Raw genomic sequence first — 57,671 nt, forward strand, 5'->3', positions numbered from 1 at the left:
CGAGCTCGTCCCAGTGGCTCACGAGCAGCTGCTGGTAGGCAAACAGGATACGGGCGCGCTGCGGCACGGGCTTGGTCGACCAGTCGCGGTACGCCGCTTTCGACGCCTCCACGGCCTCGTTCACTTCGTCCTTCGAGGAAAGCGGGACRCGGGCGATCACCTCACTGGTGGCCGGATTGTACACCTGGTCGGTGGCGGACCGGGAGGTCACCCATTCGCCGCCGATAAAATTTTTTAAGGTCGTTACTGCTTGTTCCTTCATCATATCGCTTCCTTTTCACTATTAGTTTAGAAGTAGTAACCTATTTCAAAAAACTAAAGTTCTGTATTAAAGCCTTTACTTATTTTTTCTACAATTGCCTCAAGATCTTTGTCTGAAATAGATAAAGGAGGAGCTAATGTGATAATATTATTAAAATCTTTGACAGTATCCCCATTTTTGCCAACAATTAAGCCTGCTGATTTACAATTTGCAATAATAGAAGCTACTACTTCATTAGAAGCAGGAATTTTTGTTTCTTTATCTGCTACAATCTCAATGCCAAATAGCAAACCTTGATGACGAATGTCACCTACATTTTGATGTTCTTCTAAAAAAGAAAGCTTGGATCGCAATTTATTACCAAGCTCATTTGAGCGTTCTGGGAGATTTTCTTCTTCCATAATTTCTAAATTTCTCAAAGCTACCTCACAAGCGGCAGGATTTCCACCAAACGTATTAACATGACGAAAATGAGCGTCTTCCTTTTCGGTGGCAAAAGCTTGATAAATTTCCTCTTTAACTGCGGTAGCAGCTAAGGGCAAATATCCACTAGTTATTCCTTTAGCCATAGAAACAATATCAGGTTGAATATCGAAGTGCTGATAACCGAATTTCTTTCCAGTGCGACCGAAGCCACAAATAACTTCATCTATAATTAGTAAAATTCCATATCGTTGGCATATTTCTTGTACTTTTTTTACGTAGGAAGGGTGAGGAATAAGAACACCGCCACCTGTAATTATCGGTTCCATAATGAAGCCTGCTACTGTTTCAGGACGCTCGTATCGTATAGTTGCTTCTAATTTCTCTGCACAGATTATACTCCATTCTTCAAATGTATATTCAAGAGGTTTTCGGTATTCGTCAGGCGCTTCAACGTGTATAAAGCCAGGAGCTAACGGTTCATACATATATTTTCGTTGAGATTGTCCTGTAGCTGAGAGGGCAGCAAATGTATTTCCGTGATAAGAACGGTACCGGGAGATGAACTTGTAACGTCCTGGTTTAGAATTTTGATGGTGGTACTGTCTAGCAATCTTAAAAGCAGTTTCGTTAGCTTCAGAACCGCTATTCGAGAAGAAAATTTTATAGTGACCTTTAAGCCAATCATTTAATTTTTCTGAAAGCTTAATAGCTGGGAGATGGCTGCTAGAGAGTGGATAATAAGGTAAAGTATTCATTTGACTCTTGGCTGCCTCTGCTAATTCTTCTCTTCCATAGCCAACGTTTACGCACCATAATCCAGACATACCGTCTAAATATTTGTTCTCTTCAATATCAGTTATCCAAGCATTTTGAGCACTTTTAACAATCATAGTGTTTTGATTTTTTTTGTAGGGTTTTAAGTGATGCCACACGTATTTTTGGTCCTTGTCATAAAAATTTGAATGAGTATTAATATTCATATTATCCTCCTAGTACATTTTTAATTTTAGAAAGCGTTTACAAAAATGGCTTATGAATTTAATGTAAGATATATATAGTGAAAATTCATTAGTCACAGTGTAAAAAAATTATAATTATTACTTAACATTTGGAGGTCTTATGAATTCGATAACTGTGAATGAAATATTGAAAAATAATTTATTTAAAAAAGCTGAGATCGTTTCTGGAAAGGGAGGATTGGAAAAGAGAGTACGCTGGGTTCATATTATGGAAGTTACTGATTTTTCGTCTTTACTTGACGGTCAAGAAATGATATTAACTACTGGCATAGGATTAAGTAATAATGAAGTCTCTCCACAGGAGTACCTAGAGCAGCTAATAGAAAAAGAAATTTCATGTATATGCATAGAGTTGGGGACCTACGTTAATGAAGTAGATGCTAAAATGATTGATTTATCTAACAAATTTTCCTTGCCTATTATTATATTTAAAGAAGAAGTTAAATTTGTAGAAATTACGCAATCTATTAATTCTTTATTGATAAATCGCCATTATAATAATCTAAAGAAGTTAGACAGTTTGTCTCAACAATTTCAATCTTTTGCGGCGGTTCCAAATGGGTATGTGAAGGTTATTAAATGTTTACATGATTATGTTAAGTTTCCCACAGTATATATTTCTACTAATAATGATATACTCTTTTTTCCTGAATTAGAAAGGAAAGAATGGGAAACACATATCTCAAAAATTCAAGAACTAAACGACCATAATACAAAAAGTATTGATATTAATTTTGGTAATAAAAGAATAGTTTTGAAACGAATAGAAATTTTAAATCAATTATGGGGGACCTTAGCAATAATAATTCCCATAGAAGAACCCAATGAATTAATTAACTTAATGTTAGATAGAGCTTCTATGACTATTAGCAATCAACTATTATATAATAGGTTCCAAGAAGAAAAAAAATTACATGAGGAACAAGCATGGGTTAATGAGATTATACATCAAAATATTACTGACGAGGCAACAGCTCGAGCTCAATTAGGCACCTTGAATATAGATAGAAATAAAATAAATTATTTTGTTTTCACATTAGAGGGGCAAGTGTCAAAAAAGAATTTTGATAATTTTTCTTCAAACAATGCTTACTACCATTTGGCTTTAGTGTTAAGAAACTATTTTAAACAAAAGGGGCATTATCCTTTTATTAATCAAATGAAAGATTCCCAATTTGTAGCCATCATATTAAACTCTGAGTCTAGTAGTATTAATAAGACTGAACTATTAGATATAGAAAGTTTTCTTGAAAAAAATACAAATGAATTTATTAATTATGAATATGGAATCAGTCAAATATACCACCAATTAATTGAAGCAAGTAATGCTTATAGAGAAACCACACAAGTAATTCAAACGGGGCGAATGCTTCAAAATCAAGAAGTAAATGTTTCTCCATTTTTCAGTGATCTAGGAGCCTACCAGATGCTATACAATTTAAAAGATAATTACGATATTAGCGAGTTTGTAACAGAGCAGTTAGGTCCTACGTTTTGGAAGGAATTAAATAAGAATCCCTACCTATATAACACACTTCGTGAATACCTAAGGTGCCAATGTGTAAAGAAAGATACAGCCAAACAACTATATATTGCTCGACAAACTTTATACTATCGTTTAGAAAAAATTGAAAATTACTTAGGGTATAAAATAAAAGATAATTATCAAAAAAGATTAGGATTAGAATTAGCTATCTTGTTTGCTGATATGCTGCCCATGAAAAAATAGTTATGTACTATTTTTACTTCTTCCTGGGAACAGGGACCTCATAGGGAAATTTTCTGGTGAAGGCAGAATGAAATCCGGAGTTAAAAAATAATCAAAATAAATTTTAAGATCTTTAGGGTGAATTTTAACTAAAACGACAAGGTGTATGAACATGCAGTTAGACACGTGTGACAAATGTTCTGAAAAATTTGAAACATTAACGGCAATAGGCGCTAACGAGTATTGCGATGGCTATCTAGAAGATTCCTCTTATTGCGATGAATGAAGTGAATTAATAGTAGAATACAAAACTAAACATACGGATGCCCAAGACGGAGAACTTTGCTAACATTGAGTTCTGCCATACAAGATTATCATGAGAGAAAATCAGACCACAGTTGGTCCAATGTCGATGAATTCAGAATTTGTGATCATTTTGGCAAAAATAGAGTTTACAGACAAGGCACAGGGGCTGAACCATTTTTGGGCCAGCCCCTTTCATTTACTCCCAGTCTTCGAGCACGATTTTTCCGATCGCTTTTCCCGACTCCACTTTACGGTGCGCTTCTTTCATTTGGTTGGCATTCAACGGCGTCAGCGTTTCGGTCAGCGTTGGCTTAATGGTTCCCTGGTCAAACAGATCAGCCAGCTCGCCCAAAATAACGTGCTGGCGGATCATATCCTCTGTCTGGTACATCGGCCGTGTGAACATAAATTCCCACATAAAGGCGACGCTTTTTGCCTGCAGGTCGGTCAGCTGCAGCGGCTTCTCTGTCTCCACAATCGAGCAGATGGCTCCCTGCGGACGGATGCACTCCGCCATGCTATCCCAGTGCTGCGCCGTGTCGGTAAAGCAGAGAATATAATCCACTCCGTCATAGCCTGCATCCTGAAGCTGTTTTAACAGCGGCTGATGATGATTGATCACTTTGTCTGCACCCATTTGCTCGCACCAGGCGGTGGTCTCTTCACGCGAAGCAGTAGCCACTACATCGAGTCCGGCCCATTTAGCGAGCTGAATTGCAATAGAACCAACTCCGCCGGCACCGTTCAGTACAAGTACCGAAGAGCCGCGGTCCCGTTCGGGCACGATGCCGATCCGGTCAAACATCGCTTCGTATGCAGTAATGGCCGTTAAAGGCATGGCGGCACTTTCGGCCATGGAAAGCTGTTTCGGGCGTCTTCCCACGACACGCTCGTCCACCAGATGATATTCCTGATTGGAGCCGGAACGCTGATTGCTTCCGGCGTAATACACTTCATCGCCGGACTGGAACAGGGAAGCTTCTTCGCCCGCAGCTTCAATTATGCCGGCAGCGTCGAAGCCGAGTATCTGCGGCTGCTCTTCCTCCGTCCCTTCATTTGCGCCGCGGATTTTTGTATCCACGGGATTTACGGAGACAGCCTGGACACGCACAAGCAGGTCCCGCCCTTTCGGTTCGGGCTTTGCTATGTCAAACATTTCAAAGCTGGCGTCCTCTTCAATTGGAAGGTGCTTTTTAAAGCCTATTGCCTTCACTATAATCCCTTCTTTCTTCACTTGGTTAGAACCACTCTTGTTTCTCATACCCATCCAGTTCCATCCGGCAAACAACCCGAAGCCGCTTATGCCTGTTCGAAATTTCCGTTGAATTAGGTTATAATAAAAGCACTAATTTTAAGGAAAGAAGGCGGCGTATGCAGGATCAAACCCACACATTCACCAAACGGGAGGAATTTGCCAACGCGCTCACGCACGGCATCGGAGCAATGCTAAGTGTGGCTGCACTTGTTGTGATGATTGTTTTTGCTTCCATGAATGCTTCGTCCCTCCATGTGGTGAGCGTTTCTATCTTCGGCACATCCATGCTTCTTTCCTACGTCTGCTCCACTCTGCTTCACAGCTTTCCTGCAGGAAAGCTCAAAGACCTGTTCGAGGTCTTTGATCACTCTGCCATCTATATATTCATTGCCGGTACGTATACGCCATTTCTATTTCATGCACTGGAAGGCATCTTAAGCTGGACGCTGTTTGGCATTGTCTGGGGCATTGCTTTTGTCGGCATTCTTTTCAAAGCCTTTTTCAGCAAGCGTTTTCGCATTCTTTCAACCTTGTTTTACATCGGTATGGGCTGGATTATCATTATTGCCTGGCCCGCGCTTGTGAGTGCCCTTCCACCCGGCGGCCTCGTGCTTCTCGTTACCGGAGGTATATTGTACACAGCCGGCACCGTCTTCTACATGTGGCGGAGCTTTCCTTTCCACCATGCCGTCTGGCACTTTTTTGTCCTCGCCGGCTCTACGGCTCATTTCGCTGCCGTATTTTTTTACATCATCCCTTTATAGACCTTTCTTCGTCTCCCACGGCCCGGCCGGCGGGAGACTTTTTTGCCAACATTTCCTTGTGCCATTATTCTTTGTTTGACTCCTTCTTCTGCACGGGTAAAAGCTAATATTAAATACAAACCGAGTGGAGGCAACAATTAATGGAACGAATCTTATTGGGAGAAACAGACATCGAAGTGTCACGTGTAGGCCTGGGAACATGGGCTATGGGTGGTGTGCTCTGGCAGAATGAGCCGGATGAACAGGCCGCAGTGAAAACAATCCGGCAGGCACTCGATATAGGCATTACCACTATTGATACGGCACCGGATTACGGTCTGGGAAATTCCGAAACGTTTATTGGAAAAGCTTTAAATCAGGCGGGCACTCCAAGGGAGCAAGTACAGCTGTTTGGAAAGCCCGGCGTTAACTGGAACGAAGACAAAGAGCTTTTCCGGGACATGCGTCCGGATAAAGTAGAAACGGAAATAGATAATACACTGCGCCGGCTGAACACGGACTATTTGGATTTATATCAAATTCACTGGCCGGATCATGAAACCGGCATGGAAGATATGGGCAATGTTATGAATAAGCTGTACGAAAAAGGAAAAATCCGCGCTATTGGTGTAAGTAATTTCACTCCGGACGAGATGGAAGAATTGCGCCAGTACGTGCCGCTTCATGTCACGCAAAACCAGTACAATATGTTCCAGCGGGAGTTGAAGCCGTGGTTTGAATATGCCGAACGCAACCATATTGCAGGTATTACCTGGGGCACGTTCGCACACAGTCTTCTGACTGGCAAGGTGGATGCCCAAAGCACGTTTACAGATGAAGACATCCGCGCAAGTCTGCCTCTGTACCAGAGCAATAGCAGAAACTACTATTTGGCAGCAGTCAGAGAACTGCAGGAGTTCGCTCACGAGCGAAACAAAACCATCGCCCAGCTTGCAGCACGCTGGACACTTGAAAACAGCGGTATAAGCATGTGCCTCTGGGGCGCAAGAACCCCGGAGCAGATCAAAGAAGCCGAAGGCGTTGATGGCTGGATACTCGACCAGGAAGAAATGGAGCATATTGAAGATATTCTTGCCAAACACGTCCCTTCGCTTCAGAACAATCAATTAAATATTTACGCCCCGCCTGAACGTTCAGACGTATAAATATATCAATTGGTTGAAAAACAAACGAAATACCTTAAAAGAACCCGTCCATTTAGGGCGGGTTTTTTAATCCCAAACAGTGTAATGACGGTGTTGTTCAAACTGTACCTGACGCCGGGGCCAACGCGCTCGAATATTAATTTGTTATAATAGAGTCAAATTACGTCAAAAGGATGTTTTGCTTGCCAACACGCGCCCACGCCTATATCAATACTGCCCTGGCCATTCTGACCGTTTACGCTGTGTTGTTGACGACCCGGCTGTTTTTCGACACCCACGAGCTTCTCGTTTTCATCACGCACCCGCTTTTCTTAATTCTTCCTGTCGGCCTCACGGTGGCAGGGCTGAGGTACTTTGTCGTTTATATTGAAGAGAAAAACAAAAAACGCTTCCTTTATTTTTTAATCTCCGGAAGCGCCGCGCTATTTCTGCTGTTTTTATTATTTTTATATATTATTTCCAGGCTTGTTGCCCTTTGAAACAATTTACTTCTATTCAAAATTTTGATAAGCTTCAAGATATTTCATCAATCGTTTTTAAAGGAGAGAGAGTATGGCACAATCAGCATCCTGGCGGACAAAAGCTCCCTATCGGGCGGATCAGGTGGGAAGCCTTTTACGTACGGCCGCCATCAAAGACGCACGGGAAAATTACGCGAATGGCTCTATTTCCACGGAAGAACTGCGCCGTGTAGAAGATAAAGAAATCGAGCGCGTCGTTGAAAAGCAAAAAGAAACAGGACTTCAGGCTGTGACAGACGGAGAATTCCGTCGTGCCTGGTGGCATTTTGATTTTCTTGAAGACCTGATCGGCGTGGAAGCCTATGAAAAAGATTCCGGCATCCAGTTTGAAGGAGTGCAGACGAAAGCACGCGGGATCAAGGTAACTGGAAAAATTGACTTTAGCGATAAGCATCCTATGCTTGAAGATTTCCGCTACCTTCATCAGATTACCGGAAGTACAGAAGCTAAGTTCACAATTCCAAGCCCGAATATGCTTCACCTCCGGGGCGAGATCGACACCGATTTATACAGTGGCCCAGAAGATATGATCGATGACCTGGCCAAAGCATATCAGAAAGCGATACAGGCATTCTATGACGCCGGCTGCCGCTACCTGCAGCTTGACGACACATCCTGGGCCCACCTGTGCTCCGAAGAACAGATCAAGCACATGGAGCAGGAAGGAATCAATCACCGTTCCCTTGTGGAACGCCATGCCCGGGCGGTCAATGAATCTGTAGCCTATAAGCCGGAGGACATGACCATTACTATGCACATCTGCCGCGGCAACTTCCGTTCCACATGGTTTTCTTCCGGCGGATACGAGCCGGTAGCTGATATTTTATTCGGCAGCGTCAACGTTGACGGGTTTTTCCTGGAATATGACAATGACCGGGCCGGCGATTTCAAACCACTTCGCTTCATTAATCGCAAAAACGTTCAGGTGATCCTTGGCCTGATTACTTCTAAAAGCGGCGACCTTGAAAATGCTGACGACGTGAAAGCCAGGATCAGGGAAGCTTCTGAGTATGTGCCGCTCGAGCAGCTCTGCCTGAGTCCTCAATGCGGATTTGCTTCGACAGAAGAAGGAAATATTTTAACCGAAGACGAACAGTGGAAAAAACTGGAGCATGTTGTGACTATTGCCAAAGATGTATGGCAGGGATAACACCAAAAAGCAGGGCCGAAAATTTCGGCCCTGCTTTTTTGATTATCTTTAGTTGCTTAACACTGGAGATTCTTTTGAAAAATCGCTTGTCTCAAGCTGTTCGTACAGAAAATCGACAAGCGTCTGGCGGTACAGGGTGTTTTTTAAATTATGGCGACCAGGATAGCCCACCGTCGGCGCATTTTCGCCGGAAGGCTTATCGGAAAGCACCGGCACCCGCACAAGCGTCCAATCCAGATTCGACTGGCGGATAATGTCGGCTGCATTCGCGTGCTCATTCGAGCCTTTAAATTTTGCCACCTTCCAGCCCGCAGTCATAAGGCTGAACCGCTTGGACGTGCCGTCCTGCGGCGTTTTCACATCCGAGCTCGTGACCGCCACAAGCCGGTTGATACCGCGTTCCTGCATCGCATTCACAATGTGGGACACACCGGTGCTGAGCGGCGTTCCCTTCGCTGCTTCCTTGCGCCCGAGCAGGCTGACTACCGCGTCAGCCCCCCTCAAAGAATCGTAAACATTCTGGTAATTCGTAATTTTCCCTTCATGAACAGTTAAATTATCGTTTTCAATTAATAGCTTTTCCGGTTGGCGGGCGTACACTACTACTTCGCTGCCCTCTTTTAAAGCTTTGCGGACAAAACGTTTTCCCGTGTTGCCGGTCGCACCAAATACAACTATTTTCATATTGGTTCCCTCCTACTTGTTCACACTGCTCCTCTATTGTACCGGAGATGCAAAGCAAACCCAACCGCAGCAGGGAAAACATAAATAAAAGGAGAGCGATTGAGGCCCCGGTTGCTCAATCGCTCTCCTTTATATCCATCGATGTGTTAATCTGCTGCTAAAAGCCTCCGGTTCACTTTCTTATGGATGCCCGGCATAAACAACAAGCCACTCAACGTGGAAGCCAGGCTCTGCAGAAGCCGTCAACATGATGGATGAAACAGATAATTTTTCAGGGTCAGACCATGTTAGGTCCGCCGGTTGATCTTTTTACCTGCATGATGCTTTTTTGCAAGAACTACTTAGTTTACGTACAAAGTTGTTTACTGGATCACTTTTTTATAAAAAAATTTTAAGCAAAATAAAAAAGCCTTCGTTCGAAGACTCTTACATTAAATAATCCCAGGCATTTTTGGCAATTAAAGCGATCGTCACGATGATAAACAGCATCTTCACGTAGGCCGATCCTTTTTTAATGGCGACATTTGCCCCGACATATGCGCCGGCAATCATCGCGGCCCCCATTGGCAGGCCATACGCGTAATGAATGGAATCAAACCAGATGAATGCGAGCAGGCCGCCAATGTTGCTCGCAAAGTTCAGCACTTTGGCGTTCCCTGCCGCTTCGACAAAGTTAAAGCCAAGAAAAATAAAAGCAAACAGTAAAAATGACCCTGTTCCCGGTCCGAGAAACCCGTCGTAAAATCCAAGCACAACAGCGATAACGGCACCGATGAGCCACACTTTACGAGTGATACTCTGAAAGGTGGAAAGGCTTCCGAGGTTTTTATTGACCAGCGTGTAGACCGTTACCACAACGAGCAGAATCAAAATAATCGGCTCCAGAATATCGGGTGGGATCCTCTGCACGACGATTACGCCGAGCACCGAGCCCGCAAAGGCCAGCGGAAAAAGTGTAAATACAAGACGTTTATTAATCTGGCCGTGCCGGAGAAACGAAACCATGCTCGTCCCGGAGCCCATCGTCCCGGCAAGCTTATTCGTACCAAGTGCCGTCTGCGGCGACATGCCGGTAAAAAGGAGCGCCGGCATGGCAATCAGCCCGCCCCCGCCGACTACCGCGTCGACAAACGCAGCGAGAAAACCGATCACAATCAAAAATAATAAAATCGATAATGAAAACTCATCCATATGTATGCAGCCCGCTTTCTGTAAAAACCAAAGATGTCCCTGCCATTTTACCGATTTCGACCGATGATTTCCACCTGTTTCCAACCACTTCAACATAAAAAGCAGCCGGCGCCGGCTGCTCTTCTATATTACGTTCGTTCTCCAGACGTTTCTCCCTGTGTTTCCTCTTCAGCTTCTTCATTCTTTTCCTCTTTTTCAGTACCTCGCCCGGTGTTTGTAACTTCTCCGGCGTCAATGCCGTCTTCATGCAGCCACTTGGCGATAAAAATAAATCCGATTACTGCGATAAAGCTCATTGTCCATGAAAGCACCTGCCGCAGAATAATTCCTTCGTCAAAGGCTTCTACGCCGTAGCTCTGCACGAGCCAGATTTTAACGAACGCGAGAATAAATTCCCGGAGGGCAAAAAACAGTGTGATCGCCTGAAATACCCATAAGTATTTGCGCACATAAAACTGCTTTTTCAGCTGCTTGCGGTCTCCGCCCTGCAGCTCCATAAAATCGACGGTGAAAAAGAGCCAGATCGGCCGCCTAAAAATAACCGTTAAAATAAAGAATGCACCCATAACAAAATCGTAGTAAATATTGTTCCACAAAAGCTGCAATCCGCCGCCGGCAACAAGATCGAGAACAGTGCCGATAATCAGGGTGGCGATCATGTAAATCCCAAACGTATTCACCTTTTTCAACAGTACGAAGCGGTACACTGTATAAATAATCCCCGGTACCGAGGATATGAGCATCGCTATATAATCACCTGTATAGTCCCGCGCCATGTTCCAAATAAAAATTGGAAAGACGACGTAAAAAATAATGTCAAACCACATAATGTGCTTCTGCTGCACACGCCCCACCTCCTTCATCTATCCTATCACAAGTATAGAATATTTCGCGCCCGGGTATAGAAAAGTCAGGACGTACACAGGAGGGAAAGCACATGCTGCCAGAAGCTGCAGTCACAGAGGCAAAAAAAAGAATGGACGGCCACCGGTGTGAAGGCTTTCTCGACGGTCCAAACCCGCATGATCCTATTGTAATGATGATCGGGGAAGCACCGGGAGAAACAGAAATTACGGGCGGCGGTCCTTACGATGGGCGAGCCGGCAGGCAGTTTCTATCCTACCTGGAGCTTCTTCCGTATCCCGTGGAAGACATCTACGTGACCCGGACGATCAAAAGCCGTCCGTACCGCTGGGGGCACACCCCGGCAGGTAAACCGCGCAAATATAACCGCACGCCGAACCGCAAGGAAATTATGGCTCATGCCCCGCTTCTTGATGAGGAGATACGCTCGGCTGCGCCTAAGATTCTTTGTCCAATGGGACGCACCCCGTACTGGCGGCTTCTTGGACGTTCTCCGCGTATGCCGGAAATTGCTGGCGGGCACTTCACTTCCCCTGTACGGGAGGTCGACATCTCTTCAGAAAAGTATAGATGGAGCCGGGAGAGATACCTGATTTTTCCGTTGTACCATCCAGCAGCAAGCCTGTATAACCGTTCGCTCGAAACCATCATACGCCGGCACTTCCATGATCTCGCCCGCCTCCTTTCCGCGCGCTCGTAAGTCCCCTTTATGATATATATTAAAAAATAACCATAAAGTAAATTCCATTTATGACATATCAACGAACAAAACGAACGGGAATTCGGGGAAATAAGCAGCAAAAGCAGAGCGCGAGCTCGAAAAAAATTATTCATGGAGGGAAACTTGTGGAAGGTACATTTACCGACTGGAATTTTGCCAAGGACAAAAGTACAATAATTACCGTAACAGCTCTCGTAAAATAGTATCTTTTCTTTATTATATTACTGAAAGGCCTGATACCAGTGCTTCCTATTACGTTTCACCATGTCCATACCCCGGGACGGCTCATCGAGGACCGCAATGAGTTTCGCCACTACCATTCTTTAGAATGGAAGCATCATTTCGACAGCAATTTTATTTCCTTTAAACAAATGCCGACGACTGATTACTTTCAGAAAATCGAATCCCGTCTACGCGACTTTCACAGAGCCCGCGGCCAAAATCACTTAAAATTTCATTTTCCGCCAAATACAGAACTCCCGCAGGCGTTAAACCAGTACCTGCACAGCTCCCTCTACGATGTGAGCGTTATGGAGCTGTATGCCATCCAGCCGGCTGAATTTCCCCGTCAGGCGCTACCTGAGGGATGCAGCATCCAGCGCGTTGATGTGGAGAGCCTTCCCGCTTTTCTCGCTATGCAGCTTGAACAGGACCTTCCTTTCGGAGAAGCATACGCTGCCCAAAAACAACAAATGCTCGAGCAGCAGTTTTATGACGCTTCATTTATTCAACTGATCGCTTATTACCACGGCCGCCCTGCCGGCTTTGTTGAACTGATTGCCAGCGGTCACGCTGTGGAAATGGATAATCTGTTCGTCCATGATGATTTGCAGCGTAAAGGCATTGGCCATGCCCTGCAGCAATTCACCATGAATCTGTTCCCCGATAAGGCAGTCTTTCTCGTGGCAGACCAGGAAGATACACCGCGCGATATGTACCGGAAACAGAACTATGAGCGCCTTGGCTTTCAGTACACCGCTATTTTCCAATAAATACGGTCCTATGCAAAAGACGCCCGCGAAAGGCGTCTTTTTTTAATCAGTACATCATATGCATAAACAAAGCAATAATGGGAATGGCGATTAAGGTACGCTGAAAAAAACATACAACCAATTCCCAGAGCTTTACTGGCATTCTCGTTGCTTTAATAACAACAATCGATTCAGAAAAGAACACAATTTGTACTAACGAGAGCGTCGTTACAAAATAAACCGCTCCTGCTTCAAGTGCTGCTAAATCTCCTGCAATCAAAAGAACCGGCAGAAACATTTCGGCAATACCTACGGGGATCGATGGTGCGATCATTGCCGCATTAGGCACGCCGAGAATATTTAAAAGCGGGATGAATGGCATGCCCAGCCAGTTAAACAACGGAGTATACTCAGCGACAATCAGGCCGGTAATACCAATAGAAGCAAGCATTGCCACTACCCGCGGAAGCACACCGAGTGCCCCCGCCACACTCGCCTTCACTTCTGAGCCAAGCGGCCGGGCTGTTTCAGCTCTTTTGGCCGCACGCTGGAAGCCACGAGGAACAATGCCAAGCTCAAACTTTGTCTCCCCTTGTCTTTCTTCTTCTGTCTGCTCCCGTCCGTCAAAATAAACGTCTGGCTGCTTCGACAGAGGTGGAATCCGAATCATAAAGAAAGAAATAATAAACGCAATCAGCATACCGGAAAAATATACCTGCAGAAAATCCTGACTCAGTCCTGCTGTGTTAATGACCAGCACGGCAAATCCGACACTGACTGCACTAAAGCTTGTAGCAATAGCCACGGCTTCGCGTTTTGTGTAAACATTCATGCGATACAAACTGCTTGTAATCAAAATAGCTACAGACGAAGCACTGACAAACGAAGAAATAGCATCGATTGTGCTTTTACCGGGCACTTTAAACAACGGACGCATAACCGGCTCCAGTATCGACCCGATAAAATCAAGTGCTCCGTAATTTAAAAGCAGCGGCATAAACACAGCGGCCAGCGGAATGATCCAGCCAACGGTAAGCACAATCGAAGGGATAATCGTGCCGCCTGTATCCGGACCGACCATCCATTCCGGACCGGTGAATCCAGCCAAGCTGTCGTGAAGAGCGTAGACTGACATAAAGACTGCACCCAGCACGTAAAAGAAAATGTGTACGCCCGTGTCTCCCCCGTAATAGTTTAACAGTCGCCCGCTTCTTTCCGGAAACAACTTCACGTATATACTCATGACGGCATTAGCGAGTACCATTACCGTAAAAAGCCACAAACTAAAAGGCACAGAAAGGTTCAAAAGAAAGTTATACAAGTAGCCAAAAACGACATCAGTTTCCCCGTCCACTACTACCGGAACAAAGAAAACAATTACAGCAATGGAGGTCAGCAGAAATGATTTGATCAATCCTTTTCTCAGCTGTCCCCGGCTGATTTTCTGTTTATCCAGTTCCTTCCCCTCGAGCGGTGCTGTGTCTCCAGGATTTTTTTCCATATGGTCCGAATCCTCGTCAGCTATATTCTTCATTTACATACTCCTTCCTGCGAAACATTTTACCTGATTAGCTTTTTACATCGTTGATTTGGCCGCCTCTGCGCTTTTCCATCCTTTAAAGGAGCTGATGTCTTCTCCTTTAGCACTGCTTTCGCAAATAAACCCCATCACGTCGCGTCCATCGTTTAGCTTGATCGTGCCGATTCCTAACGGAGCAGGAATCTTTGCGGCAAACTTTCCTATCTCTTCGATTGGCATCTGCCATAGTTCAACGTCGATTTCTTCTCCCGCCTCTTCCCGTATTAAGCCGGGCTTGGCCGGTTCGCTGTTTAGGCGTATCAGTTTATATTCCGGAGCCGTCGATGCTTCTTCCACGAATTCAGCACGATGTTCGGTCATCTGTTTTTCAAGTGGAAAACCTCTCATGTGAAGCCCGCATACGGCGATCAGCTTTTCGGCTGGTTCTTCCGGCAGAGAAAGCTCTTTCCGCTGCCAGCTTTCTGCTGCCCCCATTAGCAGGTTTTCGGCATCTGAACGGCTGAACAGCGTTACGCCAAAAGGCACCTCTGGTGCTGCTTGCCCGGCTGGCAGCGCGATTGCACTCATATCAAGCAAATTGCAGTGATTCGTATATTTGCCCATATCGCTGTTTGTCTGTACCGGGTCTTTTTGGACCTCTTCTCTTGTCCACGTTCCTCCGCATGTCGGAAGCACGAGCACATTATTTTCGAGCCACCGGCCGGTGTGGTGCTTAATTTCCTGCAGCCGGTGCATCGTCTCAAACAGCTCTGCCGCCCCGTATGCTCTGCCCTCTCCTTTGGAAAGTACTTTTTCGGTTACCGGGAATACGTCGTCGCGGTGCTTTTCTACAAATGTGCCGAGTGCCGCCCAGCGTTCAGCAATCCAGGGGCCATCGTACAGCACCGATGCCGCTTCACTTAGTATGGACGTATTCACATAGGACACTTCCTCTGGCCCTTGTTCAAGCTGCTCGACTGTTTTTTTCCATGCCTGCCGGTACTCCTCTTCATATGGCCCATAAAATTCCAGTTCTTCTTCCGGCAGCAGCCATTTTTTCGGCTTTTGCTTTTGTAAACTTTTAAACGGCTTCGACCAGGGATCACCTGGGTCCATGCCCCGGGCTATCCGATCCACCAGGTGAATATCATTTATCTCCCAGGTGAATACTGTCACACAATCCAGACTTTCACATGCCGGCACGACGCCGCTGATCGGCCAGGCACCAAGCGAGGGTTTCCACCCGATCAGTCCATGCAGCGCAGCCGGAACCCGCCCGGAGCCTGCAGTATCTGTACCGAGGGAAAAAGCAGACAGACCGCACGCTACCGCTACGGCAGAGCCTGCACTCGACCCACCGCTGATCAGTTCATCCTTGTGTGCGTTATGCGTTTCTCCATAAGGGCTCCGCGTACCGACGAGCCCTGTTGCAAACTGATCCAGGTTCGTTTTCCCAACCGGTATGGCGCCGGCGTCGACGAGACGCTCCACTACGGAGGCGTGCTTGTCCGGGGTGTAGGTGTATGCTTCGCACCCAGCCGTCGTCGGCCATCCCGCTACGTCGATATTGTCCTTCACGGCGAATGGTACGCCCCACAGCGGCAGCTCCTCCGGCGAAAACGCAGCCAGCCGGTCAATATACGGCTGGATCCGCTCCTTGGAAGGAGGGTAGATCCAAATGTTTTTGTGTTTATATTTCACGGCCCTTTCGAGAATGCTGTCTACCACTTCTCCGGGGTCTATACTTTTGCTTCGGTAAGCCGTTAACAGCTCCTGCACTGTCAAATGCTCTGTCATGTAACCGACACCCCGCTTTCTTTCTCTGCACGCAGGCCGACGATTAACTGACCGGCCTGCACTTCATCTCCGGGCTCCACATGTATGGAAGCCACATAACCCTCTTCCGGAGCCTGCTGCGGAAATTCCATTTTCATACTTTCTTCAATGACCAGCACGTCGCCCTTTTTCACGTACTGTCCCTCCGTCACTTCGACCTTCCATACACTTCCCGGCATGGAGCAGCGAACAGCCGTTTCATCTGTAGGCAGCTCTTCTTCAGGCGCCCCGGCATTTCCGTTGTCATCCTCTACATGCTCTGCAATGCCCTGCTCTTTCCAACGTTCACGCTCTGCCTGAAAGGCTGCCTGCTGATTTTCTTTAAACGCTGCGGCACTTTCCTGAATCGATTCCTGAAATGCCAGGTATTCGCCCAGATCGAAGGTGGTTTCTGTAATGTCTGCTTCAAACCGGCCGCGCAGGAAATCCTCCCGCAGTTCCGTCAGTTCTTCATGCGAAACCGGGTAATACTGAATCTGGTCAAAAAAGCGAAGCAGCCACGGTTTTCCAGGTTCAAAACTTTCCGTTGCCTGCAGCCGGTTCCACATCTGAATCGTCCGGCCGACGAACTGATAGCCTCCCGGCCCTTCCATGCCGTACACGCACATATACGCTCCGCCTATGCCTACAGCGTTCTCCGGCGTCCATGTCCGTGCCGGGTTGTATTTGGTCGTGACAAGCCGGTGTCTCGGATCTGTCGGTGTGGCAAGCGGCGCCCCGAGGTACACATCGCCAAGGCCAAGCACCAGGTAATTTGCGTCGAATACTATCTGTTTTACGTCGTCAATACTTTCCAGACCATTGATTCGCCGGATAAATTCCAGATTATCCGGGCACCACGGAGCATCCGGCCGCACGTTTTGCTGGTAACGTTCGGTGGCAAGCTGCACAGACGGGTCGTTCCATGAGAGCGGCAGCTTTACAATACGGGAAGGCACCTGTATCGACTCCAGCGGCGGAAGATTCTCATCAATGCGAAGTACATGATCCGAAGCCTCCTGGACTGTCATCTGCAGCGGATCAATATGAATCTGCAGAGACCGCACCCCTGGAGTCATTTCAATAACCGGGAGCACGCCTTCTTTTTCGATCGCCTCCATGAGCACCTGAACCTGAAAACGAAGCTTTAGATCCAGTTCCATTTCGCCGTATTCCACTAGCAGATACTCATCCCCGCTCATGCGGACTGTGATAGGAAAACGGCGGCCCTGTCGTTCATTGACGAGTAACGGGTAATCCGGATCCAGCACGTCATTTTCCTTTGGCAGCGTAATGGCTTCTGTTTCCCGTCCCGCTCTTACACTTTCGATCAGCCGCTCCTGCGTTTTTCGAAGATCATTAGCTTGCTCAATCGTCAGCAGCTGAAAATGCACCTTGTCCCCGGGCTGCAGCTGGCCGATTTTCCAAAACTCTGCAGAAGCAGTTGTCACCGGGCAGACAAAACCTCCCAGGCTTGGCCCGTCCGGACCGAGCAGAATTGGCATATCGCCTGTCAAATCAAGTGTTCCAACTGCATAAGCGTTATCATGAATATTGGATGGGTGCAGGCCTGCTTCTCCCCCGTCTTCACGGGTCCAGGATGGTGCAGATCCAATCAGGCGCACCCCAGTCCGGGAGCTGTTAAAATGCACTTCCCATTCTGCTTCTGCCAGCTGCTGCAAATATTCCGGCTGCAAAAATTCCGGCGTGCAGTGCGGGCCGGGGATCATGCCAATCGTCCACTCGCTCTTTAATTCCGGGCGCGTATCCGCAGCAAGCGACTGCTGCTTTTGGCTATCCGAACTTCCGCGGACACCGAGGATGTCTCCCGGGCGCAGAGCTCTTCCGGCATGGCCGCCAAATTCTCCAAGGGTAAACGTGGAGGAACTTCCGAGCACCTTCGGTTTATCAAATCCCCCTTCAACCAGCAGGTAGGTTCTCATGCCTTCGGTGGTTTTTCCAAACGTCAGTGTCTGGCCTTTCTTTGCTTTCACCGTTTCGTATAAGGCCACGGCTTCTCCTTCAAGAGCAGCGCCCATGTCACTGCCAGTGATACAGAACATGAGATCATCCCGGAAAATGTAGGACCCTCCCTGCAGGGTCAGCTCCAGACCGCTCGCGTCTTCCGCATTGTTCAGAATTGCATTGCCAAGCCTGAAAGCGAAAGGGTCCATCGGGCCGCAGGGCGGAACGCCGACGTCCCAGTGACCGGTTCTTCCCGGCACGTCCTGCACAGTCGTCTGGATCCCTCCGTCCAGCACCTCCAGTGCTTTTTCCGCCGGGTCAAAATCATTCAGCAGACGGGTGAAAACATGTCCTTCCCGTACACGGGAATCCTGCAGAAGCCTACGGACGTACTGACGGTTTGTGGTGACTCCGTAAAAACGGGTTTCTCCAAGCGCCTCATACAGCTTATCAAGCGCAGTCTCCCGGCTGCCGGCGTGCACAATGATTTTGGCAAGCATCGGATCATACAGCGTCGTCGTCTCCACGCCGTTTTGAATCCAAGTCTCATTTCTTGCGTTATTCGACAGCAACACGTGGTCGATATGGCCGGCGCTCGGGCGAAAATCGCGGCCGCAGTCTTCAGCGTACACCCGGGCCTGAATGCTGTGGCCTGACGATGCCGGCACTTTCGCCGCGAGGTTCTGCCAGCAGCCGGCCGCTTCTTTTACCATCCATTCCACCAGGTCAATGCCGAGCACTTCCTCTGTTACTCCGTGCTCCACCTGAAGCCGCGTATTTACTTCCAAAAAGTAAAATGTACATTCGTCCGGATCATATAAGAATTCGACCGTGCCGGCACTTCTGTATCCTGAGGTTTCTGCAAGACGTTCGGCTGCCTGCCACATCGCTTTTCTTGTTTCCTCCGTAATATTTGGGGCGGGCGTTTCTTCCACCACTTTTTGATTTCTCCGCTGCAGCGAGCAGTCCCGCTCCCCTAATGCGACAACCTCCCCGCTTTCATTGCCAAAGATCTGAACTTCAATGTGACGGGCGCTTGGAATGTATTTTTCCAGAAACATACCGCCATCGTTAAAGTTTGCCTCTGCCAAATGCTTGACGTTTTCATACGCTTCATGAAGCGACTCTTCATTTTCACAGATCCGCATGCCGATGCCACCACCGCCGGCCGTACTTTTTAAAATGACCGGGTAGCCGATACCCGCTGCCTCTGCCATCGCTTCCTCCCGGCTATCCAACAGATCTGTGCCCGGAAGCAGAGGGACGCCCGCTTCTTTCGCAGCAGCACGGGCCGTGTGCTTCAGTCCGAACAGCTCCATCTGCTCCGGCTCCGGGCCAATAAACGTAATGTTCTGCTTCGCACATTCACGCGCAAAATCAGCATTTTCACTCAAAAAGCCGTACCCCGGGTGGATGGCATCTGCTCCTTTCTCAAGCGCTGTTTCCAGGATCTTTTGTTCATTCAGATAGCTCTCCTGCGGTGCCCCTTCACCGATATTTACTGCTTCATCGGCGTATGCCACGTGCAGACTATCGCGATCCGCCTTCGTGTATACAGCCACAGACGGAATATTTAATTTTTTTAATGTTCTTTCAATTCTGACAGCAATCGCTCCACGATTTGCAATGAGTACCTTTTGAAACATTCAGCCTCTCTCCTTTTAGTAATCTATTTATCCCAGATGAGTACACGAAGTGGCGTTGGATTAAAACCGCTGCACGGATTATTCAACTGCGGGCAGTTGCTTATGAGTGCAGTCACTGCGCAATTGGCTGTCATTTCCACATAGCAGCCGGGCCCTGAAATTCCGTCATCAAAATCCAGGCCGCCCTCCGGCGTAACCGGCACATTCATGAAGAAATTGATATTCGGCGCTATGTCGCGCTTACTGTAATCATGACCATATTTGGCCAGCTGGTACATGAAGGTGTCACGACAGTTGTGCATCGACTCCCGGTCATGGGCGTAGCGGACCGTGTTGCTTTGAGACGAGCAGGCTCCCCCAAGCGTGTCGTGCCGCCCGACCGTGTCGGCTGTGATTTCAAGTAAATCCTTTCCGGATTCGGCTTTTAGTACTGAACCAGTCGTTAAATAAATATTGTTTTGTGCATTAATAGTGTTAATCGCACTGTAATGATCTTCCGGGTGCTGCGTATCAAAAAAGAGTGTATCAGCTGCTTCGTTTCCCTCCACGTCTTCAATCCGGAACACTTGGCCGGGCTGCAGTTCTTTGATCCAGCCTTCGCCGGCCGGAATCAGCTGTTCATATACGGCTGTGTCCGCGGTTCTTTCACTTTGTACCTTTGCTAGCATATTCATGTTAAACTCCCCTTCATACTAGTAATGAATGATATTCCCATGTATTTTCGAACGCCCGTCTGTTTTCCGGATGATAGTTAACGCAATAGTCCTGCCCGTCTGCTTCCTTCACGTCATATACTTCCATTTTCACCGGTACTGACGGAAAGTCTGTTGCCGGATCCTGAGGGTTTGGCGTATTTGAGATGATCATTAAGCTGTTCATTTCCAGACGGATCACTATCGTGTCCCCCGCTTTGGCATGCTCCGGATCAAAATGCATACTGCCGGCTTCGTCGGCATAGATCTTTGAAAATAAATTGATGTTTGGCACCAGGTCTCTTTTTGTTAAGCCGTGACGCATCAGCTCCTTGACGAAGTTTTCTTCACCGCTCCGGTAATAATCGTTCAACAGCTTTTGAAACGTGGTTTCACCGTACCGGCTGTCGGTCCCTGCTCTTGTTGAATAACCGCCGATAGGATCATGCCATCCGGAGCTGTCTTCAATAATGCTTGCCATGGCACGGCCGTTATCAGTCATCAGAATGTTTCCTTTCGTAAATTTCGATGTGTGCTGCGCTTTTAACGAATCGGGCATATTGTAACGGTCTGTTGTATTTTTGGCGTTATACAGCAGAAGTGAAATGTTAGCCCCGTCTTCAAGTGCGGTAAACCGGACTGCTTTTCCCTTTGCCAACACATTCGACCATTTGCTTCCTGCTTCAATTATTTTTTCCATCATGGAGCCTCCCTTAGTAATATAAGCACCTAAAATAAATAAAAAGCCCGGAAGAGTTTTCACTCTCCCGGGCTTTTGTCCCTCCGTGTATACAGGCAGCAATGCCTGTACCGCTTTCTCTCGGACCTGCCCTTCTTTTTCAAGAAGCGGAACCCTAGAAAGCATTAGCGTTTCCAGCTGGCGGAAACCTATATACTGTTTTTGCTGTTGATTTGTAGTCTAATCAACATTCCAGCAGAAAACAATCTTCACGTAAGCTTATCTAACATATTAATTTTCAGATTTATTTTTAATTGCATCTTTCACCTGTGAATTATGACTTATCTTTTTTCATTTTTGTTTACTTTATCTTTGAAAAAGGAAACCCTTTACTATTACTCAATCTAAAGGAGAGATACTAATGGCGGAAGATCCAAAAAAAGCAGAACAGTACGTCGATAAGCTGGACCAGGAAGACAAAGACCAGATCATGCAGAACTTTAATACATTTAAAAATTATCTGGGCGACCAGGTGAAAAAAGGCGAAAGCATTGGTCTCGGAGAAAAAGGACTGGCGAAAGCAACCAAGCGTGTGGCCGAACACCTTTCCAAGCATGAAGAGCCTCGCAACCGGGAAGAAAAAGTATTAAACGAGCTTTGGCAGAATGCCGAAAAAGATGAAAAAGACGCTATTGCCAAAGCGCTTGTCCGCATGGTCGATCAAACGAACAAAGACTAAAAAGAAGCACAAAAAATCCCGCTTTTTCAGCGGGTGCTGAAAAGCGGGATTTTCATTTAATCATTGTCATCCGCCCTGTATGGCGTTATAAATAAAGTAAGCAATCACAAGTACTATGGCCACCGGCAGGATAAACTTAAAGAAACAGCCGGCCATACGAATAACCAGGAAAACGAATACGATGAGCAGCAGAATACCTATAATAAATTCCATGAATGCAGCCTCCCTTCCAACCACAGCTATCTATCAAACATTATTAAATAATTTCTGCTTTAATACTGCTAACATATATCTTTCCACCGCTCCTGTTTCGTAAACGTTTCTCCGTATTATTTCGATATTATTACATATTCGTACAAGCAAAAAGCCCTCCTGTAAGGGCTTTTTATTTACTACTATGCGGCTTTGGGCGTTTCATGCGCTTTTGGTTTACGGCCGATTTTTTCTGTTACAGCTGGAACGAAGCGATCAAGTCCGATTTTACCGGCGTTGCCTTTTCCAACCAGGATGAGAATTGCAAGAATAAGCATGATCGGATTAGTCGACACTGTACCTGCCAGCAGAAATGCCATGTTCATCGTTCCTCCGAAAAAGGCGGCAGTGGTGGTAAACAAGCCAACAATTAAGCCGGCACCTACCAGTACTTCCCCCCACATGACGAGAAAACCAAACAGTCCGGCATTTGGAATAGCGACGTTTTCCAGGAAAGCAGTGTACCAGGGATAAGCTGCTGCCGTTTCCCCGCCCTGCATAACCGGTTCAGCGACAGCTCCCTGCAGAAACCCGCCGGGGTTGAAGCCTTCTGTAATTTTTCCCAGTCCTGAGGTGAGCCATGCCCAACCTAAGTACATACGAGCCAGCAGAAACACTACCGCCGCAATCGTCGACTCCTTCAAGAAACGAATAATCATTTTGACCCCTCCTTTTTGTGAATCTATTCACATATTTCTTATCTTTAGTATACCGCATTTTAAATTATTGTGAATATTTTCACATGAATGGACACAAAGTATTCATAAACGTTAAAGAGAAGTCTTCAAAAATAAAAAAGAAAATAAATTTCAAACGTTCGCTTGTGGCGTCTTCCACTATTCAAAAGCATAATATACTATGATTTCTTTTAGGGCTTAGGCTTTGGTATAATAGGATTTATCGCCTGTTCACCTTCTGGCGAAATGTGTCAGAAGGGAGGTGAAAAAATAGTAGCAGAACTTTTATTAACGCACTTTCTTTTTCCTTTCGCATCTACCGTGTTAGGAATCGTATTTGCTGATATGTTGCTAAAGCTAATACGTAAGAAATGCAGGAACAGGCGATGAAAGCAACAAAAAGAGCCTGGATGTCACCAGCATCCAGGCTCTTCCTTTTGGTGAAAAAATGATAGAGAACTTTTATATGCTTATCTTATCATGGCATATACCTCATGTAAACGTTATATGCACTAAGGGCGAAAGACTTTGAAATAAGTAATAAGCAGTCAGGATAGTCTAAAGTTCTTTCAATCTTTTACTGATTTCAGTGAAGTATATCAAACCGTTATCAGAGACCTTCCTCTTAGGCTTTTATTTAGCAATAAAATTCATGGCCTTGGCGGAAAGAAGAAGTAATACATACCGATGCAGCCGCTGGAAAAATAATTAGATTAACAATATAACCCAGGATATACCATTCACCATTTCTAATACCTACTGCTATAAACACGATCGTAAGAATAATAAAAATACTTCCTACTACACGCTTCATTACTTTTTTCATCGTCTCTCTATCTTTCATAGTTCCCTCCTCAATTAGTTTTTTACAGGAAATGTCCAGGAAACCAAATCATAATTCCAGGGAACAGCCCCAGTCCTACACCATTTTCAGTGCGCCCGGTCCACTGGTGCCAAAACGCCTGTTCATTTATTAAGTTTTTCACTCCGTTGATCCATTAGCTGAAAAAAGATGGTCAGTATCCATATAACGATACCTGCACCGCTCATAACTTACAGCCTTCTCAGCCGCTCTCATGCCTAACCTTTCAGTTATGATATCAGATGAAACGAACTTATTAGGATGATAATTCCTGCTCCCAACAGTAACCGCCAATAAAATGTGGGAACCCCATCGGTCCATTCCAGCACTGCACGGGCAATGAGCTGAACTCCTACTCCGTAAAAAAGGAGAAGCAGCCCAACGCGGGTGTAGTCCAGGGCAAGCATAACAAGCACGGCGGCCATCAGCAGCACCCCCGAGGCTGCTAATGAATATAGCTTTGATTTCGATAACGTTGTTTGCTGAGTTTTCATTACCATTCTTCCTTTCACCCCTGATTAATAACAAATATTTCCTTTATTGGTATACCCTTAGGTTCAACTTTACATGTATTCGTTCGTATAAAAAGTAATATCATTCTCTTTACTCCCTCTGTTGAAAATTTTAACTGTATAACGCTAAGCAACATTTTCGCGAAGACCTTTTGGATCGTGCTATAGTTTGTTGGCAGAAGGAGGGCTTATGCAATGAATGAAAAATATACCCCACTATTTCAACCATTAACATTACCGAATGGTACAATATTGAGAAATCGCTTTGTGTTAGCGCCGTTAACCCATGTTTCCTCCAATGAGGATGGCACTATATCTGACCGCGAACTTCCATATATTGAAAAACGATCGGAGGATGTCGGCCTGGCTATTACGGCAGCAAGCAATGTGACAGCTTTAGGGAAAGCGTTCCCCGGACAGCCGTCCATCGCCAGAGACTCGGATATCGAAGGCCTGCGCCAGCAAGCTGCTGTCATGAAAAAGAACGGGGCAAAAGCCGTCGCCCAGATTCACCACGGCGGAGCCCAGTCTCTGCCTAAATTGACTCCCGGGGGCGATGTAGCCGCGCCAAGTGAAATTGAACTGGCAAGCTTTGGCGAGCCACAAAAGCACCAGGCTCGTCCTATTACAAAAGAAGAAATCGAAGAAACAATTCGGGCGTTCGGGGAAGCGACGAGACGTGCGGCCCAGGCAGGCTTTGACGGCGTGGAAATTCACGGGGCCAACCACTATCTCATTCAACAGTTTGTGTCTCCGTACTATAATCGCCGGGATGACGAGTGGGCCGACCCATTCAAGTTTCCACTGGCCGTTGTTGAGAAGGTAACCGCCGCAGCCAGAGAATATGGCGGCGACGATTTTATTGTAGGATACCGATTTTCCCCGGAAGAAGCCGAATCTCCAGGGATTACGATGGAGTTGACGAAGGAATTGATTGATAAGCTGGCTGATCAGCCGCTGGATTATTTCCATGTGTCCCTGATGGATATTCATTCCAAAACGCGGGAAGGTCCGTATTATGGACAGAAACGGATTCAACTGATCCATGATTGGATTGACGGCCGTGCTCCGCTAGTCGGCATCGGCTCCATTTTCACGGCAGATGATGCCTTGAGTGCTCTGGAGACGGGCACGGAATTGGTCTGCCTCGGACGGGAGCTGCTGCTCGATTATCAGTTTGTGCGAAAAATTCAGGAGGGTCGCGAGCACGAGATCAATGCCACCTTTGATCCAGACGAGCCGACGAAATATCATGTTCCAGAGCCGCTATGGCAGCAGCTTTATAACGGATTTTATCCACTGCCGAGAAACGACGGCTGATATCTTTGCGCCAGCTCACGATGCAACCGAGCTGAAGGAGAAGCAAAAACGCCTCCGGTATGACGTTAAAACGTCCATGCCGGAGGTGATTTTCTACTTCCCGAAACCTTATTTTAATAAGTAAGATATTTGAATATTTTGCTTTTTCCTTCTTTTAAGATAAATTTTTTGCTATTCTAGTTTCAATTCTCTAAAAATACTGAGAAAATTTTGTTGGGCTGAAACAGGGAGGGAAATGAGTGGAACCAATTTACGCTGCACTTATCATCGTTGCTATCATAGCTTTAGGAGAGCTGTGCTCGATTTCCACTAGAGCAAAAGTTCCAACGCTTTTGGTCGTGGTCTTCGGTATGCTCGTATTATTTCAAACTGGTATTATTCCTGAGAGCTTAGTGGAATCTTCTGTTTTCACTGCTTTTGGAAGTATGCTGGTTCCAGTACTTTTAGTGCATTTAGGCACAATGATCCCTCTAAAAGTTCTTTTTGCGCAGTATAAAGCGGTGTTGACTGCTTTAGTAGGAGTGGCTATTTCAGTCAGTATCATTTTGCTGATCGTCTCTTTCCTATTTAACTATAATAGTGCAGTAGCAGGTGCTGGACCGATTTCAGGAGGTATTTTTGCTTATATCATTACTCGCGACGGGCTTACTGAGGCAGGATTGACCTCTTTAGCAGCTATACCTGTCGTTATCTTTGCCCTCCAAAACCTTGTAGGCATGCCTTTAACGGCTATTTTATTAAGAAAATATGCTTTGTTGATTCGAGGTGAAAACCCAGCAGATACGGAAACAGCAGCTACCGTTCAGCACGATGAACAAACCGCATCTCCATTACTCTTCCCCGACAGATTGATGCAAAGCAGTTTTTTTCTATTATTTCTTCTGCTAATTGGTGGTTCTCTCGCCACTTTTCTTGGCAGTATCACTGGATTTATCAATAGTAGTATTTGGGGTCTTTTGATCGGTATTGCTGGAGCAGCACTCCGAATTTATCCAGACCATGCCCTGGATAAAGCTAATAGTTCAGGTATCACTATGATTGCATTAATATTTGTCGTTATTGGAAGCCTCGTTGGCATTACTTTTGAACAAATTATCGCATCTTTGGTCCCCGCATTAGTAATTATGGCTTTAGGTACAGTGGGGCTGACATTAGGAGGCTGGCTTGGGGGCAAATGGCTCGGATGGCACCCAACTAAATCAATTCCAGTAGCACTAACTGCGATGTATGGATTTCCTGGAGACTACTTAATCGTAGAAGAAGTAAGCAGGAGTGTTGGACGTACGGAAATTGAACGGAAAAGAATTATGGATGAGCTGGTGGCCCCTATGCTGATAGGTGGTTTCACCTCAGTCAGCATTGGCTCTATTATTATCGCAAGTATTCTAGTCGGTACACTCAATTAATCGAAAGGAAGAATAAAAATGGAAAATACGTTAATCAAAAATGGCACATTAATTGATGGGAAAGGTAATGACCCTATTACAAACGCTTCAGTATTAATACAGGATGACAAAATTCAAGCTATTGGGCCAGAGGCAGAGTTAAAAGCAGCGGATAATACCTCAGTGATCGATGCAGAAGGAAAATATGTACTACCCGGGTTTATAGACACTCATGTACATATGATGCTTGAAATGAAAAGCATGCAAAAAACGCTCACCACTCCTTTTTCATATCGCTTTTATGAAAGTGTTCATTACTTAGAAAGGACCATTCAAACGGGGATCACCTCGGTGCGAGACGCAGGTTTTGCAGACGCAGGATTAAAGCAGGCTGTTAATGATGAACTTGTTAAGGGGCCCCGAATGCAAATTAGCATTAATCCACTTACGATTACCGGCGGCCACGGCGATCATTGGATGAGATCAGGGGTGGACGCCTATCTCACCGGAGTTGATCATCCGGGCATGCCAAATGGCGTTTGCGACGGAACAGAAGAAGTAAGAAAAACGGTACGAAAAATGCTGCGGGCTGGGGCAGATGTTATTAAAGTACATGCTACGGGGGGTGTAACCAGTCCTACTGATCACCCAGAATTCACTCAATTCACCCAGGAAGAACTGGAAGTAATGGTGGAAGAAGCCAGCTTCCGTAAAGGTAAAAAGGTTATGGCTCATGCGCAAGGAAGTGAGGGAATTAAAAATGCTATTAGAGCAGGTATTCATTCCATTGAGCATGGGATTTTCTTAGATGACGAAGCCATCGAACTAATGATCAAGAATGGTACCTACCTGGTCCCGACACTGCTGGCACCTGTAGCTGTTTTAGAGGATGGAGAAAATGAAGGTAATATGAGTGAATATGCGATGGAAAAATCACGGGAAGTTATTGAACATCACAGAGAAAGTATTAAAAGAGCTTATGAAGCTGGAGTAACTATAGCCATGGGCACAGATGCCGGCGTTATGAAGCACGGGACGAATTTGCGCGAATTGGGATTAATGTGCGATATTGGCATGTCCCCTATGGATGCCCTTATCGCTACAACAAAAACAGCCGCTGAGTGTCTTGGATGGGGAGAATATACCGGCACAGTGGAAGAAGGGAAATGGGCTGACCTTGTAATTGTTGATAAAAACCCTCTGGAAGACATTCGCTTATTAGAAAACGAAAAAAATATTCTATTCGTCATGAAAGAAGGAAAAGTTTATAAATCAACCTTATAATTTGTTAATAGCGTCCACCACTGTGGGCGCCTTTTTTAAATTCAAAGCGATGTTAATACTCAATTTCCTTAGATAATATGTCGCATAATAGATTATTAAATACATAAAATCTTCCGTACATTTTCTTACATAAAATCCCTTTATGGTTATTTTTTTGATAAGGTAGTGGCTATATTGCTTTAAGGGGGAAATTAGTTGGAGAATGTAAAAAGAAAACTAGGGGTTTTGACTACCACAGGAATTTTAGCTGCCATGCCTGCCTTAGAAACAACTGCACATGCTGAGGAGACACCAGATTTTCCATTAAATGAAATTAATGCTGAAGAAGCAGAAGGCGAATATTATGTGCCTTCTTCAGTAGAAAATATTCATTGGGGGGATTTGCCTAACCGTGAAAGCCAGGCGGTTGAAAGTATTCAATCAGGCGAAACTGTCACTTTTGATACTGTGTCCCATGAAGGGATACTTGAAGATCAGGGAAGAGATCCAGTAGAATATTTCAGCCAGCATGGAATTGAGGAAGACCAAGTACTAGAAGAGGCTAAAGAAATAACAGCTTCAAATATTGAACACGACTTCGAAGATCATGGACCTCACGTGGTTACTGGCCCAGTTGAAGTAAAAGGAGCTGAACCGGGCGACGTATTAAAAGTAGAAGTTATGTCATTAACACCTAGAGTTCCCTACGGAGTCATCTCCAATCGTCATTATAAAGGAGCGCTCCCAGAAGAGTTTCCGGAGAATGAAGGCCCAGAGGAAGGAGCCAGCGCGGAAAACCCAGAACTGTACAATAACGTGTCAACATTCACTCCAATAGAACAACAAAATGGCGAGTGGATGGCAGAAATTCCAGGCGAAGACGTATACTTTCCTATTGATCCATTTATGGGCTTAATGGGAGTTGCTTCAGATACCGATGAGTATGTAAACTCTGTGCCCCCAAGTGAAACAGGCGGTAATATCGATATTAATGAACTCGGGGTCGGCTCTACTCTGTATCTCCCTGTAGAAGTGGCGGGAGCTATGTTTTATACCGGAGACCCTCACTTTGCTCAAGGAGATGGAGAAGTAGCTTTAACTGCTCTTGAAGGGTCCCTTAGAGGCACCTTTCGATTAACTGTGTTAGAAGATGGCGAAGAGAGCATTCCTGGAGAAAATGACACATTTGATCAACCATTTGGAGAAACAGATGATTATTGGATTCCTATTGGACTGGATGAAGATTTGGATGAAGCCATGAAAGAATCCACAAGAGAGTCTATCGATTTTCTATCTGAAGAACTTGGAATGGATAGAGCAAAAGCTTATGCTTATTTAAGTGCTGCCACAGATTATGAAGTTTCTCAAGTAGTAGACAAGACAAAAGGCATCCATGCGCTTATCCAAAAAGCCCACTTTGATGAAAAAATAAATCAAGATGAAATGCCGGCAGAAGAAACAGAACATACTGAATCGGAAGAAGAAGGCGGAGGCGAACTTCCTGATACTTCAACAAATACTATTCTATATATACTTTTAGGAACGTTGCTTGCCTTTGGAAGTGGTTTATGGCTATTCCAAAAGAAACGATCTGTTTAAAGACAAGAACCAGCAGAAATTAACCTTCTGCTGGTTCTTTAGGTGTTCGATGCTTTATATTCTGAAGGAGATAACCCCATAATTCCCATTGGGTAACACTCGCTTGTTAATCTTCCCTGAACTTTCCTGGCTCCAGAAACATTCAGCATAAATTCTGCTACGAGGATTTGACCCCTTCACCGCAAGGAGGAATAACTACGGTTTGGAGCCCCGCCCGTAATCTTCCGGGCCCACGTACATAAAACCGAGGTTTGGGCTCCATTTCCTGACTTTAGATTTTCATCGCTGCTTCCCGCATTGTCCCTTCCTTCTGCATCTGTACATGCCAGGTGAGGGCTTCTTCCAGAAGATGCGGTGTCTGGCCGCCGGCTTCCTCACAGGCGCGCTGAAAATAACTCCACAACTGCTCCTTATACAGCGGATGCACGCAGTGCTGAATAATTTCTGCAGCTCTCTCCCGCGGCGCAAGCCCCCGGAGGTCTGCATAGCCCTGCTCTGTCACTAGAATATCAACGTCGTGCTCCGTATGATCCACATGGGAGACAAACGGCACCACGCTGGAAATGTCACCGTTTTTGGCAATTGATTTAGTTACAAAAATGGCTGTGCGGGCGTTGCGGGCGAAGTCTCCGGAACCGCCAATGCCATTCATCATATTCGTGCCATTTACGTGAGTGGAATTAACGTTGCCGTAGATGTCTGCTTCGAGGGCCGTATTAATGGAAATCAGGCCGAGGCGCCGGATGATTTCCGGGTGATTGGATAGTTCCTGCGGACGCAGGACCAACTGATCCCGGTAGTCTTCAAGCTTTGGAAAAACTTTGTTCATTTTCTCCCCGGAAAGAGTAATCGAACAGCCTGACGCAAACCGGACTTTGCCGGCGTCCATCAAATCGAACACGGCGTCCTGGAGCACCTCGGAGTACACCTCCAGATTCGTGAATTCCGAATCCAATAGCCCGTGAAACACAGCGTTCGCTACTGTGCCGATGCCGGACTGCAGCGGAGGGAGCTCTTTTTCAGCATTTCCGTGAGCGTATTCATTTTTCAAGAAATCGATCAGGTGTCCGGCCATCGCCTTTGTTGTTTCATCCGGGCTTGTAACGGTCGACGGTGAATCCAGCTCCTTCGTGACGATAATCCCCTGGATTTTTTCCGGATTAACTGGAATGGCGGTAGTGCCAATACGGTCCTCTACGTCCCTTAACGGGATCGGCCCTCTTTCTCCCTGCCGGCCCATATGGTAGATGTCGTGCATCCCTTCCAGATCGGCAGGCTGGGCCATGTTCAGTTCCACAATAATCATATCAGCCTCTTCTGCAAAAACTGCCGAATTGCCTACCGAGGTGGAAGGCACGATCCATCCTTCTTCGGTGATTGCCACTGCTTCTATGATCGCTGCATCAATACGGTTGAGCGACCCGTTCCTTACACTTTCTGCCGTGTGGGACAGATGCTGGTCAATAAACGAAATATTTCCCTGGTTGATCTCTTCCCGCATCCGCTGGTCCACCTGAAAAGGTAATCGCTTACAAACAATGCCGGCATCAGTCATGATCTGGTCAGTATCCGAACCAAGCGAAGCCCCGGTATAAACGTCAAGACAGAACTCTTCCTGCTTCGCTTTTTCTACGAGAGCCCCGGGCATAGCTTTCACGTCTCCTGCTCGTGTAAAACCGCTCAGGCCCACAGTCATTCCGTCCTTGATCCATCCTGCTGCTGTTTCACTGTCCACGATGCGTTCCTTTAAACCGTTGTGCCGGAGCATCTGCTGGAGTTTATTGTTCACGGTAAACCCTCATTTCTTTTTGTACAGCGTAGCAGGATGTGTCATAAGATTCTTTCAATTATGCACAAACGACCGGTATTCATGAATAAACCAGCATATTTGCGGATGAATCAGAATTGCAGCCGCCACCGGAAGGTGCTCGCATACGTCTGGCCAACCGGCACCCGGGACCCTTCATCCATAATGAGCGTAAAGGTGGAATGCGAATCCGGCTGAATGTCCCGGATTTTGTTTAAATTCACGATAAATGAACGGTGGCAGCGGATGAATGTATCCTCCGGCAGCAGCCATTCCAGCTGATGCAGCGTGAATTTGTTTGTGCCCCTTCCTGCACTCGTCTGCATCCACGTTTTCCGTTCGTATGCTTCCATGTAAGAAACGTCGCTGTAGGGAACAGGTTTCCAGCCATTTTCATGCTCCATCGTTAATATTTTAAGCTCTTCCGGAGCTTCGCCGGGCACGGTAATTGCGGTCAGACAGCCGACAAGTTCATTTTTTTGAATAATTGGCACCGACGTTCCGTAGTAAGGGATACCGAAGACGTGTCTGCTCACGTGCCGGGACGTTTTCTTCTTGCTGGCCAAAGAATGGTAGCTGACCGTATCCTGTACCACCCTGTCGCCCGGGGTAATTGACAGGTCGACCGACCGGCTCGGCTTATAGTAAATGAACGCATCTGTACTTGCAGCAGCGAATGAGGTCTCCTTCGGGAATAATTCTTTAAAGCTGTCGATCAACGGCGCAATAGATGATTGATCCATACTTTTCCTCCTTTTGTTTAAAAATTCCCTTCTTATATTATACAGCCGGCTGCTGCCGCAAATGATTCTGTTTTCGAATACGCTGCATGCTCTACTTCTATGCCAAGGTTATTTTTTAACGATTTGCACGCCCGCTTCTTTTTCAAGCACAAGATTGAAACCGGCCTTGCCCTTCTTCAGCACGGCCTGTCTCCAGCTTTCCTCGGGCGGGTCGAACAGCTGATGAAATTCCTTCTGCAGCTCTTTAGCATCTTTTTCTTTCTTTGCTCCGTACCAGTAATACTGGTTTTCATGTACCACTATATCGAGCGCCCTCATCTGGTCAGGCAGCCGGTTGCCGATCGTGCCAAACTCGAGCAGACAGGAGAAGATGTACTTGTCCGGATGCTTCCGGCTATAGACGTCCTTCACGTATTCTGCATCCTCGCCTTTAATTTCCCGTACGTCTGTCTTTTGCACGTCGTTGACCTCCGGATGGCCGAACTGCTTTCGGAGCTGCTTTTCTTTCCTTGGATCTGAATGCGGCACCTGCAGCCACAGCTGTTCGGCAGGACCAAGTCCGGTATGAATATCAATATGGACGACCGTTTCATACTCCTTTACCCATTCATCCATGTGCGCCAGAAGCTTTTCCACCGGCTCTTCATGAGCTGCGCCACCGTAAAAAATACCGGTCGGATACTGATACTGTCCCATCGTTGCTGCTTTTTCCAACCCGGATACGCCGCGTTTAAACACCTTTGCCCCAAGTGCTCCCAAAAGATTTTTCCGCTGTTTTTTCCAGCTTTTCACTGGCCCCTCCGGCACAAAGTGCTTTTTTTCTTTTTCAAACCGTTCGTTCAATGAAGCAGGTACGCTGTTCCAGTCTTTGATAAAATTACGATTCAGGTCAACATTGTTTTCACTCACCCGCCGCCGGTTTTTCATTCCCCACGGATTTACCGCATGAACGAGCCGTAGGCCAGTCGTATTTGGATTCAGCTGCGTCAGATATTCATCGATAAACAGCTGCAGAAGCGCCGACCCTGCATATCCTTCAATTCCGTGTACGCCGGTGGTGACTACAATCAGCGTGTTTGAATGGTATTTGGCGTCCGCTGCAATAATATCGGTGGTGTTATTGTTTTCCGGTTTTCCAACAGCGTACTGGGTCAGCGAAGCCTCAGGCCAGACCGCCGCTACGTCGGTGCTTCTTTTCCGGAAGGCTCTTCTTGCTTCCTCGTAGGTCGGGAAAAAGTATTGATCTGACGGTTTCATATTGCTTCCTCCTTTATCAAAATTACTCTTACGCTCATTATTCCTCGCCATTTCGGGTACAAACCTATTAGCGGCAAAAAGAAACTACAAAAAGGATGATAATTATGCAGCTGCCTTCTTCTTTAGTACAACTAGCCAACGAACGGATTGAACCATTCGATTGTGAAGGGTTTCTGCCGGGCGCCGGGCCGGCCGATGCCACGATCATGTTTGTTGGGGAAGCCCCGGGCGAAACTGAAATTCACAATGGCATTCCCTTCAGCGGCAGAGCAGGAGTCATTTTCGACTCGTATCTCGACGATTTGAACATCAAACGAGAAGACATTTATGTCACCAGTGCCGTGCGCAGCCGCCCCTATAAATGGGGACAGACCAGGGCCGGTGTGCGCCGGAAATACAACCGGACCCCGAACCAGAAGGAAATCCTCGCCCACGCGCCCGTATTGGATTACGAAATAAACCGGGTGCAGCCGCAGTGGATCGTGCCGATGGGAAAAATCGCTTACTGGCGGCTTCTTGGGACCAGCCCCAGACTGGGTGACGTTACTGGCAGAATACAGACGCATCCGATCCGACAGTGGGAGGAAGCGAACGAAGCGTACATTTGGACTGCCAGAAACTATAATATTTTTCCGATTTACCACCCAGCCGCGATTTTGTATAACCGCAGCCTCGAGCAAACGATGAAGGAATACCTGAACACGCTCGCCGCCCATGCGCTTCATATCTAAAAAGCTCCGGAGTACAGACATTTGCCTGTGTTCCGGAGCTTTGCATTAATAGACTTCGTATGTCTGACCGGTCTGCTGCCCTTCGACACTTTTTTGATATGCCAGGGAAACCTTATCTCCCGGTACGGGATCGAAACCGCGGAAAAAGCTGCCAAGCTTATCTGCCGATTCGGCCAGCAGGTTCGGACTGATGTTGTTAATACGGATGTCTCTTGGCAGCTCAATGGCTGCAGAGGTGACAAAGCCTTTCACGGCGCCATTTGCCATCGCAGCGGAAGTCCCCTGAGGAATCGGGTCATCCATCATGATTCCGGATGTAAGCGTGAAGCTGCCGCCGTCATTTACATATGGAATACCGAGCAGCACCAGGTTAATCTGGCCCTTCATTTTACTGTTGATGGCCGTCTGGTTCTTTTCCGGAGTGAGCTCGGTGAGCGGAGCAAAACCGGCGCTCCCGGAGGCCGTAATAACTGCGTCCACACGGCCGGTGGATTCATACATTTGACGGATGCTTTCTTCATCTGTAATATCCACCTGCACGTCTCTTCCGTTTCTCCCGGCACAAAGAATATCGTGGTCATCCTTTAAGCGTTCATATACCGCACTTCCGATCGTACCTGAAGCTCCAACTAATAATATGCGCATGAAAATCTTCCTTTCTGTTTGCAAAATTCTCTACGCTGTATTGTTCCTCTTTTTTCCGGCTTACAAACACCAGCACGTTCCATCATGTCCATTGCAGAGAATAAAGCTCCCACGCATCGACATGAAAAACAGCCGGCTGTTCTGCTGAAAATTGAAGCTCTCCTTCTTCCTGCTCCGGAAACAGGCGGGAGGTAGAAACGTATTCCCCGTCATTTACGAAAACTTCTACAGAAGAGCAGTCAAACAGGCAGCGAAGCGAACGCACACCGTTTACCCGACTGGTTCGGCGCACCGACCCGCCAGTGACCAGATCCGGCCGTTCAAAGGTAAGCGTCTGATCATCGGCGTCATAGGAAATATGAAAATAACGGCGCCAGGAGACGGTCCAGCTTTTATCTTTCTCCACTTCCAGATAAATTTCTGCTACTGGGGCATCCCACGACTGCCATACCAACGCCTCATCATTTACAGCAACGACCGCCGAGGCGTTCCTCCCGCGCAGCTGCCGGCACTCTTCAATCGGCTGCTGGTACAGATGTCCGTTTTGCATCGTCAGCTCCCGGGGGACCGTCAGACAGTGAACCCAGCCATCGGCAATCGTCGGATGCACCTGTTCCTGCTGGTCCGGGACGCCCATCCAGCCAATCAGCAGACGCCGGCCCTGCTCATCCAGAAACGACTGCGGGGCGTAAAATTCAAAGCCCAGGTCAATTTCACGAAACTCCCCGTGGGAAAATGTGCCCGTTTCCGGGGCGAATTCACCGGTAAAAATGCCGGTCTGATACTGATTCTGGTACCGGTACGCTTCTGCTTCAAGGCCCTGTGGAGACACAAGCAGCACCCGGGAGCCACCCAGCTCGAAAAAGTCCGGGCATTCCCACATATAGCCAAAGGAAGCACTCAGCGTAGCGTCCTTTCCGGCTAGCGGCCCGAGAAACTCCCATTCCCGCAGGTCCCTCGAGCGGTAAAGCAGTACCTGTCCTTCCAGGTCAAGACGCTGGGCACCGATTACAAGCCACCACACTCCGGCTTCAAACCATACTTTTGGATCGCGGACGTGAGCGGTATAGCCTTCCGGCTGATAAATCACCGGACCGTGCTTTTCAAACTCCACTCCGTCGCTTGAAACCGCAAGACACTGGTAGCTCGTCCGGTTCCCGTGTTCATCCTTGACGTTTCCGGTATAAAACAAGTATAGAAAACCCTCATGTGCTACCGCGCTGCCGGAATAGCAGCCGTTTTTTTCAAAATCATACACCGGTGCGAGCGCTGGGGGCAGAAGCTCCCAATGAACCCAATCCCGGCTCACCGCGTGTCCCCACCATTTGCTGCCGTGACCGGTATGAAACGGCATCCACTGGTAAAACACATGATTCACTCCCTGCCACTGCACAAGTCCATTCGGATCATTCATTAAGCCTGCTGGAGGCATCAGGTGAAACTGCTGTCGAAAGGGACCTGCCGCTTCGACCGTTTGCACTATTTGGTCTGCTTCTTTTCGAAGAGCGTGCTCCTCTTTCATTGCTTCCTCCCTATACAGCTTTTTCTTCACTGTCTTTTTCTGTTTTTGTCTCTTCTTTCTTCGGCTGCTGTTCTTCTTCCTGCCAGCCGAGCAGCCACGCTGCTGTAAACGCGCCGCCCACAGCAACCAATATACCGATGGCATAGTTAATTGGGTCATTTGCGATCGCAAACATTGGAAGCCCGGTCACCCCGATACCGTTTGCTGTAACGTTTGTAATCGTCACGTACGCACCACCAAGAGCGCCACCAATTGCAGCACCGATAAACGGACGGCGGTAGCGGAGGTTAACCCCGAAGATGACCGGCTCCGTGATGCCCAGAAAGGCCGCGAATGCTGACGGACCAGCAATTTCCTTCATTTTTTTGCTCTTCGTCTTCACCCATACGGCAAGACCGGCTCCGCCTTGGGCGACGTTAGCCATTGCCCATATAGGGAGGAGGTAGTTAAAGCCGACCTGGCCGAGAATTTCTGCTTCGATCGCGTGAAAGCTGTGGTGCACGCCGGTTAAAACGATGAGCGAATACAGGCCGCCAAACACGAGACCGGCAAAACCGGCACCAGAATCATATAAAAACGACAGCGACGTGGTTACACCTTCACCGAGCAGACGGCCAATCGGACCGACGACCATCAATGCTACAAAGCCGGTGGTCATGATTGTTAAAAAAGGTGTCACAAGCAGGTCGACCATATTCGGAACAACCTTGCGGAACAGCCTTTCGAGCCAGCACATCACGTACACCGTCAGGAGCACTGGTATAACCGTTCCCTGATAGCCAAGCAGCTCGATATTCATGCCCGCAAAATTGAGCATTTCCGGCTCGACGCCGCCTTCCTGAAGTCCCCACGGATTCAAAAGAGTTGGGTGGGTCATAATCCCGCCGACCACAGCTCCTAAATACGTATTCCCGCCGAATTCACGTGCAGCGCTGTAGCCGATCAAAATCGGTAGAATAATAAAGGCAGCTGAGGAAAACATATCAAGCAGAATGTATAGGGAACTGTCTCCATCCGCCCACCCGAATCGGTTCATAAGATTTAAAAGGCCCATCAGCATGCCAGCGGCGACAATCGCCGGAATAATTGGTACAAAAATATTGGAAAGTACTTTCGCAAATCGTGAGACCGGATTCATTTTCTTTTTTACAGCTTCATTATGATCCATTTGCTTTTGTTTATGCTCTGCGGACTCGTCATCAAGGCCAATTTCTTCGGCAAATGGCTGAAATACCTTATTAACCGTGCCGGTCCCAAAGATAATCTGAAATTGGCCGGAGCTTGAAAAGGCTCCTTTTACGCCCTCCAGATCTTCAATTTCCTGCTTATTGATTTTGCTCTCATCGTCAATAACCAGCCGGAGCCTCGTGGCGCAGTGGCTGGCACTGATAATATTATCTTTTCCGCCAAGGAGCGGTACCAGTTCTTTTGCTATTTGTTTATGATCCATCAGGAAACTCCCTCCGCTAAACTAACGGAAGCTGTTTTTAGACATAAAAAAGACCCAAAACGAGAAGGGTCAACGTGTGCCTAGGATACACGTGTCCTGTTCTCATTTTGGGTCTTGCCTGCCCGTAGCAGTAACAACTCCCGATATGTGTAATGTACAGAAAGTATACAAAAAGAAAAGATTCATGTCAACGCTTTCTTTTCATTTCTATGAAATCGACTGGTTCGATAAAATTCGCTGAATATGAAGCGCAATATAGCCGATTTCCGGCAGAGGAAACGGCAGTCCCGCCTCTTGTTTAACGTAATCAGCCAGCTCGTATGCAACAGCATAGGCTTTTTCATATTTCGTCTGGATCAGCTCGAGCATTTCGGGATCCATATCATCAAACACTTTGCCGTCCTCTGCTCTTGAGAGTGCGAAGTTTAAATGAACGACGAGCCGGTGATACGACATACCCCGGTCCGCAAGCTCGAGTCCGGCACGGTCTTCTACAATTTGAATCAGCTCCTGGATCAGTGAGGTTCTGTGCATCGTCTCCTCCATCGATCCGGTCTGCAGCTTCGCCGTATGCAGATGCAGCGCAATGTGCCCTGCTTCATCCTCCGGCAGCTCGACTCCCAGATCTTTTTTGATCTTCTGAATGGCCCAGACACCGATGCTGTATTCTTCCTGATAAAGAGCCTTAATTTCATGGAGGAGCTTATTTTCTATGGTAAACCCTTGCTTAATACGCTCGAGTGCAAACGCCAGGTGATCAATGATGGAAATATGAATATGGTCACTGAGCGGCAGATGCATTACCCCTTCCGCGTAGCTGATAATTTCTTCCCCAACTTCAATAACTTCAATTGGCAGAGTCTTCAAAAGCTGCTCAAATTTTGGTGTCTCTTCTTCCATACTGAAAATCTTTTCAATCTTCTTTTGATTAACGGGATCATTTTTGCCTTTTTGAAATCCAATCCCCGGACCGAAAATGATCTTCTCCCGGTCACCGTGATGGACGACTACCGCATTGTTGTTCAGTACACGCAGGATCTTCATGCACCGGCCTCCTTTCCTTCGATACTATATCACCCTCCGGCCGAGATTTCACGCGGGGGAACATACGTCTTTCCCGGAAAAGTTAACACAAAAAGCCGCCGGACGTATAACCCGGCGGCTTTTAGGACTATGCAGATACATTTATTTTAAGCCGTGCTCTTTTTTGTACGCTTTCGCGTATTGGTCGGCTGCCTGCATGGCGCTTACAACGTCATAAGGCGTTAGCGCAAACGGCATATTGTGGCTGCTTTCCCCTTCGGTTAAAGCCGCTTCCGCCACTTTCATTAATTCATCCTCCGAGGCATCTCCGAGGTGCAGATCCTCAAGCGTAATCGGCAGCTCCAGTTGGTAATACAGATCCACATACTTTTCAAACTCTTCTTTCGAACGGTTCTCAAGGGTCAGCTGGCTCAGGGTGCCAAAGGCTACCTTTTCCCCGTGCGTCATATGATGCACCTCTCCGTCGAGAACGGTAAATCCATTGTGAATCGCATGCGCAAGCGCAAGGCCCCCGCTTTCAAAACCAAGGCCGCTCAACAGCGTATTTGCTTCAACAATCTGCTCAAGGGCATGGGTAACAATCTGTCTTTTGTTGGATTCATATGCAAGAAGCCCATACTGAAACAGCGTTTCTTCACATTTTTCTGCGATTGCTGCGCCGGCAATCGTGGAAAGCCCACCGGACATGGCATTGGCGTTTGCCTGAATAGCCATGCGCGCTTCCACCCATGTAGCCATCGCGTCCGCTATACCGGAGGCGAGAAAACGAGGGGGTGCGCCGGCAATGATTTTGGAATCCATTACAATCAAATCCGGATTTTTTGAGTAAAAGCGGTACGATTCAAATACGCCTTCATCCGAGTAAATGACAGAAAGGGCGCTCGTCGGAGCATCGGTAGAAGCCGTCGTCGGAACAATGACGCAGTAAGCATCCGGAATCTGGTCGCGCACCCCTTTGGCCGTGTCGAGCGTTTTGCCGCCGCCGACAGCAACGATCATTTCTGCCCCAGCCGATTTGGCTTCCTCAGTAATCCGGTTGATTTCCCCAGTGGACGCTTCACCGTTAAAGGTAATGTTTACAGCGTCGATGCTTTGTTGCTTGAGGCTTTCCACCACACGGTTACCAGCCAGATTCCATACAAATTCATCTGCAATAACAACTGCTTTACTGCCCATTCCTTTTACATAGGAGCCTACTTCATCGACTACGTCGACGCCCTGCACGTATTTATTTGGACTGATAAATACTTTATTTCCCATTTTGGATTCCTCCAGTTTTAATTTTTTATTCACTCGTTGTCTTCCCTAATACGCGTTATTTTACGCATCAATATTTAAGAACTTATGTTCGATTAAAGGTTGTCATTTTTTACATTAACTGCCTTTTGTACATACGATCTACAAGGAGGTATGCGCATTGACAATAGCATTTCATCAGCAAAAGCTCATTCAGCATTTTTTTGACTCCCCTGACCATCAATACCTGTGGAGTAACGGCGACACACATCAACTCGACGAGGCATTCCGCGACTTTTTTCTGGATGTTAAAAAGCGGGTCTTCATGCAGAAAACGATTTACTGGGCGGCCGTGCACTATGATAAACGGGAGAGAAAGCACCGGGAGCGGTTTCCGCTGGCTGTAGATAACGATGAGGAAGCGTCCGCCACACCTCTTCCAGCTGTTTCTTTCACAGACCAGTACCGCAGCCGTTCACGGGAGCTTGCCGGCCATATTGAAAATCCGGAGCTTTATGACATTATTCAGCAGAGGCCGGAAAAGGAACAAGCCGTATTATACGCCTTATTTATTGAAGGCCGTACAATAACAGAAACAGCCAGGGCAATGAGCATATCCCAGCAGGCCGTTTCGAAAATTAAACAAAAATCTCTCCGCATCCTAAAAACTCAGCTCGAAACCATTCGTAGCTTCCCTTGATAAGTAAATCTTGTTTGTTCTTATCTCTATTTACAGGAATTCCTTGAAAACAGTGTCGGACAGGCCCTGAAAAATGTATAATAGATACAACCTTACTTGAAGGAGGATACATATGGGAAATTGGTTAACAACTGATACATGGTTTTATAACCTTGTAGGCTCTCTCAGTGACGTTATCTGGAGTTATTTGTTAATCGCACTTTTACTTATTTTAGGCGTTTATTTTACCATCCGCACCGGCTTTGTCCAGTTCCGGATGCTTAAAGAAATGTTCGTGCTTTTATTCAAGGAAGGAACCGACCGTTCCGGCTTTAAAGACAGAAAGGGCACGAGTGCTTTTCAGGCATTTGCGATCAGTACCTCTGCCCGTGTCGGCACCGGAAACCTCGCCGGGGTGGCCCTTGCCATCAGTGCCGGCGGACCGGGCGCCATTTTCTGGATGTGGGTCATCGCTATTATCGGTGCCGCTACCGGATTCGTGGAAAGCACGCTTGCACAAATGTATAAAGTAAAGGATAAGGACGGGTTCCGCGGCGGTCCGGCCTATTACATGGAACAGGCGTTGAATGCCCGCTGGCTCGGCATTGTCTTCGCTGTTTTGATTACGCTCTGTTTTGGATTTATTTTCAACGGCGTACAGACTAACACGATCGCCCAGGCGTTCAATGGTGCTTATAATATCCCATCAGTTTACGTCGGGATTGCCATTATGCTTTTGATTGGTGTCATTATTTATGGCGGCATTCGTCGTATTGCTGTAGTAGCTGAAATTATCGTTCCAATTTTTGCTTCGCTTTACGTTATTGCGGCCGTTGTCATTATGATCATTAACATTGCAGATGTCCCACAGGTATTTGGGCTTATTTTCGGCCAGGCCTTCGGGATTCGTGAAGTCGCCGGCGGTACTATTGGGGGCGCTCTCATGCTCGGCATTCAGCGCGGCCTCTTTTCCAACGAAGCCGGTATGGGTAGCGCGCCGAACGCAGCAGCCACTGCTTACGTTAGCCACCCGGTCAAACAGGGGCTCGTCCAGTCCCTTGGGGTTCTCACAGACACGCTGATTATATGCAGCGCGACAGCATTTATTATTCTGCTTTCTGGTACGTATGCGGACGCCGGGGCAAATATTGAAGGGATACAGCTGACTCAGGATGCTCTTGCCTTCCATCTGGGCGGCTGGGCACAAACCTTCGTCTCCCTTGCTATTTTCTTTTTTGCCTTCAGCTCCCTTCTCGGGAATTATTACTACGGCGAAGTAAACGTGGAGTTTATCTCTCCAAAGAGCATTTACGTCCAAATTTTCCGTGTCTGTTTCCTGCTGTTTGTTCTTCTTGGAGCAGCAAGCGGCCTCGAGCTTGTATGGGCCATGGCAGATCTGTTTATGGGCTTAATGGCGGTCGTCAACTTAATTGCGATTGCACTGCTCGGCCACATAGCTGCTGCCGCACTCAAAAACTACCTGGATCAGCGCAAACAAGGCATCGATCCAGTATTTTACAACGACAGTATCCCGGGATTGAAAAACTTAAAAGCCTGGGGCAAAAAACGATAATTACGCAATATCCGGCCTGCATTTCCTTTAGAGGATGCAGGCTTTTTGTGCATTTTTTTCTATATCAGCCGCTTCTCATGATAAGATAAAAGTACAATTACACTCCCGTGCCGGGCACGGATTTTGAAAGGAGTCCCACTATGCCGGACCGCTCCACCGCCATTCAGCCCATCGTCTCCTATTCACCTGAACAGGGCCTTTATGCCGCAGAAGACCAGGTGGCCCTGGAAAAACCAATGACGATTGTCGTAAACGAGGAAGAATTCGCAACGCTTGTATGCACTCCCACGCATGTTGAAGAACTTGTTGTTGGATTCCTCGCATCCGAGGGCGTTATTTTATTCCACCGGGAAATTGAATCAATTTCGCTCGACGATGATCTAGGCTTTGCTTACGTTTCCATCAATTCCAACCGGGTCAAGGAAGCTTCTTTTTACTCAAAACGCGTGATCGGCTCCTGTTGCGGAAAAAGCCGCCAGTTTTATTTTCAGAGCGACGTCCAGACAGCTAAAACAGCTGTTACGAAACGCACGCTGACACCGGAGCAGTGCCTCGGATTTATGAAGGAGATGCAGGATAACAGTCTCGTATTTAAAAATACCGGCGGCGTTCATAACGCTGCCATCTGCGATACAGACGGCATTATCGTTGACCGCTCTGATATCGGCCGTCATAACGCTCTCGATAAGCTGTACGGATACTGTTTAATGAACGGCATCCAGGTGCGCGACAAGGTGCTCGTTTTCAGTGGACGTTTAAGCTCTGAGGTACTGACAAAGGCAGCTAAAATGGGCATGGGGATTATTTTATCCAAGTCCGCTCCGACCAACCTTGCGATCCGCCTCGCAGATGACTTAAATATCACCGCCGTCGGTTTTATCCGTGGCTCCACCTTCAACGTTTATGCTCACGCCGAACGTATCAGCGCTGACGTTCCTGTCACAAAATAAGCACCGGCCCTACGGGTCAGTGCTTATTTTTTAACTTATTCAGCTTTTTATGCAGAGAACTTTTCCATTCCTCCGATAGAGCTGCACACTCCAGCGCTTCTTCAATCTCCCCCGGGTCTTCCGAATGGTACGTGATCCGGTTCACTTCCGCAACACTCAAAGATGTCGTTCTCGCTTCGAGACGAAGCGGCTGGTTTTTTTCCACGATACCCGCCTGCCGTACCCGCAGATAGTAGCCGGAATAGCCGGTTTCCCGAACGTAGAGGGGCAGCTTTTTAATGCCGTGGCGTTTTGCAATCTTATAGCAGGGCTCCCGGGGCTGGCTTATTTCCACGACTGCTTTTCCCCAACGGAAAACATCGCCGACCATTACGTCCTCCTCCACCCCGCTCTGCACTGTCAGGTTTTCCCCAAAACTGCCGTGCGGCAGCGGCTCCTCAAGCGTCCTGCTCCAGTACGCATAATGCTCCCACGGATAGACACAGACCGCTTTCTCCGCTCCCCCGTGATTTTTCTGATCTCCCTGTTCATCCCCTTCCAGGCCTGTCTCCGACAAATACAGGGACTCCTCCCGGCGCTTTGTTTTATTAATAGCCGAAAATATGGGCTTTTCTTTTTCAGCTGATATGTCTTCGGGCCTTCCCGTAAACCATTCCATTACGCGAATATTCATATGCCCCCTCCTTTTCTCCAGTGTACCGGGGGGGCACCCGTTCTGCCAATACGCTCTCTGATTATTATTTATGACTGACGGTTCAAGGACGTTTTTCCGAGCAATTTGCCAAGCAGCGTATCACCGTATACTGTAGCAATAATGGCTGCAAAGACGAGCACAATGCCAAAAGTCTGCCAGAGTGTAAAGGAATCCCCGAAAACAGCTACGCCGATCACGATCGCCACCACCGGCTCGATGATGGAAAGGATCGATGCACGTGAGGATTCCACGTGGGTCAGGCCGGCTGTATATGCTACGTAAGCGACCGTGGTCGCTGCTACCGCAAGCCCGATACCGTTCCACCATACTCCCGGCTCTGTAAAAGCTTCTGCTTTTTCCCACAGGCGGCTTGTAGGCAGTAAAAACAGGCCGCCAAGGATCATGGAATATGTCGTAATCGTCAGCGGATGATACCTTCCGCTTAAAAATTTTCCAAAAATGCTGTAGAGCGCGTAAAAGAAACCAGAAGCGATGCCAAATAGGACAGCCGCTGCTGCGACACTGTCTGATCCGAGCGGGATCAGCCCGACCGCGTACATGCATCCGGTAATCATAATGACGAGTGCCGCTATCTTTCCTGCCGTCAGCGTTTCCTTGAAAATAAATTTGGCAATAATAGCCACAAATAACGGACCCGTGTAAAGCATCACCACTGCCAGAGAAATTCCGGACACCTCCATGACAGAAAAGAAGAAGAAATTAAAAAAAGCAATGCTGATAATACCAGTGCCGACGAACAGCGGCAAATCCTGCCAGCGGATGCGCAGCAGGCTTCTCTCCACAATACTTAAAAACAGGGTAATAATAACCGCCGAAAAAAGCAGGCGAATGCCTACGACCTCCCACGGCGTAAAACCATATGTATATAAATTTTGCACAAACAGCCCTGTCGTGCCCCAAAGAGCTGCTCCCGCCAAAACAAGCAGATACGCTAACCGTGCCGGCATGATTCTCTCTCCTTTTCGCGCTTTACTGTATTATTTATACAAATTAAGCTTATCATACCTCTCAGCCCAACTAACAAAATCTGCATAAAAAACAGAAGACCATATGGCCTTCTGCTTACATCGCGTGCTTAATGCCTTTGTCGACAAGCCACCAGTTTACCGGATAGCTGGTTAAAAATCCGATCACCATCGCGATCTGCATCATAAACCAGAAAGTCGGGCCGGCCGGACTCGGCGGAGTAGCAAAGAACACAAAATGAACAAGCGCCATAAAACCAAACATGCCGATCTGGTAAGCCACAAGGGACAGCGTGTCCGCCTTGGCGGCCTGTTTGACCGCATAGCTTTTACTCATGTGTTCATGCATCGGCAGGATGGATGCCAGCTGAAAGAAAATCCCAAACGTATAGGCGAGGATAAATTCTACGATATAGTCGGCAAACAGTCGCGTGCCTGCAATCGTCCAGCCAAGCGCTACGACAATCGGAATGCCTACCATATCCCCAAGTGCACACCCGGCGCCGCAGTGGCTGGTCGAAGCGACGGTCGACTGCCACATCGGCTTGTCGCCGTGCCCCTTCCGGCCGATATAATAATAGAAAAACAGGCCGAGCGGCCCGGAGTACAACACGGTGAGCGGCCAGACAATATTCATGACCATCATCGGCTGGGGGTTTCTTCGCACATCTACAATAACGATCGCCGTAGAAAGAAATGCGGCTGCCAGGGAAACGACCGCAATAATAGAAATCGTGTCCATCGTATCCTCCTTTTCTTTTTATTCCACTAATAGCGATACCCCGTATCCGTATATTTTACACCTCCCCTATACATTAAAGAAGACTTCCCCCGGCGGAAAGTCTTCTCTATTTATACCTCTTTATTCCGGCCGGCGCCCATACCGGCTACTACCTGAAGCACTGAAACTATCATCAAAATAAGCAGTGCCGGCATCCATGTCTCCCAGGCGTCAAAGGAAGCGCCTACGAGGATTGGCCCGAGCGCAGCCATAAAATAACCTACTGACTGGGCCATTCCGGACAAATCCGCAGCCCGCTGCGGCGTCGAAGCACGTATGCTTAACAGCGCGAGCGCCAGGCTGATGCTTCCACCTTGAGCAAGTCCGATAAACAGCACCGCAATAGTGAGCATAAACGGCGATGTGTTTGTCATGAGCAGCAGCAGACCAAGCACAGCAACTACGCCAATCGCAGCAATTATGCCACGTTGGTGGTGGAACCTGCCGGCAAGAATTGGTGTGAAGAATGTAGCCGGGAGGCTTGCGACCTGCATTAGTGCTACAAGCCAGCCTGCAGCTGCAAGCGGCATATTCCCAAGATTATTTAAAATATCCGGCAGCCAGGTGATGGTCACATAAAATCCGATGGACTGCAGACCCATAAACAGTGTGACCTGCCAGGCAAGCGGGGACCTCCAGATCGACCCTTCCGGCTTGCTGCGCTCCACTGCTTTCACACGGCCGGGCATTTGCAGCTGCCTGTTTTTCAACACAAAACCCCAGCAGGCCATCGCCGCAATTGCCGGCACGATCCAGAACAGAAGCGACCATTGCCATCCCAGCCCGGCACCGGAGGCAAGCGGTACTGAGACCCCTGACCCGACTGCAGCCATTAATACCATCGTGGTCGTATAAATACTGGTCATCACACCGACATTATGTGGAAACGATTCTTTTATAACCCCGGGCAGGAGCACGTTGAGCATCGCAATGCCCGCTCCTACAAGCAGGCTCCCGGCAAACAGAAATACAGCTTCCGGTATATAGCGCATGGCAATACCCGCAATGAGTACCACTACCCCCACCATTAAAGCCCGCTGGTGTCCAATCTTCGCCCCGATCTTCGGAGCCGCTGGCGAAACCGCTGCAAATGTCAGCAGCGACAGAGTCGTAATTAACCCCGCCGTCCCCCTTGTGAGGGAAATATCTTCCCGGATTAACGGGATGAGTGGCCCAACGCTTGTTAGCGCCGGCCTGAGATTGACTGCGAGCATAATGATACCGGCAAACAGAAGGGCAAGCTGCGCTGTTGATAAATGCTGGCCCCGCTTTCGCAGTCGTTCTCCAGTTTGTTCATTCTGCATACTTCTCTCTCCTACGAACGCTTTTCATATTGATTTACTTTACATTCTTTTTTATTGTACAACAACCTTTCTCCCCTATTCTTCCTGTCAGCGCCAAGATTCTCAATTTCAGAACAAAGAAGCGTTTACGTTAAAAAATAACGCCGAATGTCGTCCCAGTGATCGACTCTTGTATAAACTGTATCGTAAATATTGTGCGGGGCGGTGTACAAAATCCCTTTGCCGGAAAAGCGCTCGAAATGTCTGGCATTATCATCGATTAAATAATCCGCATGAATAATACTTTTATCTCCGCAGAACACAAAATTCATATCTCCCAGAAAGGAAAGATGTTCCTTCAGCCATTCATATTTCGCAGCAAACGAGGGGGGAAATTCCATCGCAGCTGTGGTGATAAATACTTCGTATTCACCGGCAAGCTGCTCAATCACTTCAGGAGCTCCGTCCATGACCTTTAGATGCCGAAAAAAAGCCGGCTCATAGAAATAAGCTTTAATCTCGTCATGAAGCTCCGGGTGCAGTGCTTCAAGCTTCATACCTTTGAGATCTTCCGCAGTCACTTTATGCCCGTAATCCCTGTTAAACCTATGTAACAGCGTTGGAAGCGTATTTACCGTCACTTCATCCATATCAATCGCTATTCGTTCCATGTGAAACCTCCTTTTTCAAAGTAAGAAGAAGCCGCGCATATTTGCGCAGCTTCTACCCGCTATTCAAATGTAATTACTGGCTTGATCGTTTTGCCGGCTTTCATGTCTTCGAGGGCCTGCTCCAGTTCTTCAAAGGGATACGTCGTAATTAATTTATCAAAAGGAAATTTGCCCTGTTTATAGTATTCCACAAGCATTGGAATGAAGAGCTTCGGTACAACATCTCCCTCTACGACACCTGACATGGTAGCGTTTGGCACGATGAAATTCTGGTGCACGTGAAATTCGGTGTCCGCACCGGCGCCGACGACTGCCGACTCCCCTTTATAGCGGAGCACGTCCATCGCCTGCTTTGCCAGGGCAGCCACTCCCGTGGATTCAATCGCAAAATCTGCCCCGCCGCCGGTCCACTCTTTTACTTTTTCAACGGCATCTTCGTTTTTGCCATTGATGGTATGGGTCGCTCCGAGCTCTTTTGCCATTTCCAGACGCTCTTCGTTAACGTCTACTGCGATGACCTGCAGAGCGCCAGCAAGATGTGCGGCCATAACGGCGCTCATTCCGACCCCTCCGCAGCCAAATATGACTATCGTATCACCGACGCCTACGTTCAAACGGCTGAGAACCGTGCCTGCCCCGGTCTGGACTCCGCAGGCCAAAGGGCCGAGCATACGAATATCTACGTCATTGCGGACTTTTACCACATTATTAACGGGGGTGACAGCGTATGTGGCAAGCGATCCTTGTCCGAATAAAGAAGAGACTTCCGTGCCGTCACTTTGCAGACGGTGGGTGCCGTCGTTCATGGTACCTCCGAAATTTAAGGCATTAAAATTTTCGCATGCTCCGGGATGCCCTTCCCGGCAGTTGCGGCAGGTGCCGCAGTGTGAAAATGTGATAACCACATGATCGCCGGGTTCGACGTCCTGGACACCGTCACCGACCTTTTCCACCACGCCTGCTCCTTCGTGGCCCAGCGCAATTGGAAGAGGTGTCGGAATTTCCTGCTGCTGCACCCCGAGATCAGTGTGGCAAATACCGGCTGCAGCAACTTTCACCCTCACCTCTCCTGTTTTCGGTTCGTCGAGTTCTGCTTCTGTATGCTGAATGGCGCCAGCTTTTTCACTGACTACCGCCGCCTGGATTTTCATTGTTATCCCTCCTGCTTCGTTCTTCCCTATAAAATAAAAGGGAAAACCGAGAACTAGAAGTGAACGTTCATCCAATTCCTTCCTTCCAGAAATCTCGCCACAAGCATACTCGAAACATTGTCTCCTGCCACGTTTACAGTTGTCGCCGGAGGATCAACAACAATTCCAATAGCAGTAATAATAGGCAAAGCTTCGATAGGCAGACCGTAAAGCGTAACAATCATGATTTCTCCAATAAACCCTCCTCCGGGGACCCCGCTCATCACCATTCCGCTGAGCAGCGCGATTCCAATAGCAGTTAAGTATGTATCTAACCCGGTAAATTCCATTTGGAACACCCCGAAGACAAAAGCTATTTTTAATATGGCTGAGAGACAGGAACCGTCCATATGAATGGTCGCTCCAATAGGAAGTATTGTTTCCCTTATGTCTTTAGGAACACCAGCATTTCTGGCTGCGTTTAAATTCACTGGCAGAGATGCCACGCTGCTGGCTGTACCAAGTGAAGTTACCGCCGGCGCAAAGATATTTTTCCAAAAGCGGCTGAACCCCTGCTTCCCTCCAGCTATCCAGGCATAAAAAGAAAAACCAAAAACAAAATATAAAATAGCTACCGGGTAATAAACTGCTACTGCTTTAGCATATTCCCCGATCAATTGAGGGCCGTATTCTCCTACCAGAGCTGCAAAATAAGCGCCCAGCCCGATTGGTGCATAATAAAGAACCAGAGCCACTATTTTCATGAATACTTCCGAGCCGCTCTGTAAAAAGCTGGCGAATGGCTTTCCCGCTTCTCCTGATAAGCCTGTAGCTACGCCGACAAGCATTGCAAAAACAATTAAAGCAAGCATATTCTCAGTAGAGAAGATATCTATAAAATCAGACACGGTAAACGTTTCTACAAGCTGATCGGCAAACGAGCCTTGTTCTTCCTGCTGGGCGGGCTGCTCTTCGTTTACGCTTACGTTTTCTGCAGGCGGAAAGGCTATAACAGCCGCCAGCATCAGGCAGGAAGAAATAATGCCGGTTACAATAAAAACGATCATCATTGAACCCAGAATACGGCCGAGCCGCTTTACTGAATCCATAACCGCTACCGCTGAAGCAATAGAGAAAAACACAAGCGGCACTACAATAGTAAACATCATATTTAAAAATAAATCACCGAGAGGCTGGACCGCCATGGCATCCTCGCCCCAAATAAAACCCGCTATGCTACCAATAATGATAGCAGCAAGCATAATGACTGGAAACCGGTACGCTTTCCAGGATCCCATGCTTTCACTTCCCTTCCTTTTAACTTTTAAGATAATAAATATTATTATTTATTATACGGAAAGTTGAAGTGGAAAACTATGGAACTTTAAACATTTTTCAAGAAACGAACCATCCAGTGCTCGTCGTTGTAGCCGTCCGCTGTTTTCATCGCTTCTTTTTCTGTCGAAAAAATAGAAAAGCCGCAGGCTTTGTACAGGTGGAGCGCATGCTTGTTTTCACTCACGACGGTTAACTGCACCTGTTCGATCCCGTTTTTATCTGCCTGCTTCAATGCAGCTTCTACGAGTCTGCCTCCAAACCCGCGGCCCCTGAATGCAGGCTTTACATACATAGCCAGAATTGTCGCTTTGTGCTGAAGCTTCTGCATCTGCATAGGGAGCAGGGTGATGACACCCGCAAGCTCGTTTCCGGCTTCGATGCCCCATGTAAAAGACTGGCTTCCCTCCAGTCTTTCTTTATATTTTCGGACCAGACCTGAATTCTGTCTTTCCTCCTCCAAGGTTGAAGCAAAAGCCTCCGGGCTCTCCTCCAAAGCCTGCATCCTAAGCTCTTTGTAAGCTTCAGCATCTTCGCCTCCTAAAATCTTCAGCTCCGCTTCCTGCATACGTTTCACCGCCCGTTTTCTTTTCCAAAGTCCTTCGCCGTAAACTCTCCTCCTTTTTTCGGAGAGCCTCCTCCCTCCACTTCACCGGCGTAATCTTCTGCATTATCCTGTGGCTCGTATCCAATCTCTTTTGCCCGGGTGTTTTTAAATTTTGCCCGGGTGTTGTTTGAAATACCGTAAACAATCAGGTACTCGGGCACCGCACAGGTGAGCGCTGCTTCAAATAAGCGCTCTGCATCACGGGGACTGAACCAGTTTTCTAAATCGTATCCGGACGCCGGCCGCTCCTGAAAATTACAAATGCGCACCCCGATGCCTTTTAACCCAAATTTATCGTGATAATAACGTCCGAGCGCTTCCCCGTATGCCTTACTGACTCCATACAGCGTGTCAGGCCGCACTGGTGAGGCTTCGTCCACCCATTCGTCCGCCGGATAAAAGCCGACAGCATGGATACTGCTTGCAAAAATCAATCGTTCCACGCCTGCCTCGGCTGCTGCCTCCATCATATGAAACGTACCTGTTATGTTCACCTGCTCAATTGATTCAAAGTCCGTCTCAACCGGGATACCTCCCAGATGAATAACCGCATCCACCCCGTGCATCAGCTCGCGGACCTCCGCTTTGCTTGTAATATCTGCTTCCATGAATGTTTCTTCATTTGTTAAACCCTCTGGAGCTTTCGTGTCTGTCAGCACGAGTTTAAATCGTTTCGACAGATAGCTTCTGAGCACGGTGCCGATTGTGCCCGCCGCTCCCGTTAGTAATACTGTCTGCATGTGTAAGCCTCCCGTTTTATAGCATACTCTTCCATAGACCTTTTTCTTGTATTTGAAACGTGCTGCAGGCACTTTTTTTGCTTTTCGTTCCTTTATTTTTTATCCTCAGGGAAAGACTTTATATAAAGAAGGGATCCCTTATGGCTATTGAACATTTTCATTTAACGGCAGAATGGCCCGGTGGCCGCAATGCCGTCGGCTCTATTGATGCCGGACAGCTGAAAACAAATATTTCAATTCCGCAAGAAATGGACGGCCCGGGCATTGGCACAAATCCTGATGAAATGCTTCTCGGTGCCGCAGCCACGTGCTATATTATTACGCTCGGTGCCATGCTTGAGCGGGCGGAGCTTCCCGTTGCCTCCATGGAGCATACAAGCGAAGGCCGTGTAGATGTCACAAACGGCGTGTTTACGTACAAAGAAATTATTCATCGTCCGGTAATCACCCTGGAGAAGGACGCATCTGAAAAGCAAATAGAAAAAGCACAAAAGCTGATCGAAAAAGCGGAAACGGCCTGCATGATTTCCCGGGCCATCCAGGGGAATGTGGCTCTTACCCTGGAGCCAACACTCCGCCGCGCAGAGAAAGCCCGCACCTGAAAAAGGCGCGGGCTTTTTTGATAGCCGTCAGCTCTGCTCCAGCAGATTAGTCAGTTCATAAACGACCAGCCGCTGATAGTCTGCATCGTCTCCGTATCTGGAAAAAATATTTTCATATGCTGCCGAGCGTTCATCTGCATACGATTCATCATTTTCTGTGAGCCCAAGGCTTTTAAAATGCTTCATTGGCTCCTGCACAAAAGCAGGCCTTGGTCCCCAGCTGAAATAAACCTTTCCGTGTTCATCAGAAACGATCACTTTCGGCACTGAAGTGCCGCCAAGGGTGCGGAATTGATCGATAAAATCGGGATGGTCTTCCTGAATAAACACTTCCACCGGAATACCGGCTTTTCGCATTACTTCCACGATCACCGGGAAATTTCGGTGCACATCCCCGCACCAGTCGGATGCGAGGATAGAGCAGTGCAGATCCTCCCGCGACTGCAGGGCGAGCAGCTTGTCTTCCGGGTGATGGTTCCAGGAGAAAGCGGCCTGCCACGGCTCCATTTTCTCCCGGTACGTTGGGCGCATGCGTTCAACAAAATCGTCTACGGCCAGACCCTGGCCTGTTTTATCTGAAATATCAAAAGCGGATGGCATAATTATCGTCCTCCTTGATAGTTCTCTTCCTCAGCTGCCGTTTCTTTAAACAAACGTATTCTGAATGTAATCCATGCTTATACGGACGCTTTCCAGCGGCTTCCGCCGCGAAGCATCCTGCTCCACAATCTGCCAGGAAGCCCCGGACTCCTCTGCTTTTTTCATAATCGCCTTAATATCCATTTTTCCTTCACCGAGTTCTGCAAAAAATTCCTCGCCGTCTGCAGTCATGTCTTTAATATGCACAAGTGAAAGCCGGTCCCTGAGCCGGTCCATCCAGGCAAAAGGGTCTTCCCCCGCCTTCTGTACCCAGTATGTATCAAGCTCCACCTGCACGTGCTCCGGTTTCATTTCCTCGAGCATCACTTCAAACGGCAGTCGCCCTTCGAGCGGGAGCAGTTCAAAATCATGGTTATGATACGAAAATGTGATGCCTTCCTTCCGGCACGTTTTTCCAATCCTGTTTAGTTCCTTTGCCGTCTGCTTATAGGCCTTCAGACTCGAACGTCTCTCTTCATCGAGGTAGGGGCAGACAATGTGGCGGCATCCAAGTGCCAGATGCTTTTCTATTACCCCGCCCAGGTCATCCTGCAGCTCCTCCAATGGCACATGGCTCGATACTGCCTGAAGGCCAATATTCTTCATAGTCCCTGCGAGCTCCTCCGTACCGAAGCCGCCGTTCTGGCCGGCCAGCTCCACCGCTTTGTACCCCATGGTCCTCACCTGCTGGAGCGTGCCAATAAAATCCTCTTCAAGCTCGTTTCGAAGCGTGTAAAGCTGCAGCGCAATATTCATAGCTTCATCCCCTTTTGGTAAACGTTTACATATAGTATAAACGTTTTTACTGCTCTATACAAAAATGACCCCCGGGATAAGCACCCGGAGGCCATTTGTTTCACTATGCTCTTTTAGCTTGGGACAAACCGTTTCCAAGCCCTGTCTTTTCACAGAATGACTCATACTCCGTGTTCCAGGAGGTATGTTCCTTTGGGGAAAAGGCGCTTACTTCCACTGCTTCGCGAATATATCTGCGTGCTTCGTGCCGGTCTTTGATTTTCCCGGCAGCGGTCAGCTGTACTGTAATATTGCCAAGAGCACTCGCTTCCTTCGGCCCTGTCCATACGTTACGCCCAAGGGCATTTGCCGTAAACTGGGAAAGGTACGTATTTTTAATACCGCCCCCGACCATATACAATCCGGAAAAAGACTGGCCGGAAAGCTGTTCCGTACGCTCGAGAACGTGTCGGTATTTCATGGCCAGACTTTCCATGATACACCGCACAATCTCCCCTTTTGTTTCAGGAACCTTCTGTCCGCTCTCCCGGCAATACTGTTGAATTTGGGCAGGCATATCCGCCGGGTGCAGGAACTGGAGGTCGTCCGGATCAATATATGACTGAAAAGTCGGCGCTTCTTCCATTTGCGCAAGCAGCGCTTCATGGGAGACATTATCGCCGCGCCAGGCACGTCGGCACTCCTCGAAAATCCAAAGCCCCATAATGTTTTTCAGCAGTCGGAAGGTCCGTTCTACACCGCCTTCGTTCGTGAAATTCCATTCAAACGCTTCTGGAGTGGTATTGGGTTCTTCAATTTCCGTCCCCATCAGCGACCACGTGCCACAGCTCAAATAGGCAAAAGAAGAAGATGCTGCCGGGACACCGGCCACTGCTGCTCCTGTATCATGCTCGGCGCTGGTGTAGACAGGAATCGCCGGCACCTGCAGCTCCTGCTGCAGATCCTGACGCAGCTCTCCTACCCGGGTACCCGGCATCACGACATCAGCCATCCACTCCCGCGGGACTCCAATCGCCTTCAACAGTTCTCCGTCCCAATCCATCGTTCGCGGATTAAACAGCTGAGTGGTAGTTGCATTTGTAAATTCGCTTTTCATTTCTCCCGTTAAAAAATAGCGCAGCAGATCAGGAATCATTAAGAGTGTCCGTGTTTCCTTTAAAACCGGGGAATCAGCTTTTACCATAGCTTCTAGCTGATAGATTGTGTTAAACGGCAGAAACTGGATACCTGTGCGTTCAAAAATAAATTTTTTGCCGATACGCTCCGTTACCTGCTCCATTACTCCATCTGTGTGAGCATCACGGTAATGGTACGGATGACGCAGCAGTTCCCCGTCCTGGCCCACACAGCCGAAATCGACTGCCCAGCTGTCGATGGCGATGCTTTCAATGTCCTGGCGCTCTTCGTAAGCTGCACGAATGCCTTCCTTCAACTCATGAAAAATGCGGTAGATATCCCAGTGAAATCGTCCGTTCACCCGTACTGGTTCATTTTTAAAGCGGTGCACGTCCATCGTTTCGAGCCTCCCGGCTTCGATCCAGCCAAGCACGGCTCTTCCGCTGCCTGCCCCTAAATCGAACGCGAGTACACTCACCAGCTGGCACCGCCTTTGCCGCGGGAAAGAATTTTCTCTCCATAGCCGCTGGAATAGTAAGCGTCCATCGGCTTCACGGAAGCGCCCGTTTCTTCCCGGAAAGCTTCAAGAAGCGGCGTAACGTCCGCCTCAAAAGCGGAACGGATTGCACGCTCTGCTCCGAGAACATCCTGTTTTTCCTGAGCAGTCCGAAGCTCTTCCAAATTCACCAGGCACGCTTTAGCATACATTGTCTGAACGTTTTCAATCGAGCGGATCATAGCTGGAATTTTCGGCTCCAGGTTGTGGCACTGGTCGAGCATATAAGCAATATTTTCGGCGTTTTTGCGAACCGCCGGATCCGGATCTTCTTCAGCCTGTACAATCTGCTGAAGAATCAAAAATACTTCATAAGGGTCGTGGGCGCCGACAATAAGGTCATCGTCTGCATACTTGCGGCTGTTAAAGTGAAACCCGCCGAGCTTCTGTTCATCAAGCAGATACGCCACAATATGCTCGATGTTAGTCGCCTGTGGATGATGGCCGGTATCTACCAGTACTTCCGCTTGACTGCCGAGCTTGTTGGCTGCGTTAAAAGCCATCCCCCAGTCTGCAAAATCAGTGTGATAAAATCCTGGTTCAAAAAACTTGTATTCGATCAGCATGCGCATCGAATCGTCCAACGCGTCATACATGCTTTTCAGCCCTTCAAGCATCCAGTTTTTCCGTTTTCGAAAGTCTGCCTGTCCCGGGTAATTGGTGCCATCGGCAAACCAGAGGCTTAATACATTGGAGTCAACTTTCCTCGCAATATCAATGCATTCAAGCAAGTGGTCAAGCGCCTTCCGGCGGATCGCCGGGTCCGTATTGGTTAAACTGCCAAATTTATAATCATCATCCTGAAACAGGTTCGGATTCACTGCTCCAATGCTTACACCAAGACCTTCTGCATGCGTTTTCAAGTCTTTGTAATTATCGACTTTATCCCACGGGATGTGAATCGCCACTGCTGGACTTGAACCCGTATGCTTGTGCACCTGGGCCGCATCCTCCAGCTTTTCAAAGGGATCCCGCGGTATGCCTTCTTGCTGGAATACTTTAAAACGGGTGCCGGAATCGCCAAAGCCCCAGGAAGGTGTTTCAACCTGCAGCTTCTGCAATTTCTTTTTTACCGCTTCAAGATCAATACCCCTTGCCTGCTGCTGTTTTTCGAATAATGTATAATGACGGTCGCTCATGTGTCATCCTCCTATCTCTATTTCCAACGCGGTCCGCACCAAGGCAGTTCCGCTGGCTCTCTGCTTTGTTCAGGAGGGGCAGGCCCGCCGGTACCTACCGGCAGGCAGCTCCTTGTTTATTTACTTAGCGTGTAAAGGCCGCTGGTACACCACCGTCTACGGTCAGCATGCATCCGGTCGTTTTTTCTGATTTCGTTGAAGCGAAGAAAGCGATCGCTTCCGCAATATCCTCCGGATAAATATTAACGAGAAGCGTTGTACGCTTACGGTAGTGCTCATCCAGCTCGTCGGGGTCAATTCCGTAGGCTGCCGCCCGTTCTTCCTTCCACGAAGATGACCAAATTTTCGATCCCTGCAGCACGGCGTCCGGCAGAACAGAGTTCACACGGATGCCGTACTCGCCGCCTTCTGCTGCGATGCAGCGTGCAAGATGGGTTTCAAGCGCCTTTGCCGAGCTGTAGGCCGCTGCATTTTTTCCGGCATATACCGAGTTTTTAGATCCCACAAAAACCATGTTTCCTCCCGTTCCCTGTGCTTTCATCTGCGTGAATGCTTCACGCGCCACCAGGAAGTAGCCGGTACCAAGTACGTCCATGTTCAGCTGCCACTGCTTCAGCGTCGTTTCGTCGAGCGGGCTTGAAGAAGCCAGGCCGGCGTTATTCACGATGATGTCCACGCCTCCGTACTGCAGCGCTGCTTCCTTGAAAGCAGCTGCGACAGCTTCTTCAGAAGTGACATCCATTGCCACGTCATATGCCCGTTCTTCTCCGTAGGCTTGCGTATATTCGTCGGCTTTTTCTTTTGCTCCGTCGGCGTTTAAGTCGGCAATTACGACATGAGCGCCGTCCCCGAGCAATTCACGGCAGGCCGCCGAACCGATCCCGCCGGCTCCTCCGGTAATAAATGCAACCTGTCTCGAGAATTCTGCTTCCGGCGGAGCAAGAGAAAGCTTATACAGCTCGAGCGGCCAGTACTCCACATTGTACGATTCGTTCTCTGACAGGGAAACAAATGATCCAAGAGCCGTGCTTCCTTTCATGACAGCAATCGCACGGTGATAAAGCGCTCCACTTACGTTGGCCATCCG

The 57,671-nt window shown here is 47.8% G+C and carries 54 protein-coding genes and 1 riboswitch (1 of these 55 running past the window's edge); of the genes, 17 read left to right on the forward strand and 37 right to left on the reverse strand.

Annotated features, from left to right (window positions below; translation table 11 throughout):
• A partial coding sequence (locus tag CHL76_RS07300; protein ID WP_143747449.1) for an aldehyde dehydrogenase family protein occupies positions 1–262 on the reverse strand: 262 nt, incomplete at its 3' end.
• 53 nt (positions 263–315) lie between these two features.
• Positions 316–1,668, reverse strand: coding sequence for an aspartate aminotransferase family protein (locus CHL76_RS07305; RefSeq protein ID WP_079475381.1), 1,353 nt, complete (start codon positions 1,666–1,668; stop codon positions 316–318).
• Between the two features lie 139 nt (positions 1,669–1,807).
• Between CHL76_RS07305 and CHL76_RS07310 the strand changes: the two genes are divergently transcribed.
• Positions 1,808–3,436 (forward strand): PucR family transcriptional regulator, encoded by a 1,629-nt coding sequence (locus CHL76_RS07310; protein WP_079475380.1) that lies wholly within the window; start codon positions 1,808–1,810, stop codon positions 3,434–3,436.
• 481 nt (positions 3,437–3,917) lie between these two features.
• Here the strand turns inward: CHL76_RS07310 and CHL76_RS07315 are convergent, their stop codons facing one another.
• Positions 3,918–4,982: a zinc-binding alcohol dehydrogenase family protein gene (locus tag CHL76_RS07315; protein ID WP_079476981.1), complete on the reverse strand. Its 1,065-nt coding sequence runs from the start codon at positions 4,980–4,982 to the stop codon at positions 3,918–3,920.
• A gap of 110 nt (positions 4,983–5,092) precedes the next feature.
• Between CHL76_RS07315 and trhA the strand changes: the two genes are divergently transcribed.
• From trhA to CHL76_RS07335, 4 genes are all read left to right on the forward strand, one after another.
• Complete coding sequence (gene trhA / locus CHL76_RS07320; protein WP_079475379.1) at positions 5,093–5,740, forward strand: PAQR family membrane homeostasis protein TrhA; 648 nt, start codon at positions 5,093–5,095, stop codon at positions 5,738–5,740.
• Between the two features lie 140 nt (positions 5,741–5,880).
• Positions 5,881–6,885, forward strand: a complete 1,005-nt coding sequence (locus tag CHL76_RS07325; RefSeq protein WP_079475378.1) for an aldo/keto reductase — start codon at positions 5,881–5,883, stop codon at positions 6,883–6,885.
• Positions 6,886–7,067: 182 nt separating this feature from the next.
• On the forward strand, positions 7,068–7,364 hold the full coding sequence (locus tag CHL76_RS07330; RefSeq protein ID WP_079475377.1) for a hypothetical protein: 297 nt from the start codon (positions 7,068–7,070) through the stop codon (positions 7,362–7,364).
• Between the two features lie 73 nt (positions 7,365–7,437).
• A complete protein-coding gene (locus CHL76_RS07335) occupies positions 7,438–8,556 on the forward strand; it encodes a 5-methyltetrahydropteroyltriglutamate--homocysteine S-methyltransferase (protein WP_079475376.1) in 1,119 nt (372 codons plus the stop codon).
• 48 nt (positions 8,557–8,604) lie between these two features.
• On the opposite strand, the gene CHL76_RS07340 is transcribed toward CHL76_RS07335, so the two are convergent.
• The 3 genes from CHL76_RS07340 to CHL76_RS07355 all read right to left on the reverse strand — a co-directional run bounded on the left by CHL76_RS07340 (position 8,605) and on the right by CHL76_RS07355 (position 11,276).
• Positions 8,605–9,240, reverse strand: a complete 636-nt coding sequence (locus tag CHL76_RS07340; protein WP_079475375.1) for an NAD(P)-dependent oxidoreductase — start codon at positions 9,238–9,240, stop codon at positions 8,605–8,607.
• 426 nt (positions 9,241–9,666) lie between these two features.
• Positions 9,667–10,431 carry a sulfite exporter TauE/SafE family protein gene (locus CHL76_RS07345; RefSeq protein ID WP_079475374.1) on the reverse strand — a complete coding sequence of 255 codons (765 nt, stop codon included), beginning with the start codon at positions 10,429–10,431 and terminating at the stop codon, positions 9,667–9,669.
• A gap of 128 nt (positions 10,432–10,559) precedes the next feature.
• The gene (locus CHL76_RS07355; RefSeq protein WP_179124059.1) at positions 10,560–11,276 is read right to left on the reverse strand and encodes a VC0807 family protein; all 717 of its coding nucleotides are present in this window, start codon (positions 11,274–11,276) and stop codon (positions 10,560–10,562) included.
• Between the two features lie 92 nt (positions 11,277–11,368).
• Here CHL76_RS07355 and CHL76_RS07360 point away from each other — a divergent pair, with 92 nt between their 5' ends.
• Entirely contained in the window at positions 11,369–11,995 is a 627-nt protein-coding gene (locus CHL76_RS07360) for a uracil-DNA glycosylase (protein WP_079475373.1), read from the forward strand.
• Positions 11,996–12,258: 263 nt separating this feature from the next.
• On the forward strand, positions 12,259–13,008 hold the full coding sequence (locus tag CHL76_RS07365) for a GNAT family N-acetyltransferase (RefSeq protein ID WP_094908192.1): 750 nt from the start codon (positions 12,259–12,261) through the stop codon (positions 13,006–13,008).
• Positions 13,009–13,054: 46 nt separating this feature from the next.
• Here CHL76_RS07365 and CHL76_RS07370 read toward each other — a convergent pair whose 3' ends face one another.
• Genes CHL76_RS07370 through CHL76_RS07390 form a run of 5 tightly spaced genes read right to left on the reverse strand, consistent with a single transcriptional unit; the run spans position 13,055 to position 21,324 of the window.
• Positions 13,055–14,521, reverse strand: a complete 1,467-nt coding sequence (locus tag CHL76_RS07370) for a YjiH family protein (protein ID WP_094908193.1) — start codon at positions 14,519–14,521, stop codon at positions 13,055–13,057.
• 42 nt (positions 14,522–14,563) lie between these two features.
• Positions 14,564–16,303, reverse strand: a complete 1,740-nt coding sequence (atzF, locus tag CHL76_RS07375; RefSeq protein ID WP_079475371.1) for an allophanate hydrolase — start codon at positions 16,301–16,303, stop codon at positions 14,564–14,566.
• Complete coding sequence (uca, locus tag CHL76_RS07380; protein ID WP_079475370.1) at positions 16,300–19,932, reverse strand: urea carboxylase; 3,633 nt, start codon at positions 19,930–19,932, stop codon at positions 16,300–16,302. The genes atzF and uca overlap by 4 nt, the downstream gene beginning before the upstream one ends.
• A 23-nt stretch (positions 19,933–19,955) precedes the next feature.
• A complete protein-coding gene (locus tag CHL76_RS07385; protein WP_371862261.1) occupies positions 19,956–20,600 on the reverse strand; it encodes an urea amidolyase associated protein UAAP2 in 645 nt (214 codons plus the stop codon).
• 19 nt (positions 20,601–20,619) lie between these two features.
• Positions 20,620–21,324: an urea amidolyase associated protein UAAP1 gene (locus CHL76_RS07390; protein ID WP_079476978.1), complete on the reverse strand. Its 705-nt coding sequence runs from the start codon at positions 21,322–21,324 to the stop codon at positions 20,620–20,622.
• 62 nt (positions 21,325–21,386) lie between these two features.
• A riboswitch (guanidine-I (ykkC/yxkD leader) is annotated at positions 21,387–21,493 on the reverse strand.
• A 231-nt stretch (positions 21,494–21,724) separates the two neighbouring features.
• Between CHL76_RS07390 and CHL76_RS07395 the strand changes: the two genes are divergently transcribed.
• The gene (locus CHL76_RS07395; protein ID WP_079475368.1) at positions 21,725–22,042 is read left to right on the forward strand and encodes a DUF3243 family protein; all 318 of its coding nucleotides are present in this window, start codon (positions 21,725–21,727) and stop codon (positions 22,040–22,042) included.
• Between the two features lie 66 nt (positions 22,043–22,108).
• Here the strand turns inward: CHL76_RS07395 and CHL76_RS16995 are convergent, their stop codons facing one another.
• The 4 genes from CHL76_RS16995 to CHL76_RS07410 form a co-directional block, all read right to left on the reverse strand.
• Positions 22,109–22,255, reverse strand: a complete 147-nt coding sequence (locus CHL76_RS16995) for a hypothetical protein (RefSeq protein ID WP_158219098.1) — start codon at positions 22,253–22,255, stop codon at positions 22,109–22,111.
• A gap of 182 nt (positions 22,256–22,437) precedes the next feature.
• Entirely contained in the window at positions 22,438–22,953 is a 516-nt protein-coding gene (locus tag CHL76_RS07400; RefSeq protein WP_079475367.1) for a DoxX family protein, read from the reverse strand.
• Between the two features lie 655 nt (positions 22,954–23,608).
• Positions 23,609–23,815 (reverse strand): hypothetical protein, encoded by a 207-nt coding sequence (locus CHL76_RS07405; protein WP_079475366.1) that lies wholly within the window; start codon positions 23,813–23,815, stop codon positions 23,609–23,611.
• Positions 23,816–24,063: 248 nt separating this feature from the next.
• Positions 24,064–24,327, reverse strand: coding sequence for a hypothetical protein (locus CHL76_RS07410; protein ID WP_079475365.1), 264 nt, complete (start codon positions 24,325–24,327; stop codon positions 24,064–24,066).
• Positions 24,328–24,540: 213 nt separating this feature from the next.
• Between CHL76_RS07410 and CHL76_RS07415 the strand changes: the two genes are divergently transcribed.
• The 4 genes from CHL76_RS07415 to CHL76_RS07430 all read left to right on the forward strand — a co-directional run bounded on the left by CHL76_RS07415 (position 24,541) and on the right by CHL76_RS07430 (position 29,912).
• On the forward strand, positions 24,541–25,665 hold the full coding sequence (locus CHL76_RS07415) for an NADH-dependent flavin oxidoreductase (RefSeq protein ID WP_079475364.1): 1,125 nt from the start codon (positions 24,541–24,543) through the stop codon (positions 25,663–25,665).
• Between the two features lie 239 nt (positions 25,666–25,904).
• Positions 25,905–27,071 (forward strand): hypothetical protein, encoded by a 1,167-nt coding sequence (locus CHL76_RS07420; protein WP_079475363.1) that lies wholly within the window; start codon positions 25,905–25,907, stop codon positions 27,069–27,071.
• Between the two features lie 18 nt (positions 27,072–27,089).
• Positions 27,090–28,334 carry a metal-dependent hydrolase family protein gene (locus CHL76_RS07425; RefSeq protein WP_079475362.1) on the forward strand — a complete coding sequence of 415 codons (1,245 nt, stop codon included), beginning with the start codon at positions 27,090–27,092 and terminating at the stop codon, positions 28,332–28,334.
• 195 nt (positions 28,335–28,529) lie between these two features.
• A complete protein-coding gene (locus tag CHL76_RS07430) occupies positions 28,530–29,912 on the forward strand; it encodes an acetamidase/formamidase family protein (protein WP_233133267.1) in 1,383 nt (460 codons plus the stop codon).
• A gap of 271 nt (positions 29,913–30,183) precedes the next feature.
• Here CHL76_RS07430 and CHL76_RS07435 read toward each other — a convergent pair whose 3' ends face one another.
• The 3 genes from CHL76_RS07435 to CHL76_RS07445 form a co-directional block, all read right to left on the reverse strand.
• Positions 30,184–31,701, reverse strand: a complete 1,518-nt coding sequence (locus CHL76_RS07435) for a succinate CoA transferase (RefSeq protein WP_079475360.1) — start codon at positions 31,699–31,701, stop codon at positions 30,184–30,186.
• Positions 31,702–31,811: 110 nt separating this feature from the next.
• The gene (locus CHL76_RS07440) at positions 31,812–32,462 is read right to left on the reverse strand and encodes a LytTR family DNA-binding domain-containing protein (RefSeq protein ID WP_079475359.1); all 651 of its coding nucleotides are present in this window, start codon (positions 32,460–32,462) and stop codon (positions 31,812–31,814) included.
• A 108-nt stretch (positions 32,463–32,570) separates the two neighbouring features.
• Complete coding sequence (locus tag CHL76_RS07445; protein WP_158219099.1) at positions 32,571–33,719, reverse strand: M14 family metallopeptidase; 1,149 nt, start codon at positions 33,717–33,719, stop codon at positions 32,571–32,573.
• Positions 33,720–33,823: 104 nt separating this feature from the next.
• Here CHL76_RS07445 and CHL76_RS07450 point away from each other — a divergent pair, with 104 nt between their 5' ends.
• Complete coding sequence (locus CHL76_RS07450) at positions 33,824–34,450, forward strand: uracil-DNA glycosylase (protein ID WP_094908194.1); 627 nt, start codon at positions 33,824–33,826, stop codon at positions 34,448–34,450.
• 45 nt (positions 34,451–34,495) lie between these two features.
• On the opposite strand, the gene CHL76_RS07455 is transcribed toward CHL76_RS07450, so the two are convergent.
• The 5 genes from CHL76_RS07455 to CHL76_RS07475 form a co-directional block, all read right to left on the reverse strand.
• On the reverse strand, positions 34,496–35,095 hold the full coding sequence (locus CHL76_RS07455) for a short chain dehydrogenase (protein WP_079475356.1): 600 nt from the start codon (positions 35,093–35,095) through the stop codon (positions 34,496–34,498).
• Between the two features lie 82 nt (positions 35,096–35,177).
• Positions 35,178–36,617, reverse strand: coding sequence for a glycoside hydrolase family 32 protein (locus tag CHL76_RS07460; RefSeq protein WP_079475355.1), 1,440 nt, complete (start codon positions 36,615–36,617; stop codon positions 35,178–35,180).
• 10 nt (positions 36,618–36,627) lie between these two features.
• Positions 36,628–38,067, reverse strand: a complete 1,440-nt coding sequence (locus CHL76_RS07465; protein WP_094908195.1) for a sucrose-specific PTS transporter subunit IIBC — start codon at positions 38,065–38,067, stop codon at positions 36,628–36,630.
• A gap of 207 nt (positions 38,068–38,274) precedes the next feature.
• The gene (locus CHL76_RS07470) at positions 38,275–39,111 is read right to left on the reverse strand and encodes a PRD domain-containing protein (protein WP_079475353.1); all 837 of its coding nucleotides are present in this window, start codon (positions 39,109–39,111) and stop codon (positions 38,275–38,277) included.
• Between the two features lie 141 nt (positions 39,112–39,252).
• Positions 39,253–40,371, reverse strand: a complete 1,119-nt coding sequence (locus tag CHL76_RS07475; protein ID WP_094908196.1) for a glycerol dehydrogenase — start codon at positions 40,369–40,371, stop codon at positions 39,253–39,255.
• Positions 40,372–40,528: 157 nt separating this feature from the next.
• Here CHL76_RS07475 and CHL76_RS07480 point away from each other — a divergent pair, with 157 nt between their 5' ends.
• The 3 genes from CHL76_RS07480 to fdhD all read left to right on the forward strand — a co-directional run bounded on the left by CHL76_RS07480 (position 40,529) and on the right by fdhD (position 43,549).
• Entirely contained in the window at positions 40,529–41,047 is a 519-nt protein-coding gene (locus CHL76_RS07480; RefSeq protein ID WP_094908197.1) for a sigma-70 family RNA polymerase sigma factor, read from the forward strand.
• Between the two features lie 112 nt (positions 41,048–41,159).
• Positions 41,160–42,599, forward strand: coding sequence for an alanine/glycine:cation symporter family protein (locus CHL76_RS07485; RefSeq protein WP_094908198.1), 1,440 nt, complete (start codon positions 41,160–41,162; stop codon positions 42,597–42,599).
• A gap of 140 nt (positions 42,600–42,739) precedes the next feature.
• Positions 42,740–43,549 (forward strand): formate dehydrogenase accessory sulfurtransferase FdhD, encoded by an 810-nt coding sequence (gene fdhD, locus CHL76_RS07490; protein WP_094908199.1) that lies wholly within the window; start codon positions 42,740–42,742, stop codon positions 43,547–43,549.
• Positions 43,550–43,565: 16 nt separating this feature from the next.
• On the opposite strand, the gene CHL76_RS07495 is transcribed toward fdhD, so the two are convergent.
• The 9 genes from CHL76_RS07495 to CHL76_RS07535 all read right to left on the reverse strand — a co-directional run bounded on the left by CHL76_RS07495 (position 43,566) and on the right by CHL76_RS07535 (position 51,776).
• On the reverse strand, positions 43,566–44,222 hold the full coding sequence (locus CHL76_RS07495; protein WP_079475348.1) for an MOSC domain-containing protein: 657 nt from the start codon (positions 44,220–44,222) through the stop codon (positions 43,566–43,568).
• A gap of 68 nt (positions 44,223–44,290) precedes the next feature.
• Positions 44,291–45,211: a DMT family transporter gene (locus tag CHL76_RS07500; RefSeq protein WP_079475347.1), complete on the reverse strand. Its 921-nt coding sequence runs from the start codon at positions 45,209–45,211 to the stop codon at positions 44,291–44,293.
• A 115-nt stretch (positions 45,212–45,326) separates the two neighbouring features.
• Entirely contained in the window at positions 45,327–45,971 is a 645-nt protein-coding gene (locus CHL76_RS07505; protein ID WP_094908200.1) for a DUF4396 domain-containing protein, read from the reverse strand.
• A gap of 110 nt (positions 45,972–46,081) precedes the next feature.
• Positions 46,082–47,314 (reverse strand): CynX/NimT family MFS transporter, encoded by a 1,233-nt coding sequence (locus tag CHL76_RS07510; RefSeq protein ID WP_094908201.1) that lies wholly within the window; start codon positions 47,312–47,314, stop codon positions 46,082–46,084.
• 125 nt (positions 47,315–47,439) lie between these two features.
• Entirely contained in the window at positions 47,440–47,964 is a 525-nt protein-coding gene (locus CHL76_RS07515; RefSeq protein WP_079475344.1) for a 5' nucleotidase, NT5C type, read from the reverse strand.
• A 59-nt stretch (positions 47,965–48,023) separates the two neighbouring features.
• Positions 48,024–49,115 carry an NAD(P)-dependent alcohol dehydrogenase gene (locus CHL76_RS07520; protein WP_079475343.1) on the reverse strand — a complete coding sequence of 364 codons (1,092 nt, stop codon included), beginning with the start codon at positions 49,113–49,115 and terminating at the stop codon, positions 48,024–48,026.
• Positions 49,116–49,168: 53 nt separating this feature from the next.
• Complete coding sequence (locus CHL76_RS07525; RefSeq protein ID WP_079475342.1) at positions 49,169–50,392, reverse strand: dicarboxylate/amino acid:cation symporter; 1,224 nt, start codon at positions 50,390–50,392, stop codon at positions 49,169–49,171.
• A gap of 86 nt (positions 50,393–50,478) precedes the next feature.
• Positions 50,479–50,997, reverse strand: a complete 519-nt coding sequence (locus tag CHL76_RS07530; protein ID WP_094908202.1) for a GNAT family N-acetyltransferase — start codon at positions 50,995–50,997, stop codon at positions 50,479–50,481.
• Positions 50,998–51,002: 5 nt separating this feature from the next.
• Entirely contained in the window at positions 51,003–51,776 is a 774-nt protein-coding gene (locus CHL76_RS07535) for an NAD-dependent epimerase/dehydratase family protein (protein ID WP_094908203.1), read from the reverse strand.
• A gap of 140 nt (positions 51,777–51,916) precedes the next feature.
• Here CHL76_RS07535 and CHL76_RS07540 point away from each other — a divergent pair, with 140 nt between their 5' ends.
• Positions 51,917–52,378, forward strand: a complete 462-nt coding sequence (locus CHL76_RS07540) for an OsmC family protein (protein WP_079475339.1) — start codon at positions 51,917–51,919, stop codon at positions 52,376–52,378.
• 27 nt (positions 52,379–52,405) lie between these two features.
• On the opposite strand, the gene CHL76_RS07545 is transcribed toward CHL76_RS07540, so the two are convergent.
• The 5 genes from CHL76_RS07545 to CHL76_RS07565 form a co-directional block, all read right to left on the reverse strand.
• On the reverse strand, positions 52,406–52,978 hold the full coding sequence (locus tag CHL76_RS07545; protein WP_079475338.1) for a thioredoxin family protein: 573 nt from the start codon (positions 52,976–52,978) through the stop codon (positions 52,406–52,408).
• Between the two features lie 45 nt (positions 52,979–53,023).
• On the reverse strand, positions 53,024–53,773 hold the full coding sequence (locus CHL76_RS07550) for a sugar phosphate isomerase/epimerase family protein (RefSeq protein WP_079475337.1): 750 nt from the start codon (positions 53,771–53,773) through the stop codon (positions 53,024–53,026).
• A gap of 103 nt (positions 53,774–53,876) precedes the next feature.
• Positions 53,877–55,367 (reverse strand): rhamnulokinase, encoded by a 1,491-nt coding sequence (locus CHL76_RS07555; RefSeq protein ID WP_094908204.1) that lies wholly within the window; start codon positions 55,365–55,367, stop codon positions 53,877–53,879.
• On the reverse strand, positions 55,364–56,584 hold the full coding sequence (gene rhaI / locus CHL76_RS07560) for an L-rhamnose isomerase (RefSeq protein WP_094908205.1): 1,221 nt from the start codon (positions 56,582–56,584) through the stop codon (positions 55,364–55,366). The genes CHL76_RS07555 and rhaI overlap by 4 nt, the downstream gene beginning before the upstream one ends.
• 124 nt (positions 56,585–56,708) lie before the next feature.
• Positions 56,709–57,671, reverse strand: partial view of a bifunctional aldolase/short-chain dehydrogenase gene (locus CHL76_RS07565; protein WP_094908206.1) — the end only. Its footprint extends 1,125 nt past the window's final position; 963 of the gene's 2,088 nt are visible here — the last part of the coding sequence; the start codon falls outside the window, past its right edge; its stop codon occupies positions 56,709–56,711.

The sequence above is a fragment of the Marinococcus halophilus genome, assembly GCF_002265875.1.
GTDB classification, from domain to species: domain Bacteria; phylum Bacillota; class Bacilli; order Bacillales; family Marinococcaceae; genus Marinococcus; species Marinococcus halophilus.

What these genes read in the sequence shown, in the direction of transcription:
- CHL76_RS07385 (WP_371862261.1), bottom strand. Translation starts at nt 20,600, where the DNA reads ATGCTAGCAAAGGTACAAAGTGAAAGAACCGCGGACACAGCCGTATAT.
- CHL76_RS07400 (WP_079475367.1), bottom strand. Translation starts at nt 22,953, where the DNA reads ATGATTATTCGTTTCTTGAAGGAGTCGACGATTGCGGCGGTAGTGTTT.
- CHL76_RS07315 (WP_079476981.1), bottom strand. Translation starts at nt 4,982, where the DNA reads ATGAGAAACAAGAGTGGTTCTAACCAAGTGAAGAAAGAAGGGATTATA.
- uca (WP_079475370.1), bottom strand. Translation starts at nt 19,932, where the DNA reads ATGTTTCAAAAGGTACTCATTGCAAATCGTGGAGCGATTGCTGTCAGA.
- atzF (WP_079475371.1), bottom strand. Translation starts at nt 16,303, where the DNA reads ATGACAGAGCATTTGACAGTGCAGGAGCTGTTAACGGCTTACCGAAGC.
- CHL76_RS07345 (WP_079475374.1), bottom strand. Translation starts at nt 10,431, where the DNA reads ATGGATGAGTTTTCATTATCGATTTTATTATTTTTGATTGTGATCGGT.
- CHL76_RS07510 (WP_094908201.1), bottom strand. Translation starts at nt 47,314, where the DNA reads ATGCAGAATGAACAAACTGGAGAACGACTGCGAAAGCGGGGCCAGCAT.
- CHL76_RS07465 (WP_094908195.1), bottom strand. Translation starts at nt 38,067, where the DNA reads ATGGATCATAAACAAATAGCAAAAGAACTGGTACCGCTCCTTGGCGGA.
- CHL76_RS07460 (WP_079475355.1), bottom strand. Translation starts at nt 36,617, where the DNA reads ATGAAAGAGGAGCACGCTCTTCGAAAAGAAGCAGACCAAATAGTGCAA.
- CHL76_RS07405 (WP_079475366.1), bottom strand. Translation starts at nt 23,815, where the DNA reads ATGAAAGATAGAGAGACGATGAAAAAAGTAATGAAGCGTGTAGTAGGA.
- CHL76_RS07335 (WP_079475376.1), top strand. Translation starts at nt 7,438, where the DNA reads ATGGCACAATCAGCATCCTGGCGGACAAAAGCTCCCTATCGGGCGGAT.
- trhA (WP_079475379.1), top strand. Translation starts at nt 5,093, where the DNA reads ATGCAGGATCAAACCCACACATTCACCAAACGGGAGGAATTTGCCAAC.
- CHL76_RS07425 (WP_079475362.1), top strand. Translation starts at nt 27,090, where the DNA reads ATGGAAAATACGTTAATCAAAAATGGCACATTAATTGATGGGAAAGGT.
- CHL76_RS07325 (WP_079475378.1), top strand. Translation starts at nt 5,881, where the DNA reads ATGGAACGAATCTTATTGGGAGAAACAGACATCGAAGTGTCACGTGTA.
- CHL76_RS07440 (WP_079475359.1), bottom strand. Translation starts at nt 32,462, where the DNA reads ATGGATCAATCATCTATTGCGCCGTTGATCGACAGCTTTAAAGAATTA.
- CHL76_RS07370 (WP_094908193.1), bottom strand. Translation starts at nt 14,521, where the DNA reads ATGAAGAATATAGCTGACGAGGATTCGGACCATATGGAAAAAAATCCT.
- CHL76_RS07515 (WP_079475344.1), bottom strand. Translation starts at nt 47,964, where the DNA reads ATGGAACGAATAGCGATTGATATGGATGAAGTGACGGTAAATACGCTT.
- CHL76_RS07530 (WP_094908202.1), bottom strand. Translation starts at nt 50,997, where the DNA reads ATGCAGGAAGCGGAGCTGAAGATTTTAGGAGGCGAAGATGCTGAAGCT.
- CHL76_RS07450 (WP_094908194.1), top strand. Translation starts at nt 33,824, where the DNA reads ATGCAGCTGCCTTCTTCTTTAGTACAACTAGCCAACGAACGGATTGAA.
- CHL76_RS07475 (WP_094908196.1), bottom strand. Translation starts at nt 40,371, where the DNA reads ATGGGAAATAAAGTATTTATCAGTCCAAATAAATACGTGCAGGGCGTC.
- CHL76_RS07310 (WP_079475380.1), top strand. Translation starts at nt 1,808, where the DNA reads ATGAATTCGATAACTGTGAATGAAATATTGAAAAATAATTTATTTAAA.
- CHL76_RS07540 (WP_079475339.1), top strand. Translation starts at nt 51,917, where the DNA reads ATGGCTATTGAACATTTTCATTTAACGGCAGAATGGCCCGGTGGCCGC.
- fdhD (WP_094908199.1), top strand. Translation starts at nt 42,740, where the DNA reads ATGCCGGACCGCTCCACCGCCATTCAGCCCATCGTCTCCTATTCACCT.
- CHL76_RS07445 (WP_158219099.1), bottom strand. Translation starts at nt 33,719, where the DNA reads ATGAAACCGTCAGATCAATACTTTTTCCCGACCTACGAGGAAGCAAGA.
- CHL76_RS07395 (WP_079475368.1), top strand. Translation starts at nt 21,725, where the DNA reads ATGGCGGAAGATCCAAAAAAAGCAGAACAGTACGTCGATAAGCTGGAC.
- CHL76_RS07520 (WP_079475343.1), bottom strand. Translation starts at nt 49,115, where the DNA reads ATGAAAATCCAGGCGGCGGTAGTCAGTGAAAAAGCTGGCGCCATTCAG.
- CHL76_RS07410 (WP_079475365.1), bottom strand. Translation starts at nt 24,327, where the DNA reads ATGAAAACTCAGCAAACAACGTTATCGAAATCAAAGCTATATTCATTA.
- rhaI (WP_094908205.1), bottom strand. Translation starts at nt 56,584, where the DNA reads ATGAGCGACCGTCATTATACATTATTCGAAAAACAGCAGCAGGCAAGG.
- CHL76_RS07340 (WP_079475375.1), bottom strand. Translation starts at nt 9,240, where the DNA reads ATGAAAATAGTTGTATTTGGTGCGACCGGCAACACGGGAAAACGTTTT.
- CHL76_RS07550 (WP_079475337.1), bottom strand. Translation starts at nt 53,773, where the DNA reads ATGAATATTGCGCTGCAGCTTTACACGCTTCGAAACGAGCTTGAAGAG.
- CHL76_RS07305 (WP_079475381.1), bottom strand. Translation starts at nt 1,668, where the DNA reads ATGAATATTAATACTCATTCAAATTTTTATGACAAGGACCAAAAATAC.
- CHL76_RS07535 (WP_094908203.1), bottom strand. Translation starts at nt 51,776, where the DNA reads ATGCAGACAGTATTACTAACGGGAGCGGCGGGCACAATCGGCACCGTG.
- CHL76_RS07500 (WP_079475347.1), bottom strand. Translation starts at nt 45,211, where the DNA reads ATGCCGGCACGGTTAGCGTATCTGCTTGTTTTGGCGGGAGCAGCTCTT.
- CHL76_RS07455 (WP_079475356.1), bottom strand. Translation starts at nt 35,095, where the DNA reads ATGCGCATATTATTAGTTGGAGCTTCAGGTACGATCGGAAGTGCGGTA.
- CHL76_RS07415 (WP_079475364.1), top strand. Translation starts at nt 24,541, where the DNA reads ATGAATGAAAAATATACCCCACTATTTCAACCATTAACATTACCGAAT.
- CHL76_RS07505 (WP_094908200.1), bottom strand. Translation starts at nt 45,971, where the DNA reads ATGGACACGATTTCTATTATTGCGGTCGTTTCCCTGGCAGCCGCATTT.
- CHL76_RS07390 (WP_079476978.1), bottom strand. Translation starts at nt 21,324, where the DNA reads ATGGAAAAAATAATTGAAGCAGGAAGCAAATGGTCGAATGTGTTGGCA.
- CHL76_RS07525 (WP_079475342.1), bottom strand. Translation starts at nt 50,392, where the DNA reads ATGGGATCCTGGAAAGCGTACCGGTTTCCAGTCATTATGCTTGCTGCT.
- CHL76_RS07545 (WP_079475338.1), bottom strand. Translation starts at nt 52,978, where the DNA reads ATGCCATCCGCTTTTGATATTTCAGATAAAACAGGCCAGGGTCTGGCC.
- CHL76_RS07495 (WP_079475348.1), bottom strand. Translation starts at nt 44,222, where the DNA reads ATGAATATTCGCGTAATGGAATGGTTTACGGGAAGGCCCGAAGACATA.
- CHL76_RS16995 (WP_158219098.1), bottom strand. Translation starts at nt 22,255, where the DNA reads ATGGAATTTATTATAGGTATTCTGCTGCTCATCGTATTCGTTTTCCTG.
- CHL76_RS07360 (WP_079475373.1), top strand. Translation starts at nt 11,369, where the DNA reads ATGCTGCCAGAAGCTGCAGTCACAGAGGCAAAAAAAAGAATGGACGGC.
- CHL76_RS07470 (WP_079475353.1), bottom strand. Translation starts at nt 39,111, where the DNA reads ATGAAGATCCTGCGTGTACTGAACAACAATGCGGTAGTCGTCCATCAC.
- CHL76_RS07485 (WP_094908198.1), top strand. Translation starts at nt 41,160, where the DNA reads ATGGGAAATTGGTTAACAACTGATACATGGTTTTATAACCTTGTAGGC.